This is a genomic window from Vibrio crassostreae 9ZC13 (genome assembly GCF_000272045.2).
GTDB lineage: Bacteria > Pseudomonadota > Gammaproteobacteria > Enterobacterales > Vibrionaceae > Vibrio > Vibrio crassostreae_C.
Genome location: NZ_AJYZ02000042.1, coordinates 270,675 through 315,247 on the forward strand (window position 1 = coordinate 270,675; position 44,573 = coordinate 315,247).

At 44.2% G+C, this 44,573-nt stretch carries 41 protein-coding genes and 3 pseudogenes; 8 read left to right on the top strand and 36 right to left on the bottom strand.

Annotated elements, in window-relative coordinates; all coding sequences use genetic code 11:
- Window positions 1-237: 237 nt before the first annotated feature.
- From A136_RS19930 to A136_RS22890, 4 genes are all read right to left on the bottom strand, one after another.
- A complete protein-coding gene (locus A136_RS19930) occupies window positions 238-846 on the bottom strand; it encodes a sugar O-acetyltransferase (protein ID WP_032546818.1) in 609 nt (202 codons plus the stop codon).
- Window positions 847-942: 96 nt separating this feature from the next.
- Window positions 943-1,317: a VOC family protein gene (locus A136_RS19935; RefSeq protein ID WP_017063953.1), complete on the bottom strand. Its 375-nt coding sequence runs from the start codon at window positions 1,315-1,317 to the stop codon at window positions 943-945.
- A 78-nt stretch (window positions 1,318-1,395) separates the two neighbouring features.
- Window positions 1,396-2,121: a pseudouridine synthase gene (locus A136_RS19940; RefSeq protein ID WP_081326308.1), complete on the bottom strand. Its 726-nt coding sequence runs from the start codon at window positions 2,119-2,121 to the stop codon at window positions 1,396-1,398.
- Window positions 2,094-2,255 carry a hypothetical protein gene (locus A136_RS22890; RefSeq protein WP_017063955.1) on the bottom strand — a complete coding sequence of 54 codons (162 nt, stop codon included), beginning with the start codon at window positions 2,253-2,255 and terminating at the stop codon, window positions 2,094-2,096. Before A136_RS22890 ends, A136_RS19940 begins: the two co-directional genes overlap by 28 nt.
- Window positions 2,256-2,463: 208 nt before the next feature.
- Between A136_RS22890 and A136_RS19945 the strand changes: the two genes are divergently transcribed.
- On the top strand, window positions 2,464-2,865 hold the full coding sequence (locus A136_RS19945) for a YkgJ family cysteine cluster protein (RefSeq protein ID WP_017063956.1): 402 nt from the start codon (window positions 2,464-2,466) through the stop codon (window positions 2,863-2,865).
- Window positions 2,866-2,918: 53 nt separating this feature from the next.
- On the opposite strand, the gene A136_RS19950 is transcribed toward A136_RS19945, so the two are convergent.
- The 13 genes from A136_RS19950 to A136_RS20005 form a co-directional block, all read right to left on the bottom strand.
- Window positions 2,919-3,320: an NUDIX hydrolase gene (locus A136_RS19950; protein ID WP_017063957.1), complete on the bottom strand. Its 402-nt coding sequence runs from the start codon at window positions 3,318-3,320 to the stop codon at window positions 2,919-2,921.
- 233 nt (window positions 3,321-3,553) lie between these two features.
- Complete coding sequence (locus A136_RS19955) at window positions 3,554-3,934, bottom strand: STAS/SEC14 domain-containing protein (protein ID WP_017063958.1); 381 nt, start codon at window positions 3,932-3,934, stop codon at window positions 3,554-3,556.
- 113 nt (window positions 3,935-4,047) lie between these two features.
- Window positions 4,048-4,644, bottom strand: a complete 597-nt coding sequence (locus A136_RS19960) for a class I SAM-dependent methyltransferase (protein WP_017063959.1) — start codon at window positions 4,642-4,644, stop codon at window positions 4,048-4,050.
- A complete protein-coding gene (locus A136_RS19965) occupies window positions 4,637-5,143 on the bottom strand; it encodes an HAD family hydrolase (protein ID WP_017063960.1) in 507 nt (168 codons plus the stop codon). The genes A136_RS19960 and A136_RS19965 overlap by 8 nt, the downstream gene beginning before the upstream one ends.
- A 43-nt stretch (window positions 5,144-5,186) precedes the next feature.
- Window positions 5,187-5,687 (bottom strand): GNAT family N-acetyltransferase, encoded by a 501-nt coding sequence (locus A136_RS19970; protein ID WP_017063961.1) that lies wholly within the window; start codon window positions 5,685-5,687, stop codon window positions 5,187-5,189.
- A gap of 39 nt (window positions 5,688-5,726) precedes the next feature.
- Entirely contained in the window at window positions 5,727-6,671 is a 945-nt protein-coding gene (locus A136_RS19975; RefSeq protein ID WP_017063962.1) for a D-2-hydroxyacid dehydrogenase family protein, read from the bottom strand.
- Window positions 6,672-6,767: 96 nt separating this feature from the next.
- Window positions 6,768-7,232, bottom strand: coding sequence for an ASCH domain-containing protein (locus A136_RS19980; RefSeq protein ID WP_017063963.1), 465 nt, complete (start codon window positions 7,230-7,232; stop codon window positions 6,768-6,770).
- Between the two features lie 262 nt (window positions 7,233-7,494).
- The gene (gene glpQ, locus A136_RS19985) at window positions 7,495-8,550 is read right to left on the bottom strand and encodes a glycerophosphodiester phosphodiesterase (protein WP_017063964.1); all 1,056 of its coding nucleotides are present in this window, start codon (window positions 8,548-8,550) and stop codon (window positions 7,495-7,497) included.
- A 77-nt stretch (window positions 8,551-8,627) separates the two neighbouring features.
- Window positions 8,628-10,001, bottom strand: coding sequence for a glycerol-3-phosphate transporter (gene glpT, locus A136_RS19990; RefSeq protein WP_029235174.1), 1,374 nt, complete (start codon window positions 9,999-10,001; stop codon window positions 8,628-8,630).
- Between the two features lie 505 nt (window positions 10,002-10,506).
- A complete protein-coding gene (locus A136_RS19995) occupies window positions 10,507-10,761 on the bottom strand; it encodes a DUF3297 family protein (RefSeq protein ID WP_017059204.1) in 255 nt (84 codons plus the stop codon).
- Window positions 10,762-11,001: 240 nt separating this feature from the next.
- Entirely contained in the window at window positions 11,002-11,436 is a 435-nt protein-coding gene (locus tag A136_RS20000) for a GNAT family N-acetyltransferase (protein WP_017063965.1), read from the bottom strand.
- Window positions 11,437-11,502: 66 nt separating this feature from the next.
- Window positions 11,503-11,637 carry a hypothetical protein gene (locus A136_RS23140; RefSeq protein WP_017063966.1) on the bottom strand — a complete coding sequence of 45 codons (135 nt, stop codon included), beginning with the start codon at window positions 11,635-11,637 and terminating at the stop codon, window positions 11,503-11,505.
- A gap of 23 nt (window positions 11,638-11,660) precedes the next feature.
- Window positions 11,661-12,791 carry a PcfJ domain-containing protein gene (locus tag A136_RS20005; protein WP_017059201.1) on the bottom strand — a complete coding sequence of 377 codons (1,131 nt, stop codon included), beginning with the start codon at window positions 12,789-12,791 and terminating at the stop codon, window positions 11,661-11,663.
- Window positions 12,792-13,026: 235 nt separating this feature from the next.
- Here A136_RS20005 and A136_RS20010 point away from each other — a divergent pair, with 235 nt between their 5' ends.
- From A136_RS20010 to A136_RS20025, 3 genes are all read left to right on the top strand, one after another.
- Complete coding sequence (locus A136_RS20010) at window positions 13,027-13,449, top strand: universal stress protein (RefSeq protein ID WP_017063967.1); 423 nt, start codon at window positions 13,027-13,029, stop codon at window positions 13,447-13,449.
- A 293-nt stretch (window positions 13,450-13,742) separates the two neighbouring features.
- On the top strand, window positions 13,743-15,314 hold the full coding sequence (locus A136_RS20020) for a cryptochrome/photolyase family protein (RefSeq protein WP_017063969.1): 1,572 nt from the start codon (window positions 13,743-13,745) through the stop codon (window positions 15,312-15,314).
- Window positions 15,314-16,054 (top strand): SDR family oxidoreductase, encoded by a 741-nt coding sequence (locus tag A136_RS20025; RefSeq protein ID WP_017063970.1) that lies wholly within the window; start codon window positions 15,314-15,316, stop codon window positions 16,052-16,054. Before A136_RS20020 ends, A136_RS20025 begins: the two co-directional genes overlap by 1 nt.
- 147 nt (window positions 16,055-16,201) lie before the next feature.
- Here the strand turns inward: A136_RS20025 and A136_RS20030 are convergent, their stop codons facing one another.
- From A136_RS20030 to A136_RS20050, 7 genes and pseudogenes are all read right to left on the bottom strand, one after another.
- Window positions 16,202-17,086: a PA4780 family RIO1-like protein kinase gene (locus A136_RS20030; protein ID WP_029235175.1), complete on the bottom strand. Its 885-nt coding sequence runs from the start codon at window positions 17,084-17,086 to the stop codon at window positions 16,202-16,204.
- A gap of 160 nt (window positions 17,087-17,246) precedes the next feature.
- Complete coding sequence (locus tag A136_RS22430) at window positions 17,247-17,381, bottom strand: DUF2256 domain-containing protein (protein ID WP_081324519.1); 135 nt, start codon at window positions 17,379-17,381, stop codon at window positions 17,247-17,249.
- Window positions 17,382-17,717: 336 nt separating this feature from the next.
- On the bottom strand, window positions 17,718-21,434 hold the full coding sequence (locus A136_RS20035; RefSeq protein ID WP_017063973.1) for an SbcC/MukB-like Walker B domain-containing protein: 3,717 nt from the start codon (window positions 21,432-21,434) through the stop codon (window positions 17,718-17,720).
- A gap of 4 nt (window positions 21,435-21,438) precedes the next feature.
- The gene (gene sbcD, locus A136_RS20040; RefSeq protein WP_017063974.1) at window positions 21,439-22,692 is read right to left on the bottom strand and encodes an exonuclease subunit SbcD; all 1,254 of its coding nucleotides are present in this window, start codon (window positions 22,690-22,692) and stop codon (window positions 21,439-21,441) included.
- 213 nt (window positions 22,693-22,905) lie between these two features.
- A pseudogene (locus tag A136_RS23075) lies at window positions 22,906-23,079 on the bottom strand (porin family protein); the annotation flags it as partial.
- Between the two features lie 13 nt (window positions 23,080-23,092).
- A complete protein-coding gene (locus A136_RS20045) occupies window positions 23,093-23,689 on the bottom strand; it encodes a LysE/ArgO family amino acid transporter (protein WP_017059193.1) in 597 nt (198 codons plus the stop codon).
- Window positions 23,690-23,703: 14 nt separating this feature from the next.
- On the bottom strand, window positions 23,704-24,228 hold the full coding sequence (locus A136_RS20050) for a GNAT family N-acetyltransferase (protein ID WP_017059192.1): 525 nt from the start codon (window positions 24,226-24,228) through the stop codon (window positions 23,704-23,706).
- A gap of 459 nt (window positions 24,229-24,687) precedes the next feature.
- On the opposite strand from A136_RS20050, the gene A136_RS20055 reads away from it, so the two are divergent.
- Complete coding sequence (locus tag A136_RS20055; protein ID WP_029235177.1) at window positions 24,688-25,431, top strand: class I SAM-dependent DNA methyltransferase; 744 nt, start codon at window positions 24,688-24,690, stop codon at window positions 25,429-25,431.
- A gap of 129 nt (window positions 25,432-25,560) precedes the next feature.
- On the opposite strand, the gene A136_RS20060 is transcribed toward A136_RS20055, so the two are convergent.
- The 4 genes from A136_RS20060 to A136_RS20075 form a co-directional block, all read right to left on the bottom strand.
- Window positions 25,561-27,606 carry a TonB-dependent receptor domain-containing protein gene (locus A136_RS20060; protein WP_017063976.1) on the bottom strand — a complete coding sequence of 682 codons (2,046 nt, stop codon included), beginning with the start codon at window positions 27,604-27,606 and terminating at the stop codon, window positions 25,561-25,563.
- A gap of 181 nt (window positions 27,607-27,787) precedes the next feature.
- On the bottom strand, window positions 27,788-28,708 hold the full coding sequence (locus A136_RS20065; RefSeq protein ID WP_017059189.1) for a LysR family transcriptional regulator: 921 nt from the start codon (window positions 28,706-28,708) through the stop codon (window positions 27,788-27,790).
- A 229-nt stretch (window positions 28,709-28,937) separates the two neighbouring features.
- Complete coding sequence (locus tag A136_RS20070; RefSeq protein WP_017063977.1) at window positions 28,938-31,127, bottom strand: immunoglobulin-like domain-containing protein; 2,190 nt, start codon at window positions 31,125-31,127, stop codon at window positions 28,938-28,940.
- Window positions 31,128-31,614: 487 nt separating this feature from the next.
- Window positions 31,615-32,613: a hypothetical protein gene (locus tag A136_RS20075; protein ID WP_017063978.1), complete on the bottom strand. Its 999-nt coding sequence runs from the start codon at window positions 32,611-32,613 to the stop codon at window positions 31,615-31,617.
- A gap of 239 nt (window positions 32,614-32,852) precedes the next feature.
- Between A136_RS20075 and A136_RS20080 the strand changes: the two genes are divergently transcribed.
- Complete coding sequence (locus A136_RS20080; RefSeq protein ID WP_004733935.1) at window positions 32,853-33,092, top strand: PAS factor family protein; 240 nt, start codon at window positions 32,853-32,855, stop codon at window positions 33,090-33,092.
- Window positions 33,093-33,237: 145 nt separating this feature from the next.
- Here A136_RS20080 and A136_RS20085 read toward each other — a convergent pair whose 3' ends face one another.
- From A136_RS20085 to A136_RS20105, 4 genes are all read right to left on the bottom strand, one after another.
- Window positions 33,238-34,962 (bottom strand): methyl-accepting chemotaxis protein, encoded by a 1,725-nt coding sequence (locus tag A136_RS20085; protein ID WP_029235178.1) that lies wholly within the window; start codon window positions 34,960-34,962, stop codon window positions 33,238-33,240.
- Window positions 34,963-35,580: 618 nt separating this feature from the next.
- Complete coding sequence (locus A136_RS20095) at window positions 35,581-35,997, bottom strand: MarR family winged helix-turn-helix transcriptional regulator (protein ID WP_017063981.1); 417 nt, start codon at window positions 35,995-35,997, stop codon at window positions 35,581-35,583.
- Window positions 35,975-36,970, bottom strand: coding sequence for a CDF family Co(II)/Ni(II) efflux transporter DmeF (dmeF, locus tag A136_RS20100; RefSeq protein WP_017063982.1), 996 nt, complete (start codon window positions 36,968-36,970; stop codon window positions 35,975-35,977). Before dmeF ends, A136_RS20095 begins: the two co-directional genes overlap by 23 nt.
- A gap of 276 nt (window positions 36,971-37,246) precedes the next feature.
- The gene (locus A136_RS20105) at window positions 37,247-38,119 is read right to left on the bottom strand and encodes a LysR family transcriptional regulator (RefSeq protein ID WP_017063983.1); all 873 of its coding nucleotides are present in this window, start codon (window positions 38,117-38,119) and stop codon (window positions 37,247-37,249) included.
- A gap of 214 nt (window positions 38,120-38,333) precedes the next feature.
- Here A136_RS20105 and A136_RS20110 point away from each other — a divergent pair, with 214 nt between their 5' ends.
- Window positions 38,334-39,593 (top strand): adenylosuccinate synthase, encoded by a 1,260-nt coding sequence (locus A136_RS20110; protein WP_017063984.1) that lies wholly within the window; start codon window positions 38,334-38,336, stop codon window positions 39,591-39,593.
- Window positions 39,594-39,696: 103 nt separating this feature from the next.
- Here A136_RS20110 and A136_RS22435 read toward each other — a convergent pair.
- Window positions 39,697-39,816 (bottom strand): annotated as a pseudogene (locus A136_RS22435) (transposase); the annotation flags it as partial.
- Between the two features lie 29 nt (window positions 39,817-39,845).
- Window positions 39,846-40,909, bottom strand: a protein-coding gene (locus tag A136_RS20120; RefSeq protein WP_141707908.1) for an IS3 family transposase whose coding sequence is annotated in 2 segments (ribosomal slippage) — window positions 39,846-40,666 and window positions 40,666-40,909 — 1,065 coding nt in all. Because the reading frame shifts where the segments join, the coding sequence is not laid out codon by codon here.
- A 61-nt stretch (window positions 40,910-40,970) separates the two neighbouring features.
- Between A136_RS20120 and A136_RS20130 the strand changes: the two are divergent.
- Window positions 40,971-41,759: pseudogene (locus tag A136_RS20130) on the top strand (dGTPase); the annotation flags it as partial.
- 114 nt (window positions 41,760-41,873) lie between these two features.
- Here A136_RS20130 and A136_RS20135 read toward each other — a convergent pair.
- The gene (locus A136_RS20135) at window positions 41,874-43,211 is read right to left on the bottom strand and encodes a DNA-processing protein DprA (RefSeq protein ID WP_017063988.1); all 1,338 of its coding nucleotides are present in this window, start codon (window positions 43,209-43,211) and stop codon (window positions 41,874-41,876) included.
- On the bottom strand, window positions 43,211-44,530 hold the full coding sequence (locus A136_RS20140) for a helicase-related protein (RefSeq protein ID WP_017063989.1): 1,320 nt from the start codon (window positions 44,528-44,530) through the stop codon (window positions 43,211-43,213). The genes A136_RS20135 and A136_RS20140 overlap by 1 nt, the downstream gene beginning before the upstream one ends.
- Window positions 44,531-44,573 lie beyond the last annotated feature (43 nt).

Below are 44,573 nucleotides of genomic sequence, written 5' to 3' on the forward strand. Positions count from 1 at the left end.
CATTCCACAATGAAGTATCTCTATAGCTCATAATAACCACCAACGTATTCTAACTGTTACCAGTGAGAGTATAGGATGCTATGCACGCTATCGTATAACAGCTACCAGACAGAAAAATTCTGCACTTAACTCCAGAATAATTTTGTCTAGTTTCTAAGATAGATAAGTAATATACAACTAAGCCACTGCATAACAATGACTTATGTCACGGCTAATTTCAGGCGTGTGAAAAGTCGCTTACTTTAATTCATCGGGAATACGGCGATCTTTGTGGTAATACTCTCGGTCGCGTTCGTTGATTTCGCGTACCACTTTGCATGGGTTGCCGACTGCGACGACATTGGCTGGGATGTCTTTGGTGACGATACTCCCTGCCCCTATTACTGAGTTTTCACCAATGGTGACGCCAGGAAGTACGACGGTGTGCGCGCCAAGCCATACATTGTTGCCAATACGAACGGGAACATTGAACTGCGCTGCTTTTAGCCTGAGTTCTGGGCTGATGGGATGTGTGCCAGTGGCAATGGTCACGTTAGGCGCTATCATCACGTTGTCGCCGATGAATACGTCTGTGTCGTCGACCAGAGTTAGATTAAAGTTCACGTATACGTTGTTGCCTAGGTGCGTGTGACGCCCCCAGTTCACATGTAATGGTGGTTCAATGTAGCAGCCCTCACCGACTTCGGCGAACAACTGCTTCATGATTTGTTGTCGTTTATCACCTTCGCTCGGGCGAGTGTGATTGAAATCATATAGCACTTCTAAGCATTGAGTTTGCTCAGCAACCAAATCCACGTCGTCACAGTAGTAAACGTCTTGGCTGTGCATTTTAGCCTTTATATCCATGTTTGAACCTATTTGATCATTGCCTTATGTCGGCATAAATAAAGAAACAGATGGATAATTTGAAGTTTTCACTGGCCTTAATGCAAGTTGGATGAATTAACGCGGCCTAATGTTTTCAGCCACACGCCACAGCACACCACTTGGGTCAGTGATACAAAACTCAAGCATTCCCCATGGCTGTTCAACAACCTCGGAAACGGTAACTTCAAATTCCGACACTACATTAGAGTTTTGGATGTGTTGATACCAACTTTTTACGTCTTCAACCAGCAAGTGCATCATGTAATTGTGACAGTGCGCAGGTTCATAAAAGTTTTGCAGAAGGAACGCACAACCGCCGTGTCGTAGATAGGCGACATCGTGAAATTCAGACATCAGCTCGAAGCCGATTGACTGGTAAAAACGCTTGGATAAATCGAAGTCTTTCGCGGGTACAAAAGACTTAATTTCTGAGACTTTGAGGTTTTCCATCCTACATCCTTATAGTGTTGATATTCTGGTGCTGACACGCTTAACGCTTTAAGTGGTTACAGCGTTTATTGAGAGCCCTTATTCAAAGTCTTGCTGAAATGAGTCGACTTCGGCTTTAGTTAGATAACGCCACTGACCTGCTTCAACATCTAAACGAACATCACCAATCTGCTCACGGTGTAGTCCAACAACTCGATTTCCTACCGCAGCAAACATTCGTTTTACTTGATGAAACTTGCCTTCTGTAATGGTCAGGAGCACTTCTTTATTGGTTATCACTTCGAGTTCTGCCGGACGCGTCGGTTGTTGCTCACCTTGCAATTGAACGCCCGCTTTGAACTTGTCAGCGACATCGTCTTTGATATCTCGTGACAATGTCACGCGATACACCTTCTTACATGACTTGGTTGGCAGCGTGATGTTGAATGACCATCGCCCATCATCGGTAATTAAGACTAAACCTGTGGTGTCGGCATCTAAGCGCCCTGCGATGTGCAGTTCTGATGCTTTTTCTATCTCGATGTAGTTAAAGAGTGAAGGATAAGCTTCATCGATATTAGAGCAGATAGTACCCGCAGGCTTGTGCATTAGGAGGTATCGAAATTCTCGTAACTTAAGCGGAGTACCATTTAACAAGATGGTGTTGCTTTCGTGAACCTGAGTCGATTCATCGGTGACCGTCTCACTGTTTACGTTCACCTCACCATTATGGATGCGTTCAATAGCTTCAGGCTTGGTTAGGTCAGTGCTTTTGCATAGGTATTTATCAAGGCGCATTAATCGTCGGCACCACATTTTGCGCATGGCTTGTAAGTACGTTCGCCTTGAGCAATCACCACATAGTCGAGAACGCAGTTATCACATAGCGCCAACTTTGGGTAAGCGTCTTTCTGTTTCTTTGCGTTGATGTTGCCTTCGGTGGTGTATACGGTTCTCATTTTTATACCTTGTTTTAATAACTTGCTAGGCGCAAATTGTATCACTGTTTACAGCTTTGATTGGAGTGGTGGTGCATAGATAAATTGTTTTTAAGCGCCGCCATTCCATGTTCTCGCCCCGTAACGGCTTAACCATGAACAACAAAGTCAACGTGCCACGCCTATCAGTGGTAAAATGATAAAAGCTCACCAACCAATGAAGTCACTAATGAAAAATTGTAATCAATGCGGGAAATGCTGTATCAAATACGGAGATGGTGACCTTGCCGCAACGCAAGAAGAGATTGATTTGTGGGAGTTGTTCAATCCAGACATCTTTGAGTATGTCCGAGGAAGCGAGATCTGGTTTGACCCTGAATCTGGTGAACGTTTAACTCGCTGCCCTTTTCTGGAGCTGGTTCCGACGAAAGACACCAAGGCTCAAGCCAAGTACACATGCAGCATTTACTTAGACCGACCAGAAGATTGCAGACACTATCCAAGCCTGATTAATGAGATGGTACGAGATGAGTGTGAAATGATTGAGGTGGTGGATTTGCATGACACGAAGAAAGCTCAAAGGAAACTCGACCTGTTGATGAAAGACAGCCGCCCTTCAAGCTATTCGTAAGCGATGATCTTTTGAAGATCAATCTTCAGCATGAGCTAATATCAGCTAAAACCTTAAGCCAAATACTGGTTCGCGTCTAACCAATCAAGCGCAACCAGTGCTGCCAATGAACATACCGCTCTGTCGTTGCCATCAACAAACTTAAGCTCTTCGATTTCAGCATCTGGAGAGAGTTCGCCAGTATAATCGGCAAGATAACAAGTCAATTTCACCGATACGCCTTCCGCTTTGCCATCAGCTTGACCTGTAAAGGTCTCAACGTATTTGATTGAATCAGGCACTAAATCTACCGAGATCTCTTCTTTGATTTCGCGAACCAGTGCTTGCTCGTCACTTTCGCCAGCTTCACGCTTACCACCCGGTAGGTAGAACAGTTCTTTGCCTTTTGATCTCACCATCAACAGTTTGCCGTCTTTGATGAATATCCAAGCTAGCTTATCAATTACCTTATGCATGTTCTTAGACCTTATTTCTGTTTTAGTTCTCGTTATTACTGAATCTGGCCGCGCTATTCTATTAGTCACGACCAAACAAAGCCTGGGTATGTTACACGCTGGAAGGAATATACTCTATTGAATCGAATAGGAAATATCATCGCCAAAACGAAAAATGACAGCGTTCGAGACAATTCTCGTCAACTGTCATCGGCGTTGTTTACGGATTGCTTTCTAGTTGTTCGTAGATAGAATCAATCGACTAGCCACTTAAGCGCAGAGTCATGGTCTTCGAATGACTTAATCTCACCGGACACAAACCAACTGCCGACTTTTGATGCCATTTCTTGCCAGCTTTTATCACCATAAATCGCGATTTTGTCTATCTTCGAATTGAGCTCTAATCCCAATTTGAAATCATCCCAAGCTGCACGTAACTCCCATCCTGTTAAGGTTGAGATATCGACCAGCATCTTGAGTTTAGATGAATCGAGTTCTTCTAGCGTGGTATTTAGAATTGGCATCATTGCTTGATAGTCATCGTGTGTAAGCTTGCCTTTCGCTTTAAACACAACGATGGTTTCACCGCAAACACGTTCAATTCCAAACGATATTCCGTGACGTTCGATATTCATAGTCTAGCCCTTATAGTGGAAATTAGACTTAGCTTAGAGGATTAGACAGCAAAGAGATGAGAGATTGGCGTCAAAACAGACAAGCATCCGAACGGGTTTTAGTTACTGACATTTTAACGGCGTTTAATCGCAACGACCGAGTATGTGTGCCAATGCTTCACCCTACCCAGCGACGTGAGTGCTTGTTCGTCTCGCTCATGGAATCGTACTATCTCAAAGTCGTTGAATAAGCTGAGTACTTTGGCTTTCGTTAACGGCGTTGTTGGAGTTCGATAGCCATGTGCCCAACTGTCATCGACGCCCATGAAATCACCTGCAAATACGCCACCTACTTCAAGACAGTATTCAATATTGTGCCAAACCCCGTCAAAACGCGTTGGGTCAGCAAAAAACAGACTCGAATTGGCAATCACTACGCCAGATTTTGGGTAATCATAGTGTTCAAATCCACTTTCAGATATCTCGACCAAAGATTTGCGACCAAAACGATCCCGACATATAGCAATCGAATCAGGATTAACGTCGAAGCCATACACTTGATACGCTTGTTGTTCTAAAAAAGCGATGTCACTACCTGTTCCACAACCACAATCAATCGCAACATTTAAGCCTGACTCATTCAGTTTGATTGCGAATTCAGTTCTCTTTAAATGAGGTTTGCTTAGTGCTTTTTGGTAATACTGACGCCAGATCTCTGAATGTTCATCCATGGCGTTTATCCAACAGTTCGCTTAGGGATTGAACTTGTACGATACGTGGATGCTGTGACTTAAGCTCAACTCCTTCCGTGTTCAACCACACCGCGTGCAAACCCGCTTCAAGTGCTGGGTAAATGTCTTTCTCTAGAGTGTCGCCAACCATGGTGATGTCTGGTGGTGCAACACCGAGCTTAGAAATAATGGCAGGATAGAACCCCGACTCGAACTTAGAAAAGCCAATGCTCGCCTTACAAAAGTAACCCAAGATATATTGAGACAGGCCAACGCGCTCAAAGGCACGAATGATGTCGTCTTTACTGGAATCACCAGCATTGGTGGCAACGTAGACTTGATGATTTTTGGAGAGTTCAGCCAGTAATGCACGAGCACCACTCACTTCTTGTACCGTTTCCCAGTCACACATCTTCCCTTGTGCGTCAGGGAAATCGACCATCAGCGTATTGCCCCAGTCGAATAAGACTATTTCTGTTAATTCGATTAGCTTTGTCATCTTGCCTCCTGCATACGATGAATTATCTAATGTTTAAGCGAGCCTATAAAAACTTCTCGATAAGGATCTCGTCAAAGTACTGATCGCCAATCTTACCGTGTTTCTTAGCCGTTCCGACGATTTCAAAACCTTGCTTAAGGTATACCGCTAACGCGCGCTCGTTGTCTGCTCTTACATAGGCGAACAGCTTTTCGTAACCTTTCGCTTTGGCTGCCTTAAATGTGTAATCAAACAACTGTTTTGCAACGCCCTGCCCACGGCTATTTGCATCAACATAAGTGCCAATAATACCAACATGGTCAAAGGCCTTAGTGTAAGTAGCAAATGGTTCGACATTCTGAAAACCAAGTAACTGGTTGGTCGTTTCGTTGACTGCAACGCTAAACACACCACGTTTTGGAAACGACTCAATGAATGCCTTTTCTTCATCAACAGTAAAAGTCTGATCCAAGATCGTATAGCGCGCTTCGATAATGATTGGATTTAATACATCAATAATGCCTTGTGCATCTTCTACCGCGACTTCTCTGATTGTTAAGCTCATACTTCTCTACCTTTTTATTGCTTTGGGCAGATTCTATCGCTATATGCCATCTCTTTGATAGGACAGAATGTTGTCGAAAGCGATATCGAAGTAGAGTTCGTAGCTATTTTGTTCAACATAGCCCAAATGTGGAGTCGCTGTGACGTTTGGTAAGGACAATAGCGGTTCGGTGTCTATTGTTACTGGCTCACAATCGAACACATCAATAGCGGCTGTTTTGGTCGGTACCTCACGTAGTCCATGATACAGAGCCATCGGTTCCACTAACTCAGCACGACTGATGTTCACAAACAGCGAGTTCGGCTTCATCAAGCTGAGGTCGTGTGCCGTAACACATCCTCTGGTGACATCATTCAAACGCAAATGCAAAGAAAGCACATCAACTTCTCGAAAGAAATCTTGTTTGGTTGTTGCTGCTTTGAAGCCATCTGTTTGTGCTTGATCGCGTGAAACTTGGCTCCCCCACACTACGACAGACATCCCAAATGCTTGGGCATATTGTGCAATGCATTTGCCGATCTTGCCGTAGCCCCAAATACCAAGCTTCAAGCCCTTCAAAGTTCGACCTAGCCCTAACGAGCCAGAATCCTGCCACTGGTTTTGTTTAAGGTTTGACGCGTAAGTAGGAATGTTGCGCGATGCAGCCATAATCAGCGCCCAGCATAGCTCGGAAGGCGCAACAGGCGAGCCTCGACCTTCTAAAACGGTAACACCAAATCGTTCGCACATTTGCGGGTCGATATGGTTGCTCACTTTGCCCGTCTGGCTAATCAGCTTGAGGTTGGGGAGTTGTGATAACAAAGATTCGGTGATCTCGGTTCTTTCACGAATGAGCACAATGGCTTCAAACGAGACCAACTTAGCGACGAGCTCTTGCTCTGAGTAAGTCTCGGTAAATACCGTGACATCGTATTGTTCGAGTTTGTTGAAGCAATCGAGGTCTTTAACGACGTTCTGGTAGTCATCCAATATCGCTATCTTCACATCACTCTCCTTGTGATTGTTAATCTTCTGGCTTTGTTCAAATGAAGACTAAGGTGCCATGCCTTTCGATTCAACACGGCACGCGCTAGAACTTCACTATTGATAAACCACTTTGAAACGCTCCAACATAAGTAACATGTCTTCACTTGGTGAGATCTTGAGCTCTTCACATTCACGAGAGAAGAAGTTCCAGTGAGCTTCTTTCCACCATTCGAGTGTTTTGTCACCCTCGCCTTCGGCAGCAGCAAACTCCGCCGTCACTTCGTTGTATTTGCACGACGACACCGACGTGATCTCAACAATACATACGGGCTTACCATCCCAATCGGTGACGACTTGCAAGTGACCAACTATGGGTCTCGTCTCGCCTTCATGGGTATACCAGTGTTCAAGGCCGCAGGACGCCTGTTTTTCACCTTTTAAAATCAACTGTGCGCAGAGGTTAGCGTTGTACTCGTCGGCGCAGTAATAATCAGCACTAAAGGAGGTGTATTGCGAAGCAACGTCTGCTGGTAATGTGTTGAGGTAGCTATCAAGATAAGCTTTGCTTCTTTCTTCCATGATCTTTCCAAATTCAATATCAGGTTGAGCCGATAAACACTTATAGATTAAGCATCTGGCTGCATTGGGAGTAACCTATCAAGTCAGGTTATAGCTGTAAACCGAGTGAATATCAAAATGCGGGCTGAGAAAGAAGAATATAGGTAGGATTTCGAGGCCAGTACAAGGAGATCCAAAAAGTGAAAGAAGAGCCAAAAGCACCTTTAGTCGGTGCTTTTGGCTCTTAGTATCTCGTTACTAATAGCTTGTAACTGACGGGGTATTAACGGTTCAAGAAGTCGACCGCTTTGTCTGGGAAGTCGGTAAACACACCATCAACTTTGACTTGGTTGTAGAAGACATCCAACATGCCATCAAAGTTATCAGCATAAGCTGGGATTCTTCCTGGGTCAGCACGGAACGTGTACGGGTGAACATCTAAGCCCGCGTCTTTTGCTGACTTCATTAACGGTTTAATAATGATGTTATCTTTGGTCGATGCATCGTCCACCAACATTGGCTTCCAAGGGCCTATTCCTTCCGCATAAGACGCCACTTTTTCCATGCCACCAGCTTCAAACATCCAGTCGTAACTGTACGGCGTTGCTTTGTCACCTTGGTACGTCATGGTTTCATTCCAATCTGTATAAGCCATCAACTGAACGAGCTTAAGATCCATTTCCATCGCTGGCATGAGCTCATCGTTAATGCGTTGAAGTTCATTGGCGTCAAAACACTGCAAATACACTTTGTCGTCTTTTGATAGGTAACCATATTGATGCAAGGTTGCAAGTACCGCTTTGGAGATATCTTTGCCTTCGTGACGATGGAACCAAGGTGCTTTAATTTCAGGATAGATGCCCACGTCATAACCTAAGGTCTTATTTAGGCCTTGGATCAGCTCGATCTCTTCTGCAAAGGTAGCGACACGAAAATCAGACTGCCACATTGGGAAGCGCGTTGGGTACCCTGCCACTCTTTTACCTTGGTCATCGAGGTTAAAGCCTTCGGTCACTTTTAATGATTTGATCTCGGCAAGCGTAAAATCAATCGCGTAATAGCGGCCATCTGCTCTTGCACGGTCTGGAAAGCGGTCAGCAACATCAGTGACGCGATCTAAATAGTGATCATGCAAAACCACCAATTGGTCATCTTTGGTCATCACTACATCTTGTTCGATATAGTCAGGTTTCATTGCGTAAGCGAGTGCTTTAGCCGGTAATGTATGCTCGGGTAAATAACCAGAAGCGCCGCGATGCGCAATCACTAAAGGATCGGCGAACGCATTTGTAGATAAACTTAGTGCTAATAAGGTCAGAGACAGTGACGTTGTTTTCATTATTGTTTCCCTTGATAAAACAGAAGCAGGATATACCTGCCTCTGTTGTTATTTATAGATGTGATTCAGTAAATACACTACTGAGCTAGCGCTTCTCTCTCTCGTTCGAGATCTTTTTGTTTATGGTGCGCACGCTCACCTAAGAAGGCGTAAAGCAGACAGATGATTGAAGCCACACAAGCGCCGACCAAAATAATGAAGCCGCCATCCCAGCCGTAATGGTCAACCATAAAGCCGAGTATTGCGTTCGCAGCAACCGCGCCACCTAAGTAACCAAACAAACCCGTTAGACCAGCAGCTGTACCCGCTGCTTTCTTAGGCGCAAGTTCCAGTGCATACAAACCGATCAGCATTACAGGACCATAGATAAGGAAACCAATCGCAACCAGTGCCAGCATATCAACCGTTGGGTTACCTGCTGGATTCAGCCAATATACCAACACAGCGACTGTCACTAGAACCATGAACAAGATACCTGCAGGTGCACGTCGGCCTTTGAATAACTTATCTGAAATCCAACCACACAATAAGGTGCCAGGGATACCTGCCCACTCATACAAGAAGTAAGCCCAAGATGATTTATCTACAGAGAAGTCTTTTGCTTCTTTTAAGTAAACTGGAGCCCAATCGAGTACGCCATAGCGGATAAGGTAAACAAACGCATTGGCAATAGCGATTGACCACAACAGTTTGTTAGAGAAAACGTACTTAAAGAAGATCTCTTTCGCCGTCATTTCTTTCTCATGAGACGTATCGTAGTCGTCTGGGTAATCGTCTTTATGTTCTTCAATCGGTGGTAAGCCGCAAGATTGAGGTGTATCTCTTACAGTAAACCAAACAAAGACAGCAACGAGAGTGGCAAAAAATGCAGGAACATAAAAAGCGGTTCGCCAATCGTCGTTAAAAGCCCACAGCCCCAACAAGAACATTGGGCCAATCAAACCGCCACCCACGTTGTGAGCAACGTTCCATACTGACACTATCTCACCACGTTCTTTTCGTGACCACCAGTGGACCATGGTTCGTCCACAAGCTGGCCAACCCATACCTTGGAACCAACCATTCAAGAACAGCAGGATAAACATCGCAGTGATGCTGCCTGTTGCCCAAGGCATAAAGCCAAAGCAGAACATCACCAGTGCCGACATTAACAAGCCACCGCTGAGGAAGTAACGAGGGTTAGAACGGTCAGAAACACTGCCCATTAAGAACTTAGATAAGCCGTAAGCGATAGATACCGCCGCTAATGCAACCCCTAGTTCTCCACGGCTAAAACCTTGTTCAATGAGATAAGGCATCGCCAAACTAAAGTTTTTACGGACTAAGTAGTACCCCGCATAGCCAACGAAGATGCCAAGAAACAGCTGCCATCGTAGTCGTGTGTAGGTGCTATCGATCTTATCTGATGACAAGCGATCGATATGCGCCATAGGTTTGAATATTCCAAACATAGGAACCTCATAATTATTGGGCGAAGGAAGAATTTAAATGCTCGAACGAAAAAATTTAGCGCTCATTCGAAATCAAGGGAATTGTATGTGCTTCAGGATTAATTTCTGTGATAGAGGTAGTTATTAACAAAAAATAACTTTAAATACAGCATATTAGTTTCATTTAATTAGACTGCGCTTCATATTTTTGTTTGTATCTGTTTAATTAAACATCAGAACTTTCGAGTACGAACAAATCCAAAAAGAGCGAGCGAACATAAATCAACCAACAACAACTTTGTTATTACTGCGAATGCATAGTGAATAACAACAATTTTGGTTGAATCTGTGGAGTTATGAAGGTGGTTTGGGCTATTGGTTAAAGAAGTTCGCTAAAATCAATGCAAACAAAAAGGGTCTAGATTTCTCTAGACCCTTTTAGGTAATAACGCTTGGTGTCTTGATGTTGGCTAATTAAGCAAACATTAGCTAATTACTCGAAGTATTAGCTAGCCACACGACATGATTATGCGTCGATGTAAAAAGCTTCTACAGTGCCTTTTAGAGTAATAAGCATCGGCTGACCAAAACGATCTAGCGCTTTTGGAGAAGGGATCTTAACCCAACCTTCGCTGATGCAGTATTCTTCAACATCAGTACGCTCTTTACCATTTAGACGAATGCCGATTGGGTATTCGAAACACTCAGCAACGTGGTGTGGGCTGCGTGGGTTGCCTGCAAGATGATCTGGTAAAGCTGGTCTTGAATTAGTATCGCTCATGTTCATTACCTGTATGTACGTAAATAAAAAAAGTGCGTCATTCTAGTCAATATAGGCTTTGTGCTCAACAACTGCTGCAATAAATCGTAGTGATCGTTTTAATCAACAGCGAGTTGTTTGATTTAAAGGCGATATAGGTATCATTTCAAACGAAAATTTAACAGGATTATACGTTGTTGATAAAGAGATAGGTTCAATACTCGATAGGTAGATAACCTAATAGTCGGCTTTGCTCCGAGCTTATCGAATAAGCTCTATACTCATCACTTTATGGTTTGCTTCTGAGTCGATATCGACGACTGACCAACCTAACCCTTGGTAGAGTTCCATTACATTGGTGTACACGTACAGTTGAGTTTGTACTGTAGAAGAAACCTGTTTTACACCGCGACTAATCAATTCACTTGCAATACCTTGGCCACGCCATTGAGCATCAACATAAACAGCATTAACCCAAACAACATCCCGCACTTGATGAGGTTCCTGAAAATGGGAATACGCCAAGCCACCAATGACCACATTATCGCGAAGCACTACTATTACTGGAGGGAGTTGTACGCAGTCTTTATAGGTATCTTTAAACTTAAAATCCGACCATTCACTTTGAAACAAGCGCTCTAAATCACTCCAATATGGCGAACTTTCATCGCAATTTCTAAAGATTACTTTCTGCATGTCTTTCCATCCTTTGAAAGGCTACTACCGCCATCCTAGCCTTGGTTTATATCAGTGTAGATAAAGTTACTCTTCTTCTTCGCAATTGTCTGCTGGGTCTTGATTAATTTCTTCGCCGCATCCTAGGCATTCACCTTGCAGATCCGTAGGCATCACAATAATCAAACCACAATGAGGGCAAAGATCGCCTTGTTGAAACATCCTGTATTCCTTCTACTTAATGGCTATTGCTTAGGATATTTTTGCTTACTCGCTTCTAGCCAGTCGTGAATCACTTGGCGAGCGGATTCCGACGGAGGTGCATTTCGTTTTCCGCAGATTTGGTCTATTTCAAAAGGAAATGCTTTGCTCGGGACGCGGCGTAAACCTATGGTTAAACGCTGAGGCTTGAGCATGCGGAACACCACATAACGATCGCTCATGATTCGGTTGTGATACACGCCAATACAGTGCTTCTGCTCGATGCCTTCGTGTTCAAGGTCGTAATAATCCGTGAGCGGATGAATGTTGTCATTGCCAAGTAAAGGAACGGGATAAGGGATGTCTTTATCCATTGGGCAGTTACCCTCCAAACGACGTAATTGGCGTTGCTCCGTCCAGCGGTCATGGAGTTGTTCAAACATCGCAAAAGAGTTCTGACTGGTAATCGCGCGCAGTGGATCATCCATCTCCAAATCTTGCCCTAGCAATATCGCATCTTGGAACATCGCCATCTTCGACGGTGCGTTAAGTCTGCCCTCTTCCACCATTGCAATCCCTAGCCTGCTACCAGTTAGAAATGGATGAACTTGGTCCAAACGCAGGGCTGTGTATCCAACTTTTGAGTAATGCTTAAACTTAAGAACTCGTCTTTGCAGTGGCTCGAGAATGCGAACAATGTGGTCGAGTTCATCACCAACATTGTAATGAAGCTCTAGCTTGTCGATGAATTTGAGTGTCGCCTTGCTGCCGTCTAAGCCCAACTTGGTAAGGATCTTCTTCTGCCCTAAGCGACTTAGTGCCAGTGCTTTCTTGTTGTCGACACTGTATTTCATGCAGATCAAAGCCAAAATAACAGGCCTTAATTCAAGCAATTGCGCGGCTTCATAAGTATTCGCAGCAAGCCACAACATCTGGTATTGGTATTCTGGAAAGTCGTCGGTGATTTCACGATAACGCGCAGGTAATGAATTTAGCCAACGACCATTCACGTCAAACTGTTCAACAAGGTTGAGGCTCAGCCCAATGCCTCCATCAAGCGGTCGTCTACCATCTTCAAACACATGAAAGCCGACGAGCTTTTGAGACCAGTCTCGGATCTCAATATCGTAGTCGAAACCTAATGTTCGAGTGGGAATGGTTAGTAGTGCTGTCATTGATGCCTCTTCGTTATTGGCGCATTGAACTATCAAGCCTATCTAACAGCATAAGCTAGCGCTTCAACCACTATATCAACCTTTTGTAAATTTCTTACCAATCAAAGCGATATAAATACGATAGTGCTTAGAAGAACATTGAATGATGATTTTACGGAATATGAGATCTCTTCGATATCATTTGCGTCAACAGAAACTATGCTTGTTACATAACTCACAACAAGAGGCTTTAATTATGGATTACCGACATATTCTGGTCGCACTTGAACTGTCTGACGACACCAAGATTCTCATTGATAGAGCGACCTTCTTCGCTGATAAACTGGAGGCTGGCATTTCATTTGTTTATATCGATGGTACGCATGGAGAAATTTATCCAGAGCTCGTTGATATTCAGGGAAATGACGGTGATTTACCCATCAATGAAGATGCCGTTAAGCATTTGAAAGAGTTTGAAGCCTACGCCAAACACCCAATCAAGCACATTTTCGTGGGAACGGGTGATTTGAACGATAAGCTCAAAAATGCCATCGAAGCCAACGGCGTTGACCTATTGCTATGCGGCCATCACCATGATTTTTGGCATAAGCTCATCTCCCATTCTAAACAGATCATCGATACTTCCCCTATCGATATTCTCGTTGTTCCAATGGAATAGAAGCTCCAGTTCGACACTCAAAAATAACCGGCATTGCCAACCTCTATCGGTATTATTGGTTGGCTTGATATCCTCTTCAACACACTCATCCTGATCGAAATCTCCTATTTCCCACTTAGAGTAGTCATTTGTGATCTTGTCAGCCTATCAACTCGTAAGCGTCTAATAATTAACAAATCACGTCATTTCGATTTGAATCAACGTACTGAAATGTACGACCCAGACCATGCCTTCATCAATCAATGGACAGGCGGTAACGCAGTCACAACAAGCCTCACAAACCAGGACGCATTATGAAATTTAAAACGGTACGACTTGTATTAGGTGACCAACTCAACATTGAGCATTCATGGTTTAGACAGGTTAACGATGACGTTATTTACATCATTGCTGAGCTAAAACAAGAAACAGATTATGTTGCCTCTCACGTTCAAAAAGTGGCCGCGTTTTTCTGTGCGATGGGTTACTTCGCTAACGAACTCAAAGAACAAGGTCATCAAGTACTCCACCTTACTCTTGACGACACAACGCAATTTGAAAACCTAGACACACTTCTAAAGCACTATGTACACGAATTCGGCGCAGAGAAATTCGAATATCAAAGGCCAGATGAATATCGCCTTTTAGAGCAGATGAACAAGCTCAAGCTCACCAATGCGACCAAAGGTTGTTGTGATACAGAACACTTCCTCTTTCCATTCGAAGAGATCGAACAACAGTTTCCGAAAGACAAACACATCATGATGGAGCACTTCTATCGCCGAATGAGAAAGCGTTTCGACATTTTGTTAGAAGACGGAAAGCCCGTTGGCGGCAAATGGAATTACGACGCGAACAATCGAAAGAAACTCAAGAAACAAGACATCGAAAACCTGCCTCAGCCGCTAATGTTTACCAATGACATAACCGACATTTTGCAGCGTATCGAGCACCACCAAGTGCAAACTATTGGTCAAGTCGGTAACCAGTTACTATGGCCGGTGAACCGCGCACAAAGCTTGTCTCTACTCGCTCATTTCTGCCAAGTCTGCTTGCCGTTATTTGGGCAGTTTCAAGATGCGATGACGACAGAGCACGACTCTAAATGGAGCTTGTATCATAGCCGTATTTCGTTTTCGTTGAACAGTAAACTGCTGAGCCCTAAAGAAGTGATTGATGCAGCACTGTCGGCCTACCAAGCATCCTGTCTTCGAGACAGCTCACCAGATAAGCCAAGCATCGATATTGCACAGGTCGAAGGATTTGTACGCCAAATACTGGGATGGCGAGAGTACATACGCGCCGTCTATTGGGCAAACATGCCTGCTTACGCCAACAAAAACCATTACTCAGCACATAATAACCTGCCCCATTACTTTTGGGACGGACAAACCAAGATGAACTGCATGAAGCATGCGATTGACCAGTCTCTTGAGTTTGCTTACGCGCACCACATCCAAAGGTTAATGATCACTGGCAACTTCTGTTTAATCACGGGTATAGACCCTGACCAAGTCGACAGTTGGTACCTCGGTATTTACGTCGACGCGATTGAGTGGGTTGAAATGCCAAATACGCGAGGTATGGCACTGTTTGCGGATGGCGGGATCGTAGGAACCAAACCATACTCTGCCAGCGGTTCCTATATCAACCGCATGAGTGACTACTGCAAAGGCTGTCACTACAAGATAAAAGAACGCAGCGGCGAGCAATCTTGCCCTTTCAATAGCTTGTATTGGCGCTTTATGGACCAGCACCGCGATGCGTTAAACCGCAACCCACGTATGGGCATGTTATATCGCTCTTGGGACAACATGGATGAGCAATCACAACAAGCGATTCTCGATACTGCTGAACAACGAATCACAAACTTGGAGAATTTATAATGGTGGAGCAACTCAGATTACACATATTGGTGGTCGGTGGGAGCGGCGGTATTGGTTTCGCTGTGGTTAAACACCTATTATCTGAGCTCTCTCGGTTTGATTTTCTTGATGTGCATGTAGACGCGACTTACCACTCTCAACAGCCGGAACTAGAAAACAATCGCTTGAGCTGGCACAAAGTCGACGCCACCGACGAAGCTGATATTAAGCGCTTGAGTTCTGAGTTTGAACAACTTGATTGGCTGATCAACTGCGTGGGTATGCTCCACACTCCAGATCTTGGACCGGAAAAGAACTTGTCGTCCATCGACCCTGAGTTTTTCCTCAAAAACATCTCTGTGAATACCCTGCCCAGCTTGTTATTAGCAAAACACTTCACGCCGATACTTAAAGCGAGCGACAATCCAAAGTTTGCTGTGGTATCCGCAAAGGTTGGCAGTATTGCAGACAACAGATTAGGCGGTTGGTATAGCTACCGCTCATCGAAAGCAGCCCTAAATATGTTCATCAAAACCATGTCGATCGAATGGCAACGCACCATTAAGAAAGGCACCGTGTTGGCTCTGCACCCGGGCACGACAGACACAGCTCTGTCGAAGCCTTTTCAGACCAATGTCCCTGAAGGTAAGTTGTTTGAGTCAAGCTATGTCGCCCATCAGTTGGTCGATATTATTCGCACTGCCACACCGGATAACAGTGGGCACTTCTACGCTTACGATGGTGAACAGTTAAATTGGTAGTTGATACGAGTGTCCGTCTTTCATTAGTGCTAAAAAAGAAAACCCAACAGAGTTGAAGCTCCATTGGGTTTTTATTTAGAAAGAACGCCTCTGTTTTAAAAGGCGTTTGGTTGATATCTAGCTAAAGATCAAAACTGATCATCACGATTATTCAGCCCAATTGAACTTAGTATCGTCAACACCTTCTTTCTCTTCTTTAGCTCGCTCGCGTCGATGTTGTTCTTCAATTCGCGCAGCGTCTATCTCTTGCATGATGGCTTCGATATCAGCCAAGTCGTCGGTTTCCGTAAACTCACCCGTCAGTTTGCTGTCTGGCTTCAAGTCGCCTTTCTCGTACAGCGCCCACATTTCCTTGGCATACTCGGTTTTTGCCAGTTTAGGAGCAAACTGAGCGTAATAGTCACGGATGTTATTGATGTCACGAGCCAGCATCCACTCAGCGTTGTTGTTAGCCGAAGCGTCAACCGCTTGTGGTAGGTCGATAATTACTGGACCGTACTCATCCACCAATACGTTGAACTCAGACAAGTCACCATGGATCAAACCAACACACAGCATTTTAACTACGTAAGTCATCATCACGGCGTGGTCTTCGATCGCTTGCTCTGCTGACATCACCACATCGTTCAAACGTGGTGCAACGTAACCCTCATCGTCAGTGACCAGCTCCATAAGCAGTACGCCATCAAAGCAACCATAAGGGACAGGCACACGAACACCCGCTTCTGCCAGTTTATATAAGGCATCCACTTCAGCACTTTGCCAAACCTTTTCTTGTTGTTCACGACCAAAGCCAGAGCCTTTTTCCATCGCTCGAGCGCGGCGGCTATTTCGGACTTTTCGGCCTTCACGATACGCGGTCGCTTTTTTGAAGCTGCGTTGGCTTATTTCCTTATATACCTTGGCACAACGGATCGTATCGCCGCAGCGCACAATGTACACCGATGCTTCTTTGCCACTCATGAGTTGGCTTGTCACCTCGTCGACTAAACCGTCGTCAACTAAAGGCTGTATTCTTTTAGGTATCTTCATGCCGCCTTTATACATCACTTATCTTACAGATAGAAATATTAACTTGAGAAATGAATGACGAAACGATTAAAGGATCATCAAAATTACGACAAAGGAAGGAAATATTGGAGTTAACGGGTTTAGATCATGAGGATTGACCTGATCTATTCAGATTATGGGACTAAGACTTATTACGACGACAACGTTCAGAACAGTAGATCACGTCATCCCAACAGCGCTGCCATTTTTTACGCCATGCGAAAGGCTTTTGGCAAACAGGACATATCTTAGTCGGTAAATGGGGTTTCTTGTGCATGGCCGTTCCCTTCTTGAAGCATCCACTTCCTGCGTTTACTAGAGATTCCCTATTACGCTCGTACCTCGCTTTAGGGAATGACGAAGGTAATGCGAACAAATCTAGATTCCCTATTACGTTCGTACCTCGCTTTAGAGAATGACGAAGGCAATACGAACAAAGCCTAGTTCTCTATGACGTTCGTTCCTGACTTTAAGGAGTGACTGCGTAGTGATTTGTGACTACTCCCGACTCCATCATCCTCGAGAAGGAGGAACGACTGAGTCGGGGATCTGCTTCATCTAGCTCTGTTTCTATTTCTGCGCAGATAAATTTAGCAAGAACCAAAGTAACAACCTAAGCGACAACCTTGTACTGCTTCTCCATCTCACTCACACCTAAGCCAGAGTGTTTTGTCACTTTAAGCTGAACGGGCACTCGCTCTTTCAGTGCTTCAACGTGGCTAATGACACCGATCATCTTGCCTGATGCATTCAAGTTATCTAACGCGTTAAGGGCAATGTCCAATGTGTCACTATCCAACGTGCCGAAACCTTCATCTAAGAACAGAGAATCAATACTGGTTTTGTAGCTCACAAGATCAGAAAGCGCTAATGCCAACGCCAAGCTCACCAAGAAGCTTTCGCCACCTGATAAAGTCTTTGTATCACGCATCACATCGCCCTGCCATGTGTCGAGCACTTGCAGTTCTAAACCATCGTCGGCTTTACGTTTAAGCTCGTAACGACCATGCAAACGTTGTAGCTGCTTGTTCGCAAGGTACACCAAGTTTTCCAATGTTAAACCTTGGGCAAACTTACGGAACTTGTCGCCGTTCTTAGAGCCAATAAGTGAGTTCAAACGAGAGATATCATCAAACTCGACTTGTTGCTCATCAATTTGCTTAAACAGATCTTGCTGATTACTGCGGTTCTGGCTATCCGTTTCAAGATTGGCAGAAATTGCACCGATCTTGGTCGCATGGCTTTGCTGTGCGTTTTGACACTCAGTAGTCGCTTCTTCAACTTGCTGTTGGTCTTGCTCTTGCCATGCTTTCGCATTTTCGTGATTTAGTAGATCCACTTGTGTCGCTTTGGCGGCGTTCAACCTAGCTTGCGCACTGACAATCGCTTCGTCTAAAGACTTCTTCAGGCTTTGAAGTTGAGTTCTAACCTCTTCATCTAACAACGCTGCTTCAAAATTAGCCTCATCTTCGAACGGGCTAGTTTTCAGCGCTTCTAACCAAGCATTCGACGCTTGTGTGTAGCTCGATTGCTTACTGACTAACTCGTCCGAGAAACCAGTGTGTTTGGTTTGCTCGGTTCGATGTTCAAGTTCGCTGCGGTTAAGCACTAACTGCGCGGCATCAAATGCATTTACTGCTTCAGTGACTCTTTGCTTCATCGCATTGCTGGTGGCTTGAATGTCTTTGTCACCAAACAACTCTGTTCTTTCAGCCGTTACACGAGTGAGTTCTGACACTAAAGACTCACTCTCTTGCGTCAGTGTCGCGAGCTCTTTCTCAACACTGCTTAGCTTGTCGTCTAACGTTTTCAATTCGGCATTTTGAGTAATCAGTTGCTTCTCAATATCGGCCTGTTGCTGTTTGGTTTTCTGCCATGTGCTTGATGCTTGCGATTTCGCAGTAAACCAATCATCGATATGTTCAAGTTCAGGCGCTTCGATAGAAGTTTGAACAATGCTCTCTTTCAAAGCGTTCCATTGCTGCTCTTTCGCTTGAGTTATCTGAGTCACTTGTTCGTTTGCGACTTGGTTTTGCTTATTCAGATCCGCTAAGCGTTGCTCGGCCAACTCGAGATTCGATTGTGCCTTGTCAGCCATAACACTTACAGACAGGCGTTGTTTCTCAGCTTCGGCATAATGCGCTTTAGCATCACTCAACGCTTTGAGTTGCTGTGAGATCTGACTTAGTTGAAGTTCACACTGCTGAGCAAAGGTCGTAACCGTAGCTTCATTTCCTAAATCGTTAATCGCTAGCAGCGCCAGTTCAGGAGCCGTGCCAACAAAATCCGATAAATTCTGTTGAAGCTTGCCGACAACGCCTTGCCAATTCAATTGAGCCTGCTGAATATCCGCTTGCGCACGTTGAATATCATCGTTCAACGCTGCAATCATAGGGGCAAGAGAATCTAACTGCTGACGATGCTCTTGGCCTTCTTTTTTGATAGCCGTTAGCTCTAGGTTTTCTCTATCTTTTTGAGCAACCAAATTTGCAATATCTTGAGACTGTTCAATCGCATGGTCTGTTGAACCACACAGTGGGCATTCAGACCCAGATTCTAGAGCTGCACGATATTTTGCTAATTCACCTTCTTGATCAATCAATCGCGTTAATCGCTCAAGCGAAGTCTCTTTCTCTTTATATCGCTCCACCAACACTTCACGCTCTTTCGAAAGCTTGTCGACCAACTGGGTGTTGGTTTGATGTGCCTGTGTTTTCACGTGCAGCTGTTGTTGGGCATTTAGAAAACCACGGTTGATCTCAAGTAATGAGTGCGTATTGCGGTTCCAAAACTCCAACAGATCTTTTTGCGAATTCAACACTTGCTCGCTGGTGTTGCCTTGCAAGGCTTCCCACTGTTGCTTTGCACTACTCTCGAGAACAACCAATTCAGCTAAAGTTTTATCTTGCGTTGCTTTAGCATCTTGCGCGGATTTGATGATCGTTTGCTGTGCATCAACTGCAGACAAAGCTTGCTTCGCTGAATTCAACTGCTCTGAATGCTGGCGCTCTAGAGTACGAACTTGCTCGACCTTTGCTTGCCACTGACCTAAGTATTTTTCCAAATGCTGGTCAGCTTGATGCGTATTTAAGTACTCAGTACTGCGTTGATCTTGTTGCTTTAGTGCATCTATTTTTTGAACCAAAACGACCTGTTGATTAAGCTGCTGCGTATGTTGCTCGTTTAGCGTGTTCGCTGCATTAACGGTCGCAGTTTGCTTATCTTTGAGTACGGCAATTTGGTTGTCTAGCGGACGCACGAGATCGATGATCTTATCTTGATCTTGTTGCTCACTTTTTACCTGTTCGACAATCGCACTGCTTTGAGTCAGTTTAGTTTGCGCGTCTTGCATTTCTGCATCACGAACGGCAAGTAACTTGGTGCTGTTATCTAGGTGAGCTTGAGTAGTGTTCACCTCTTGTTCGCAACGCTTTAAATCTTTGTGTACTGGACGCAGCTTTTCAGCCGGCTCACTGTTTGCCAAGCGCTCTAGTGACGGTTGGTTACGGTCTAGTTCATCTTGAGCGGTTTTCAGATCGAGCTCACTGGCCGCAATAGTTTGCTCAGCTTTGGTCACGTCTTTCCACCAGCTAAGATGCACTTGCCACTCTTTTAATTGCTCGGCTAAACGCTTCTGCTCTACTTCTAGCGTTTCACGCTCTGCGGTCAGCTCTTTGATTTGCTCTTCAGACAGTAAGCTCACACCTTCAGCTTTCGCTTTAAGTTGATTAAGCGACTCTTCACTCGACTTAAAATGATCGTAGATACGCTCTGAAATCAGGCTATAAACTTCTGTTCCCGTCAGCTCTTCAAGTAGCTCTGCACGGTCGTTAGCATTGGCATTTAAGAACGCCGCAAACTCACCCTGAGACAACATGATGGATTTAGTGAAGCGCGAAAAATCGAGACCAGTTACCTGCTCCACCAACTTTGTCTTCTTGGTCAACATAGTCTCTAAGACTTTATCGGTGTCCGCATCCGCAAATTCACACGTTGGCGTTTGTAATGCGCCATCGTGCTTTCCGCGAGCTCGCTTTTGGTGGAAGTTAGAGCGATACGTTTTGCCCTGCACTTCAAATTCAAGCTCAGCGAAACACTCACCCGTGCCACGCGTCATTAATTCGTTGTTGCCTTTAGCGATGCTCTTTAAACGCGGTGTGCGGTGGAACAATGCCAAACAAATCGCATCAAGAATGGTGGTTTTACCTGCCCCTGTTGGGCCAGTAATCGCGAACAGACCGTTTTCTGCAAACGGCGATTGGGTAAAATCGAGCTTCCAGCGCCCTTTCAAAGAGTTCAGGTTTTCAAATTCTAGGCTTAAAATCTTCATACGATTACTCTTCTACTTTATTGGGCGCTTGAGCGCTTTCAGACACTTCGACCATCACTTGTTTGAACTTCACCGTCATGCGCTCTAAACGCGCTTTTTCAGAATCGGTTTCAAACTCTTCTAAGGCAATACGCTTCGTAAACACGTCCATCGGGCTCAGTTCAGATAAGGTCTCTGCCGACTCTTGCTCTAATGCTTGATTACGACGCTCTCTTGCTCGGCGCAGTTGAAGTACTTCCACATTCAATCCTTCGGTCAGTGCGCGCATACGTTCTTGTAGATCCGACAAGTAATCTTGCGCTTGCACTTCTATCGATAACCATACGCTTTGGTCGCTATCTAAACCTATGTATTGGTTAAGCTGAGATTCGATCTCGCTCAAGTCGCCTTTGATTTCAGCTAGAGGTTGGAATGTGGGAACAGGCAGTTGAGAAATGGTGCGCTCACCTTCAACAAACTCAACCACACACACTTGTTTTTGAGACTTAAGTTCATCAAAACTTAGTGGGATTGGAGAGCCTGAATAACGAATGTATTCACGCTTTGCCACCACTTGTGGGCGATGGATATGACCAAGTGCGATGTAGTCTGCGTCTGGGAAGCCATCAGCGGCGAAACCATCAAGGTTGCCGACATAGATATCACGCACAGAATCCGATTGTTGGACACCCATCGCCGTTAAATGACCGGTAGCGATAATCGGCATGTGCTCGCTATTTACAAACGTCGCGCGCTTAGCAACCGCCGCATCATAAACACTTTGATAATGCTGTTTGATTGCATCGCCGAGTTGCTTCTGACGCTCAACGCCAGTGACACCCGCCTGGCTCATCAACACATCGCGAGGGCGAATAAAAGGAATGGCACAAACCAGCGCTTCTACATCGCCGTTCTTGCCTTTTAGTTCGACAACCTGAGTCGCATGATCTTCATTGGTATTAGGAATCACGTCTGCGCCCATGTATTTGAGCAGTTGTTGTGTCTCTTTAAGCACAGAGACTGAATCGTGATTTCCACCTAATAACACCAATTGGCAACCGATCTTGTTCGAATCGACCACAAACTTGTTATACATCTCACGAGCGTAACTCGGCGGTGTACTGGTATCGAAAATGTCGCCAGCAACAATGATCGCGTCGATGTCGTGCTCTGTAACTTGCTCAAGTAACCATTGTAAAAACCGTTCATGTTCATTCTTGCGGCTTTTATTGTAGAAGTTTTGGCCAAGGTGCCAATCGGACGTGTGAAGAATCTTCATTGCTGCTCACTGGAAGTCTGTAATACCTTTAATCTACCAAAATAGTCGAGATAATTCCCTTTTATAAGCTTGTGAAAACCAACTAATTTCAGGCTTTGGACCAACTCCGCCCATAGCGTGACCAATCGTTATTTTTGACATAAAAAAACCGCTCAACGTTAGAGCGGTTTTAGGTGTCCATAGCTTTAGCTTTAAGCTATTTCACAGAGGTCGTCAAAAATTGTACGAAGCGCCCAGAGTTACTGTGCTAAACGCTACATCACGGCTTGCCAGTCTATTACCATTCGGGCCGAAGAATTCGATATTTACTGCATCTGCTTGTGAGATTAAACGTAAGGTTAGGCTTTCTACTGGCGTGTATTCAACACCTATACCAAAATGGAAGCCTAATTACGCGCAGCTAGACAATCAAAGATATTGCAATAGATGCCATGATCACGCCAACGACAAATTCCAACACCTTCCACGCTCTCGGGTTCTTAAACATTGGAGCCAAGAAGCGAGCGCCATATCCAAGTGAAAAGAAGAACACGAATGACGCCGATACCGCCCCAGCGCCAAACAACATTTGATCCGGTTGATATTGAGTTGAGATAGACCCCAGCAATACCACAGTATCCAAATACACATGCGGGTTAAGCCAAGTGAACGCCAAACACATCGCAATCGCTTTGGTTAATGAGTCTTTAGTTTCTGCCGTGGCTTCTAAGGCGTGGTTTTCGGTAAATGCTGATCGGAAGCTTAAGAATGAATAGACACCCAAAAAGATAGCGCCACCATAACGGGCGAACTGCTCAATTTGTGGGAACTGTTTAACGATTGCGCCAAAGCCCGTCACGCCAAAGCTAATCAGTAAGGCGTCAGAAATGGCACATACAGCACAAACTGCCAATACGTGTTGGTTCTTAAGCCCTTGCTTTAAAACAAACGCATTTTGAGAGCCAATCGCAAGAATCAGCGAAAGGCCAAGGGAGAAACCTGCAAAGTAAGTCGACATCTAAGGCTAGTCTCTTAACGCAACTCAATACTCATAAACTGGCTGTGCGGGTCTAACACATAATCAGCAAAGGGTTCACAGTATCCGAAGCCAAACTTTTCATACAGGTTACGCGCAGCCTTAAAGTAGTCTTCTGAGCCGGTCTCTAAACTGATTGTTTGATACTGGCGGGCGGTTGCTGTATCCAATACGTGCTGTAAAAGCTGGCTGGCAACACCTGACTTTCGAGCAAACTGTGAGGTTCTCATCGATTTGAGTTCAGCGTGTTGGGTATTTAGCTCTTTAATGGCAACACACCCAAGTAGTTGGCTGTCTTTCCAAGCACTGAAAAAAGTAATCTCTGGTGACTTGAGCCCATCTAGATCCAGTGCATGAACGCTTTCGGCTGGCGAAGTGGCGTACATATCAGCGAGGTGCTCTTCAAGTAATTCAATGACTTCCCCACCCGACAAGTCATCCACCTTAATTTCTATTGAAGCACTGCTTTCCAATGCTGTTCTATTTTCCATTGAACCCTGTGCATTTATTGCTGATGTCATTGTTTCAACTCTCCTTGTTTAGTTCGCTTATTTAGCTTGAGTGATTTGGTTTTTATCAACAGCCCACTTTCCTGAATTGTTTCCTTTTCAAGAACTCGGTTTGAATCAGTAAAATTACTGATTAATCATAAAATTATAAATGTCACACTGGGTTTACCTAGATACCATATTTTTCCTATCTCGTCTCGTGATAAAAGCGTTCCGCAAAGCCCGTATGGTCGCTGCATTGAGGGAGCAACACCTGTTTTAGTTAACGAATAAGTAGTCAGGGCAAAGTGAATAGCGATGACACGCGTACTGATGTTGTTGGCAGCTTAAACATCCCTTTAAACGGTCTCATTTAAAACGACCATAAGTTAGAAAATAAAACGCTTTCATTGATCGAATATTTGATTGCGATTTTCCAATTTCGGTATATGATGCGCCACCCTAATTTTTCAGCTTATGCTGCAGGCAAATATGTCCGCCAACGCACTCTATACCGACCTATCCGGTTACTATGATTTAATGTGTGTAGATATTGACTACCAAGCGCAAAGTAACTGCGTACGTAGACTCCATCAAATCTTTGGAAATGAAGGAAAAACACACCTCGACTTAGCTTGTGGCACTGGCCCACACGTTCGTCATTTTATTGATTTCGGTTACCAAAGCGGTGGCCTAGATCTTAACAAGCCGATGTTAGATATCGCAGAAGTTCGCTGCCCGGAAGCCAAGTTCTCAGTACAAAACATGAGTAACTTTGAGGTCACGGAACCACTCGATCTTATCACTTGCTTCCTGTATTCCATCCATTACAACGATGGCCTTGAGAAGCTTAAAGAGTGTATTGAAAGTGTGCATCGTGCGTTAAAGCCAGAAGGTATTTTCTGTTTTAACGTGGTTGATAAAGACAAGATCAGCAACGACCTGTTTGTTAGACACACAACAAACCAAGACAAAGACGATTTCACGTTCCGTTCTGGTTGGTATTACTCTGGTCAGGGTGATAAGCAAGCGCTAAAGCTTAGCATCGAAAAGACGACTGCTGGTGAAACTCAAGTGTGGAATGATGAACACCCAATGGTGGCATTCTCGTTTAAAGAGTTAATCGAGATATTGAAGCCCTACTTCGAGGTTAATATCTTCGAGCACGATTACGACAAGCTGATTCCTTGGGATACTCGGTCCGGTAATGCGCTGATCACATGTGTCAAAATCTAGATTAATAGATAAACGGCAAATTAAACCAAACCTATAGATCAAAAAAGAACCCACACTCGCCATTCTCCTTTTAGAGCATCAGCCAGTGTGGGTTCTTTTGTATCAAGCTATCAGTTACTGAACTCTAAATTAGAAGTCCGCTGTCATACCTACGTAGTAAGTACGTGGCTCTTCAACATAGCCAATGCTCTCTAGCTCTTGTGATACAGCTTCGTCAGTTAAGTTCGTGATACCTGCACGTAGTCGTACTGAAGCATTCACGTTGTAGACAGCACCTAGGTTCAGCGTTGTGTAAGCGTCTTGAGTTAGATCGCTTTCGATCTGACGTTCACCACGGTAACGCGCACTCACGAAGGTACTTAGATCGTAAGTTGGGCTCCAGTTCAGTTTAACTAAACCCGAATGCTTGTAACGCTCAAGTAATTCGTCACCAGTAGACTTATCTTCAGTGTCTAAGAATGTGTAATTACCAGACACACCCCATTCATCAGTAATTTGGAATTGGCCTGTAAGCTCAGCACCTTGAACTACAGCCTCTGATACGTTTGTATAAGTACGCTTACCATTCACATAGCCAGTTGAGCTTGAACTATCAGCGCAACCTTTACCCGATTCAAACACTCCGCCGTTCTCACAATAGGTTTCATCACGATCAATTAGGTCGTTGATTTCATTTCGGAATAAGGCACCTTCAACATTCCAACGAGGTTGGCTATAAATCGCAGCGATCTCATAGTTCAAGCTGGTTTCGGGCTTAAGATCTTCATTACCATGTAAATCACATACGCCTTTACAGCTATTAACTGTGTAGTCTGTCTGATTTTGAGTCAATGTTGGTGCTTTAAATGCTTTACCCACACCACCCTTGATGATCAGGTCATTCGTTGTTTGATGAACCAAGTACACACGTGGGCTGAACTCTTCACCGTACAGTTCATGCTTATCTAAACGACCACCAATGGTTGCCGTTAGTTGATCCGTCATTAACCATTGGTCTTGAACAAATAACGCACCTTGATAAGCTTCAGATGTACCATTGACTAAGTTTTCTTTGTTGGTTAATTCACTCAACTGGTAGTCCATACCAAACGTTACGGTGTGACTATCACCAAGATAAGTGGTCGCCGAAGCTTCAACAATTTGAGTCAGCTCTTCGATGTCACTGCTATAGTTAGTATCTGAGTCCGCAGCATCATTATCTGTCACATTTTCACGTGAATAACGTACTTGCGTGTCACCCCAGCTCCAAAAACCACTATGTGTGATCGCTTGGCTCTGACGTACAACACGTGTGTCAGACTCAATCACAGATGATACGTTTTCCGCAGATGACTCACGTTCATCATCACTGTAGCCAAAATCGAAATCGATGGTTTGGTTATCTGTCGCATTCCATGTCAGGCTTGCAAGTAAGCTTAACGTGTCACGTTCTTCTAGAGCTGTTACATCTGAACGATCGTAACCAAAGCTGTGTGTACCAGAATATGGTTGCCAAGCGTTACGGCTTGTCTGGTTAACAGAAAGGCGAGCAAACAACTCGTCTTCAATCAACGCACCAGATGTCGTGAAGCCCATCGAATACTCTTCCCCTCCATCACCATCAAGTGGAGATGAAGTGTCCATGCTCAGTGTAGAGCTCCAATCGTTTTCTGGAGCCTTAGTGATGATGTTGATTGTACCGCCCATACCATCTGAACCGTAAAGTGCAGACATTGGGCCACGGATTATTTCAACACGTTCGATCGAATCAGCAGGAATCGTTGATAGGTCAAAGTCGTTACCACGGATGATGGCACTTGCAGAGCTTAAACGACGACCGTTCACCATGATAAGAGTGTAATCTGAATCCATACCACGAATAGAGATCATCTGACGGCCAGCACGTGTGCTATCAAAATCAGACTCTACACTCGTTGATTCTGCAACGATGTCCGCCAAGGTAATACCAGGGCTGTCTTCAATGTCTTGCGCGGTGATAACCGACATTGAAGCTGGCGCTTGTTTTAGTGCCATCTCGGTACGAGTTGCCGTAACAACCATTTGCTCATCTGTTGCTTGCGCTTCTTCTTGCGCCAACACGTTAGCTGAAAGTGAGGTACAAATAACAGCGACTGCGATCGAAAGGGGTTTACGAACCAAAAGAGGTTTGCGAATCAAAAGAGATCTCTCAGACATGATATTCATTCTTATATTTGATTGGTAATGATAATGATTTGCATTAAACAACCAACTACCACTCTTATCAACGAAAGTTTCATACCAAAAATCGATTCTCGTTATTCACCATTCAAATAATGAAAGAGATCTATATCCAACTTGATAGGTATTCGTAATTTTCATTCACCCTGCAGATGGATTATGTATAAAGCTCTTTGAATATATTGCGAACCCAGCGACACATCGGGTCGTTATGAAAGCGCTTATGCCAGTATAAGTAGACGTCTTCTGATGGGTGGCGCAACGCTTTAGGCACGCGTTTACAAACAAGATCTCTTTGCGTAGCGGCTTGTTGAGCAAAAGGTGTCGGTAAATGAAAGATGATGTCGGTTGCTTCTGCCATATCCGGCGCGACGTTAAAATTGGAAAGCTGAATTGGAATGGACAGCTGGCGCTGCTTATCAATCAAGCCAAGATCTTTAAATCGACTTTCGATCGAGAGCTTCTTATCCCCTTGCAGTGAGATTTGACCAAGTTGGCTATTCAACAAGTCATCAACCGTGATCTCTTTGTCCGCCAAAGGATGTTTTTTACTCATCAGCAAACGGTAATCGCGGCTAATCACGAACATTCGATACAAATTTTGCTCTGAACTTAACGGCTCGTGGGTCGACAACACAAAGTGCGCATCACCGGATAACAGAGGCTCAAAGTGTCGTTTAGGAATCGAGTCGATATCAACAGTCATGTTTGGCGCTTGTTGACGTATCTCCGCAACTACCTTGGGCAGCAAGTGCGCGACATTAGGCACTAAACCAAAGAAGCGAACCGTACTGTCACTGCTTTGCGGTTCGAATACATCGCCATGTACCAGCTTTTCTAAACGTGTCAGTACCGAATTGAGATCTTGCTTAATGGCTTCTGCTTTTGGCGTTAACTCATAGCCATAAGCCGCTCGCACCAATAGATCATCATTGAAAACGGTACGCAGTTTTTGCAGAGATCGGCTCACCGTAGGTTGGCTCATATCCAGCGCCAATGCCGTGTTGGAAACGTGCTTCTCTTCAAGAAGGTGTTTAAGAATAACGAGTAGATTGAGGTCGACTTGAGCAAGATTCATTATGCAAATATTAACAATATATAAAATTCAATGTGCGCATAGTGCTATTTCTTAACATGTAATACAATTGATAATCACTCCTATTTTGATCTAGAGCAATATGCAGAGCAGAGTTTAAGGTTAAGTGGGTTTTAAAGCTCTAAGTCAGAACTGTTTAAACATAAAAAAGAGAGGCACAATGGCCTCTCTTTGATCGTCTACTTTATATTGCTAGCGTTGAGCTATCAGACTACAGCTTTGTCCAAGCATCTTGCCAGTATTGGCTATCTGCTGGAGCGTAAGACGCGCTTGCACACCATGCCGTGTATGGCCAAGGCTTACATTCGTACAAGCCATTATCGCTGCCGACCACAATGTCAACCGCTGCGTAGTTTGTGCCCGCTTCATATGGAGGGTAATCACCTGGAGGAGGTGTTGTTCCGCCACCGTCTTTAACAGCGAACGAATCGTTTACCATCACCATTTCACCGTCAGATGCTTTACCGACTACTTCAAGTGCATATTGCCCTTCCGCTACATCGTATAAGTCGATGGTAATAGCACGGCTGTCCGTTACGTTAACCTTAGTTTGCTCAACCACAGTACCTTCACTGTTGATCACCATAGCGGTAACATCTAATGCTTCATTTGATGTCAGTGTCAGATCTAAACGCACGTTGCCGTTATCTGGCGCATATTGTGATTGAAGTCCTGAAACCGAAAGCTCTAAGTCATCGCCCGGATCTGGGTTACCACCACATGAAGAGTCTGAAACTTTTCTCCAAACGCCCCACTCACCTGTTGTTCCAGGTTCTTCACCGCGAGTGTACCACCCTGCTCCCCACGTTGAACCGTCATGAGATACTTGATCACCTTCAACATAAACGGTGTCGGCATCCCATGTCGCAGCACAGTTAGAACCATCAGTCACAGACACTTTACGGTCAGCGGTTACAGTTTGGTTCGCGCTGTCTGTCACGCTATACACAAGTGTGTAGTTGCCGATTTCATTTACATCGACACTGCCAGTGTGTGTAATAGTGCTTGTCAGGTCGCCATCTTCAGCATCATTCGCCGTCACGCCTGCCATAGCATCAAATGCAGTACCCAACACAACTGTTGTGTCAGATACGCCATTAAATACTGGCTTCTGGCTGAAAACCTCTACCGTTCTCGCTTTAGTGGTTTCGTTATTATCGCTGTCTTTCACTCGGTAAGTCAAAACGTAAGTGCCAATAACACTGGTTTCAACGTAACCTTCAACATCGATTGATGACGTTAGATCGCCGTCTTCTTTGTCTGTTGCCGTCACGCCATCCATAGGATCAAACGTTGTGCCGTGAAGAACACGCGTATTTTCGACACCTTTAAGAACGGGCTCGCCCTCGACTGGTGGTGGCGTTACCTGACCGTGTACAAACGGGCCGTAGTCTTTAATGAACTGCTCGTTGTATTGTTGGCCGTTTTTGTTGGTGCCCATGTCCCAGTTGATAGACCAAGTCATCACACCACGTAGCGGTTGACCTTGCGCCGTTAGGCTATCAAATGCGTCGTATAAATCTTGTGGCTCTTGTACAAAACCGGTTGCTGCAGCATCGATGCTTGAAGGAATACCAAACACGAGCTTGTCATGTGGGATCTTGTGGAAACCACGCGTTCCGTTGATAAGAGAATCAGAAATGTAGTAGATGAACTCTTCTTTTAACGCATCGTTGTTTTGAGCAATCCAACCCACGCCTTCAACCCAGATACCATCGCCACCTTGGTTGTAGAATTGTGGGTTAATCCAGTCGTAATAGCCTTCTAGATTATCGATATAAGGAACGTACTTACCGCCTGTCGTGAGATACGGGAACTCAGGCGCCATAGTAATAAGGAAGTTTTTACCTTCAGCACGGTAGTGGTCTTTTACCAACTTAAGAGCATCAGGAATCACGGTTTGATTGTTTGCTGCGGTTACGGCTGCTTGTTCAAGGTCAATATCTAGGCCATCGAAACCGTAACGCTCAGTTAGACGGATAATCTCATCAGCAAAGGCTCTTTCATCACCGGTTTCTAGCTCTACGTGTGCATCCGCACCACCTAAAGCCAACAGCACAGAGCGACCTTGCTTGTTGAGTTCCGAGATTTGGTCAATAAATTGTTGTTCTGAAAGCCCAATGGTTGGGTCCAGTTTAAAAGTTGGGATTCGACCATCAGCCACATCGTAGACCTTCATGAATGACACATTCACGATGTTGTACATTGGGTTCACTTCATCCAGCGTCACACATGGCGCATTACCACCTTGGTAGCCGCCACCGTCACACCAGTTATGCCAATAGCCAACCACCACGCCAGAGTCTGGATTCGTCATATCTGAACCATTCGCATAAACAGCGCCAGACATTGCCGCCATGCCGAGCGATACTGCTAATTGTAGAGCTTTACGTTTCAACATTAGTCCCACTTCCTTACTTAACAGCTGTGCCAATCACAACCGAACCAATTCATTGTAATCATGAATATTTATAGAAAAGTAATGGAATTTATAGGAAAAGATGACCTTTGATTTAACTTGTGATTTTAAGTCACAGATTGAATATCAGAATCAATATGATTTTGACTTTTCATTCAAATTGAAATGCTAAAAACTGTTATTTTCGGCTGAATGCATTGACCATATAAATATTTGATCAACCTTAATTCACTAAGATAATTAACCAAAAATATAAAAAATCACCGATAGGAAAAAATAAACTTTAAATCGGCAAAAATCATCCCAAATACGCCGTAATTACTGACCTAAGACCAGATACCATTGCGAGTGATATCACTAAAACAGCTTGGATATAGCCATCATACATGTGCTAGCAATACACACGTATAACGGAATATAGGAGCAAGAATTTGTAGGATTTTGAATGTATACGTCGGGAGTTTTTCAGTTAACCGTCAGTGCCAGATGAATAATATGCATCCAATAGTGAAATAAAATTCACCTTATCAAGTTCATTAAGTTGATTAATTCCAGCCGCTGCTTTTCTTCCTCCGCCAGTCGCAAAACTTGAGCAAATTTCGTCTGCACCCGTTCTATTTGATAATGGCGCACGTAAGCTCACCGTGTAAGACTCGCCGTCTTGGTTTTTCGTTAATACTGCTTGCGCTCGGTTTGGATCTTGATTAACGATTTCATTACCAAATACGCCACTGATGCGCCTTGCCCAAGTCTCGCCTGGTAGTTCAAACACACGTGCGACTTCACTTTCATAAACAGGAGCAAGGTTTGATAACTGCTGGCAATCATTTTGATAAGCAGCTCGCAGTCGATAAAACACCGAGTCTTTATCATCCAAAAGATCAAACGGGTTCGGGTATTGATAAAGGGTTTCGTAGAGCTCAGCTGGCGTGAAATGCAAATCACTGAGTGACGAACCGTAACCGTTGTAGTTAATCAAGGTACCTAGCTCTTCTAGAAACTCTTTTTGAGATTGAGCGAATCCATTTTCATCCGCTAGCCGCGCCGCCACCGTTTTTAGATTGTCGCCAAAGGCAGCTGCGATTGCCCAAGCCACATGCGCACCATTCAGCTTCTGGTTAATCAGCAAGCTCGTGCAGCTCTCTGGCGCGGTATCAATCAGAGTATCTAAATGACTAGAAGTTGGGACATCCCCTGTTCGGTGGTGATCGCAATAAAATACATTGATGTTTGCGTCTAGCAGTGAGTGCAGTGCAGGCAGGTTTTTCTCCATCGATACATCTAAAACGGTAACGGAAGAAACATCACCTTGCTTACCCGGCTCCATAGTTTGAGTAACAACTTGAGAGACCAACTTAATATCACGCTTAACACCAGTAATGAGCACGCTCTCTCTTGGCTCACTTAATCGCAGCTGTAACAACGCGATTATGCCATCTGCGTCTCCGTTGAATACGTCGTAGTGCATGTTGTTCCTCTTCCTATAGATTTAACCGTTTGCCAGAAACGCGCCAATTCGTTTGTGTGTTCGATAGTCTGTCATTATTTTAGTTATATTTCACAGATACTTAAGTCTATTTTGGAATGCCTTATTCTCATTAGATTGAAAAGATAAACGCATTAATAATATTGTATGACTTATGTCACAGTAAAAGAATACGAAAAGATTATAAAATAAGCGCCTCCCACTTAATGATAAAGAGACGAATGAACACTACCACCACTCTTGTTTATGACACTTTGAAAAGCCTTGCTGCTCACGCTCCTGAGCAACATGCCGAGATTCGCCAGCGTTTATATGAGCAGTTGAGCCTGCCATTTAACAAGCAGCTCTCGTTATACGCTAATGTGCTTGGTCCTATCAGCTCAGGTAAGTTAGCGGGATGCGACAATATTGATAAAGCGGTTGAACTGGCACTGGATGTGCTGGAAGGCCGAAATAAGTAGTCCCCCCTTTAATACGCAATATAACGGCCCAGATCTTCCCCCAGATCGGGCCGTTTTTTTATTCTCGTCATTTATCTATTTGAATTTCAGGCACAAAAAAGGCGTAGATGATCCACGCCTTTTGTTTTAGTAAGTTCTATGTTGTTTATGAAGTCTTGAACTGCGCGACCGCTTGGTCCATATCGTTCGCTTGCTCTGCTACCTTGTCCACTTCAACTAAGCAATGCTGCGCCGAAGCGTTATTGTCGTTCGAGATAGTGTTCAGCTCAGTAATTGAGTCACTCACTTGCGCCATTACTGCGCCCTGCTCTTCAATCGCTGAAGCAATACGTTCTGAATTACCTTGGATGCTTTCCATGTCGCTCAAGATAAGTTGCAAGCTCGCATCCAGCTCTTCCGAATCTTTCAGCGTTAGTTGACCTTGTTGATTACACTCGCCAATCTCTGCCATCGACGCCTGCATCTGGCTTTGAATTGCACTCACCACTGAAGTTATCTCTGTGGTCGATTGATGCGTTCTGCTTGCTAGTGCGCGTACTTCATCGGCAACTACCGCAAAGCCACGACCTTGTTCACCCGCACGTGCTGCTTCAATTGCTGCGTTCAATGCCAATAGGTTAGTTTGTTCTGCAATGCCTTGGATGATGTTTACTGCATCGCCGATCTGGTCAACATGATGGTTCAGTGAACTGATCGAATCTTGGCTGCTTGAAAGACGTTCAGACAACTGGGTGATGTTGCTGATGGTTTCAACCACCACTTCACGGCCTTTATCGGCATTCACTTTCGCTTGATGTACACCTTCAGCGGCAACCGATGTGCTTTCAGAGATCTCGCCAATGGTGAGTACCATCTCTTGAACTGACGTTGTCATTGTAGATGTGTGATTTGCTTGAACTTCAAACTGTTTGATTACTGACTCTAGCTCATCATGCATGTTCGATGTGCTTTGTGTCAGTTGCAGTGACTTAGATTGAGAGGCAGCGATAAGCCCTTCCAGTTGATCCAACAGTTGGTTGAAGTATTGGCCTAGCGTGCTGAGTTCGTCTTTACCATCTAGGTGAGAGCGAATAGACACGTCGTTTGAGTTAACGATATTACGGATAACCGAAAGCAGTGACTCAATTTTGCCAATGATAGAACGGACGATTAACCAGCTGAACAGAATGATCGACACAAGTAGTGTGACGCAAAGGATGTTGTTGATCAGCGATAGTTTGTCCATCTCTTGCTGCGTTTGTTGGTCTAGCACCGCCGAGAATTCTTTAAACTGAGTCTCGATAGCATGAGAACCCGAGCGAGCTTGCCCAAGCAGACCTTCGTTGTGCTTCAAGCCAATCACTCGCTTTTGCTCAACCACTTGGCGAGCAGCGTCAATCAAAGCAGCTGAGCTAATCATATTTGAAGTTATAGAAAGAACACTCGGGTCAAACTCCCCCTTCTCAATTAAGTCATTGAGCAGGTAAAGCTCGATTTTTTGTTCCGCACTGGCTGTCGCGCTGATGTTATCGAGCAAAACATGAAACTCGCCTAGCATACCTTTGTCACGTGATAGCCCATAGACTTCGCTCGCTTTAACTAAGTTAACAAAGCTGGTGTGGTAGGTTTCGATGTCTTCACGTAGGTGTGTGCTGTTGGCTAAACCTAAATCACTGAGCACTGTATCTAGCTCAGATTCAGACGCTAAGAATTTTTTGTAGTTTACGTCGAACTTGTCGAGGTATTTCATATCGCTACGCAGTAAAAAATCTTTCTCGTTACGGCGAAGGTTGAGCAAACGCACTTCAAGCTCTTTGGTAATTTGTTTGGCTTCGCTCATTTGAGCGGTGGTGTCTGCAAATTGTGATGTGGTAAACAGCAGTGAAATCATGCCGAAGATGGAGAACATCCCCAACGAATAGAGCTTTTTCTTTATGTTCATATACGTGGCTCGTCTTTACTAAATTAACTATGAGTATCCAAATAAATCGCATCAAAGAATGGATATCCAACTTGCGCGACCTGATTATTGTTATATTTTTTGTATCAGTAATGAGCACTAAATCTAGCGACTGTTCAGCCCACCAGCAGTGACATTCTCAATGGTATTCAAACAGAGAATGAATCTTTTCACTAAAGATAAAAGCATCAATAACACAAATTGAATACATGTACATTAGTTGAATGATAAAAGTGAGAGACAGCTATTTGACGGAACATAAATGGCTTGAATGTCACGGTATACAAGGCATTGAATTAAAAGACTTTGACGCACATTTGGATGCATTATTTATGATGACATTTTTTTGGCTCTCCAGAAGAGCACGAGCGAAGCGCAATATTGGAGGTTTTGACTTGGTTTTTAAACAGTGAATCCGTCTATTGATGATTGTACAGTAGAGCGTAAACGGCGAAAAAAATGGACCTACTCAATTCGAGTCAGGTCCATCTTTTGATTTTCTAGTCAATCGCTTTGCAGCTAAAGAGTTAGGTGCGAATTCAAGGCTGGCTAAAACGCTTTTACCATCTTGGTTAGGCACTTCAATAACACCGCTTTCTCGTCTTCTTCGATATCTTGCGTCAGCTCATTAACCAAATTCAAGTGAAGCTGATTGTGGTGAACGTGTATCTTCTGCCCTTCATCCGTCAAGGCAACCACAATCGCACGACGATCTGTTGGGTGTTCATGGCGCTCAATCAATTCAGCTTTAACCAACTTTTCTATTTGAACAGTAAGTGTACCCGTGGTAATACCCAACTTTTCAGCGAGCTCTTTCATTCTTAACGCACCATGCATACCAAGTACTTCAATGGTGTGTACTTGAGCCAGGGAATAACCCATCTCTTTGACAACAGACTGCTCCCACGAAGACATTTTATCGTAGAACTCAGTCAGTATTTGGTTAAGCTGTTCTATATTTCGCATGGTCGTTTGAATGCACTTCAAGAGTAAGATGATTAATCTTATCAAACTTGGCGAGCATTTGTTTATATTCAGAGACGGTTTTATCACTGTTTGATTCAAGAGTAATCGCTGCTGAATAGTGATGCCCACTCACCTTCCACATGTGGAAATCGGTAACCGACGCATAAGGCGTTAAGGTTTCAGTCACTGAATCACGATAATCTTGGTCGATATTCTCATCAAGCAGGATTGGACTGGTTTGTTTCATAAGGTTCATCGTCCACTTAGCAATCACGAATGCGCCAACCATTCCCATTGCTGCATCTAACCAGTTCCAACCGTAAAACTTACCAAATAGCAGCGCAACAATCGCAAGCAGCGAAGTTAGAGTATCCGCCAACACATGCATGTAGGCTGCGCGTAGGTTGTGATCATGATGGTGTCCGTGATGCTCGCCATGTTTATGACCATGGTCGCTGTCGTGCTCATGGCTATGTGAATGACCGTGATTCTTACTATGATTGTGGCCATGCTCGTGTCCGTGATCATGATGGTGATCGCCAAGTAAAAACATACTCACCACATTCACAGTTAAACCAATACAAGCAACGATGATCGCTTCATTGAACTGAATCGCTTGTGGGTTAAACAAACGATGTACTGATTCCACCAGCATCAACAATGCCACAATCCCCAATACAATCGCGCTGGTGTAGCCCCCTAACACGCTGACTTTGCCAGTACCGAAAGAGAAACGTTCGCTCTCGGCATGTTTCTTCGCATAACGGTATGCAAATAAGGTGATACCAAACGCTGCGGCGTGCGTCCCCATGTGCCAACCATCGGCAAGCAATGCCATCGAGCCGTAAATAGTACCTGCAACAATTTCGACAACCATGGTAACGACGGTCAATAACAGGACATAGAACGTGCGTTTCTCACCTTGACTGTTATGTGAAGAAAAGTTGTGTTGGTGACGTGTTGGAAAACTCAAAATGGCGTCCTTAGCTTGTGTTTGTGGTTAGATGATCGTTGCAAATAAAAGCCTTTTGATTGACAAGTAATTTGATAATCAAAGTAATAATTTGAAATTTAGTTTGATTGTCAAACTTTGTCAACGATGAATTTTGAAACTCTGATTTGCGGGACGAATAGTTGATGGTGAGCGCTAGTTTGTTCCAAAGATTATTGATTCAGTAAAAACGAGGCTTTCCAGGGACAAAAAAGCCCACTCGAGGTGCGCTGATTGAGTCAAACTCAATGATTGTATTTATTTGTTTTGCAATGAAATAATCTCATCATTCACCCAACCTAACAGCTGCTTGGTTGCTTTCGACAAGACTTGGTTCTGCCGAACAATATAACCAAGACTGGTGCTCGAGAAGTTGGTCAATGGTGTCACTTTCGAATGCAGGTGCTGCTTGGTTGATACCGCAAACTCCGGGACAATAGCCACACCAAATCCCGCTTCTGCCCAGTCGATTTGAGCATCGACACTCCCTACTTCCATCACCCTATAATTAGGTAGATTAAGGCTTGGTAAACCTTCATCAATAAAGTCACGCGTTCTCGTATCATGACCTAGTAGAATCAAAGTGAGCTCTGCATCAGAGTCTCGGATATCAACCCCATCGCCAAGCGCACACCAAGAAAGCTCTTGCAGCTTAGTGAAATACAAAGACTCGTTGTGCTGCTCTTTGGCGATAACAAAACCAATATCCGCTTGAGCATTTTTAACTAAATTCGATGCCTGAGATGACGTGGTATTCAAGAGCGTAAGGTCAATACCGGGATACTGCGCTTTGAACTTCTGGAACGGACGAATTAGCAAAAATCGAGAAATGATGTCACTTACGGCAATGGTTAACGTCCCTATTTTAAGGTCGTTAATGGCATTGAGATCGGCCTGACAAATCTGCAGTTCGAGTAGCGTTCTTTGGCTTGTTTCCAATAGCCGTTCACCCGCTTGAGTCAATTGAAAAGGGCTTCTCTCTATCAACTTTATGCGTGTTTGTTGTTCCAGTTGTTTTAGGTGCAAACTCACATTGGGTTGTGTCATGTGCAGTGCATCGGCCGCTTTCCCAAAATGCTTGTACTCCGCAAGCGTCACAAACGTCTTCAACAAATTAATATCGAGCATCATGTCCTCTCTCTCGTGTCACTAATATCATTCCCTAAAAGTAAAGAATGCCCCATCGTCATTCCCTACAGTGAGGAACGAACGTGATAGGGAATCTCGTTTGTAGCTTAAGACTTTAAGGATATATGAAATCCTTATCAAGATAATAAAGATAATTAATTTCTCTTATCCACCTTGTAGGCCTAACATGATTCCTCAATCAGTTAGGAGAAAAATTATGCCATCTATCGTTGTTGTGGGCGCAAACTGGGGTGATGAAGGCAAAGGCCGCATCGTCGATTTTTTAGCAGACCAAGCTTCTGCTAGCATTCGTTTCCAAGGCGGAAACAATGCAGGTCATACTGTGGTAAATGACTTCGGTACATTCAAACTGCACCAACTACCTAGTGGTATTTTTAATCCTAATTGTACGGCGGTTCTTGGCCCTGGCATGGTGATCAGCCCTGCTGCGCTAACTAAAGAGATTGCAGAAGTTCAAGAGGCTGGCATCAAAGTGAAAATGGCGATCTCAGATCGTGCGACACTGTGTCTCCCTTTACATGCTCTTGAAGATACGCTTGAAGAAGAGCGTTTGGGCGATGGCGCTTACGGCTCTACACGTCAAGGCATTGCACCAGCGTACGGCGATCGTGTAATGAAGAAAGGCATTCTTGTCGGTTGGCTGAATCAACCTGAAATTTTAGAGCAGCGTATTCAATTCCTACTTGATTGGAAGATGCCTCAGCTTAAAGCGCTCTACCCTCAATGTGACTTCTCCCAGACTGCTTCTGAAATGACAGAATGGCTACTTGAAGTAACTAAAGCGTGGCGCCCGTTCATCTGCAACGTAACTGAGCCGCTTAAAGCGCTGCAATCACAAGACGCAAACCTACTGTTTGAAGCTCAGTTAGGCGCAGGTCGCGACCTTGTCTACGGTGAATACCCTTGGACAACATCTTCGAATGTAACCGCAGCTTATGCTGGCATTGGTAGCGGTTTACCTGCACTTCGTCCTGAACGTGTTATCGCTGTTGCTAAATCATTCAGCTCGTCTGTTGGTACTGGCACGCTAGTAACTGCAATGGAAGAACAAGACAGCTTCCGCGAAAGCTCTAACGAATACGGCGCAACTACGGGTCGACCACGTGATATGGGTTACTTTGATGCAGTGGCAACTCGCAACGGTGTTGACCTGCAAGCTGCAACGGAAATCGCACTGACTAAGATTGATTGCCTGTCTGGTTTGTCTGAGCTTAAGATCTGTACTGCTTACTCAGGAGAGCACACAGAGAACCCGATTTGGCCACAAACGGCTGAGCTAAAGCCCGTATATGAAGATATGGCTGGCTGGGATGAAGACATCACGGGTTGCCGCACGTTTGAGAGCCTTCCTCAAGCAGCGCAAGATTACGTTACTCGTATCGAAGAGCTGATGGGTGTGCCAATCGTGATGGTATCGGTAGGTCCAGAGCGCGAGCAAATGATCATTCGAGCTTAGCTTAGAAGACGACAAGATCTACATCAAAGCCCACATTCAGTGGACTTTTTTGATTGTTCATAAAGAACGAGATAACACAAGGAATTACAGGCACAAAAAAGGTTCATCGCGGCTTTCCGGGGAAAGCCGCTTTTATCTTCAAGAAGAAGTAGTCGGTATCTCGATACCCATACCCCATTCGCTTGATTAGCTTTATCTTGTTGTTTATCCCTTCTAGGGTGCTGATCTGCTCCAGTTAGACTGGACACCGCATTAAGCGACATATTGTTTTTCAAAGTTAACTGGGCTTAGATACCCAAGAGCACTGTGCCTTCTTGTTCGATTATAATCAACTTCGATATATTCAAAAAGTGCTTGGCGCATCTCTTCTCGCGTCATTATCGGCTCGTATTGGACGGCTTCTACTTTCATTGAATGGAAAAAGCTTTCAACACAGGCGTTATCCCAGCAATTTCCCTTCCTACTCATACTTTGTTTTAAATTATGGGCTGAGATTAAGTATCTGTAGTCTTTTGAACAATATTGACTACCTCTATCACTATGGATAATCACCCCTTCGGGCATGCCTCTACGGAACAATGCCATTGATAGCGCATCACAGACCAGAGTCGCGGTCATTCTGGTGCTCATTGACCAACCAACGACTTGCCGTGAGTACAAGTCGATAACAACCGCTAAATACATCCAACCTTCGCTTGTCGCTAGATAGGTAATATCTCCAGCCCATTTTTGGTTCGGTGCTGTTGCATTAAAATCTTGCTCAAGCAAGTTCGGGGCAATGGTTTTTACATCGTGCTTATTACCATTTGCCTCTAGTTCTTTTTGAATACGCCTTGCACCGTCGCGTTCCTTTTTATCATCAAAGACTTCTCGAACTTTGATATCAAGCTGCTTTCGGTGCTCGTTGCGTTGAGTGACTTTATGGCGATTATCAATCCAATAATAAAACCCACTTCGAGAAACCTCAAACACCTTAGCCATACGGACAATCCTATATTTCATCAGGTGTTCGAGCATAAACTCATAGCAATCTACTTTAGATTTTTCGCGAAGTAGGTGGCGGCCTTTTTTACGATATCTAGCTCTTCAGCTTGCTCAGCCAATAACCGTTTGAGTTTGGCATTTTCAGTGGCGAGCTCCCTTTCTCTATCGCTGATTTTCGCATCTTTTTTGACGGCTTTACGCCACCCATAAATTTGAGATTCATACAACGATAGCTGTCGTGCGGCAGCAGCGACACCGACTTTCTCTGCTAACTTAAGTGCTTCGGCTTTAAATTCAGGAGCATGTTTGATTCGTGTTTTCTTAGTTGTCATTGTTCACCTCGTTAGTGATTGTACTCACTTAACTCAGTGTCCAAAACTTATGGTGCGGATCACTCATTGCCGCTCCCCATTTTCATACATAATGGAAGCTGCGGATGATATTTCCTACGGGATTGCAGACATTGAGGATGCAGTTGAAAAAGGCATTCTCACCGTAGAGCAACTAAAAGATGCTTTAGACGACGAATACCAATCTCTTGTAAAAAAGTACGGGGTACAAAGCAATGACGAGATGAGAAGGATCGTTAATGTCGCCAGTGAAAGCGCTTCAAAAGCTGATAACTGTGCGAACAGCCACTTCTTCATTACTCTTCGTGTAGAAATAAACAAACGCCTACCACAACATGCGTGCAAGCAGTTTATAGATAATATAGAGAAGGTATTTCATGGGAGCTTCAATAGGGCACTAATTGAAGATCATAGCGAGAATCATGCATCAGTTAAAGCTCTTAAGAATGTTGCTATGAACTATGCTTTCTGCGATCCAGAAGTGGAAAAAAGTGAGCTACAAGGATATAGAATCATTACGGGGTTACTTGATGCGTATAAGCCCTTATTACTATTGAGCAAAAAGACTTTTACCAACATTGAAAAAGCCCCTCTATACGAGAGAAGACTCTACAAGAAGCTACCCAACAAGCATCTTCGAGCATACGAAATAGCGATACAAACATTAAAACAAGAAAAAGATAAACCGGCTGATCCTCCTTATTTACCCTACGACTTTGATAACGATGTTTGGGAGTTTTATTTTCGAGTCCGCCTCATCCAAGACTATATTAGCGGCATGACCGATCAGTACGCTTATGACGAATATCGTAATCTACATGTGTTGAACTAACTAAATGCAGATAATTTAAGTTGTCGTAACAATAACGATATTTCTTAGTTCAGATAAGGGAAGTCACCTTCCCTTTTTAGTCGCTGTTAACCTGCTAACTGCGATAATTCACCTTCAATTTTTATCAACCCATTGATATCTAACCGGTCTTGTTAGTTTGGTTATCAAATTTTGTTCTAGAGCGAGGGATAACCAGCTTTTCACCTGCCCTTTATGCAGGCCTGATACTTCAACAAGTTCCGCTTCTGATATTGGTTCACGAGCTGCAATTGCAAGATACTGAACAAACAATTGATAAAAACTCTCTTTGGATACTACAGTAGGCGTAGCTTCAACCTGTGTAAGGGCTTGCGCCTCTTCTGATATCACCGCCTCAGCTACAAGTTCTTGTTCTGATTGTTCTTCAAATTTGATACTTTCTTTATTCTCTTTCCCTGATACATCGTCAGGCTGAGAGAAAAGAGTAGCTTGTGGCTGACTGAATAAATCATTTTGACTATTAGTGGTATGGTTAGAGCGACTAACTAATAAAGATTGGATATCTAAATCTTCAATAACACCACTACACCACTGTGCGCCAGCCGCAACTATTGCTGCATTGCCAGCTGCAGAGTCTTGAGTTTGCTTGACCCAAGTAGGAACCCAACCTTTTTTAAGGTTCTGAAGTGCACCTTCCCACGTGCCGCCTTTAGAGCCAGAGTGAACAACAACGGAAGTATCCGCAAGACAATAAATGTACTTATTGCGGTCCATTGCATTAAAACGGTTAAAGCCAGCTTCTGGGTTAAAAGGAGAGACAAGAGCGACGTTTCCATTCATTAAGCCACTACGGTACTTTGCTGAAGTAGAAGCTTTCAACAAACTATCAGCAAGTATGCCAACCACTGCACCACCAGCATTCATAGCCCCTAGCATTGAGGTTTCGTCAACACCTCGTGCCCCACCTGAAACCGTACCCAAGCCCACACTTGCAGCTTTGCATCCAACCTGCTCAGCATATGCAAGATCTGCAGGAGTAGCATTACGCGAACCTACAACTGCAACACCACCAGCCTTCAGTAGATCTTTATCTCCGCAACCATAGAGTACAGGAGGAGCCTGGTTACCTAATTTATGAAGTAAACGTTTAGGGTAACTATCTTTATCTGCACGGGTAATCACCCACAACCCAGAACGGCTCCATTTCTCGAGTGCTAACGCCATGCTATGACCGCGTTTTAATAGAGATTCAATTCGTTCTTGAGTGACTTTATTTTTAGGGTCTCGCCACTGCGACAATAACGCTTTCTTGTCGTTATCCAGCAAGTCAGCGGGACTGAGTTGGCTATCTCTCAGCCACATAGCGAAACGTGCCCATTCCGCATTAGTGAGCGGCTTTGCTGCGTCTTTGTCCTGCTTGCCAAAGTAACTGGTAAGCAGGATTATCGCTTGTGCTGTTGTTGTTAAATTCATTAATCATTTACCGATGTGGAAGCTAGCGCGACTGGGTATACTTTACCACTGCCAGCTTGCTTCAATAATGCAGCACCTACCGTGAAGGTCCATTTCGAACGAACTACGTCATCAACTAATAAAACACTACCTTCAGGTCCCAATTTAGTGACCTTGAATGCACCATCTAAGTTCGAGCACTGATGATATCGATTCTGCTGCCATTTCTGTGGTTCATTCTCTAATACTTTATCCAAAGAGTCCACGAAAGGAAGGCCCAACTTATCTGCTAAACGTTTTGCAAAATCAGGAACTAACGTCTTATGGTTTAATGAAGGAATACAACATACCCATGTTGGAAAAGCATCTGGTTTCCAACGTTCAGTTATCATCTCGACTGCTGCATCTACTAACTCATCTCTAAAGTGGTTGTTGTGCTTGTCATCAGCCACCATTTGGCCCCAACCGGCATCTCCCCAACGAGAGAGAATTCGACCAGGTTCTGCTGCTAAATCACCCAGCAACCTCGGAAAGTCATATTTGACGAACGTTTTCGCCGCTTCATCATTTGAGACTGCTATTTGTTTTCTTGGCTCCATTACCATTTCGCTTCGGCACAAAAAGTCAGCCGCCTTTTGACCAAGTGCAGTATCGACGTCGGTAGGCAATAAGTCTTCACCAATACAATTTCTACATTTACCACATGGCTCATCAGAATGATCATCTAAAGCATTACGGACATTAAGCATGAGGCAGTTTTCTGTTGTTAAATACTCCCCTATTTCAGCCCACTCAGCTTCTCTAATATCAGTAATTTCCTGGACTTTATTCATGTCCATTTGGTAAGGAACTGGGTTTCGATGCCATTTTTTCCCAACATTCCCAACAGGGGCTGGGTACTCAGCAGCTAAAAATTTAAGTACATGCTCAATTCTCCCTGGTAGATTCGCTTCCTTCTCTAGGCCTTCCGGTGTTAAATACTCAACAGGATCTAGAGCCTTCAAAATGCGATTTACATTTGCTTCTGTAGGAAATGCCGTTTTTCGGAAAAAGTCGTGAATTCTGGAATCTTCTTCTCCTGACATTAGAACACCTACCGCAGAGTCAATGCCTCGTCCAGCACGGCCAACTTGTTGATAGAATGCTACAATTGACCCCGGAGCTTGGAAGTGGATAACGAAACCTAAATTTGGCTTATCATATCCCATGCCTAGAGCCGTTGTTGCAACCAAAACTGTCAACTCATCGTTTAGCAATTGCTGTTCTAAGTACTCACGATACGCATCGGTATCCAACTTATCTCGCTCATTAACGAAGTCCGAATGCGTAACGAATGACATGGATTCCCCCTACCGAGGATCTGCCACACTTATGTGGTACTTA

Coding starts and splice junctions, on each gene's coding strand:
- A136_RS20085 (WP_029235178.1), bottom strand. CDS start 34,962: ATGATTTCACTGCTGTTTACCACATCACAATTTGCAGACACCACCGCT.
- A136_RS20000 (WP_017063965.1), bottom strand. CDS start 11,436: ATGCAGAAAGTAATCTTTAGAAATTGCGATGAAAGTTCGCCATATTGG.
- A136_RS20065 (WP_017059189.1), bottom strand. CDS start 28,708: ATGAATCTTGCTCAAGTCGACCTCAATCTACTCGTTATTCTTAAACAC.
- A136_RS20075 (WP_017063978.1), bottom strand. CDS start 32,613: ATGCACTACGACGTATTCAACGGAGACGCAGATGGCATAATCGCGTTG.
- A136_RS20055 (WP_029235177.1), top strand. CDS start 24,688: ATGTCCGCCAACGCACTCTATACCGACCTATCCGGTTACTATGATTTA.
- A136_RS20025 (WP_017063970.1), top strand. CDS start 15,314: ATGGTGGAGCAACTCAGATTACACATATTGGTGGTCGGTGGGAGCGGC.
- A136_RS20095 (WP_017063981.1), bottom strand. CDS start 35,997: ATGCGAAATATAGAACAGCTTAACCAAATACTGACTGAGTTCTACGAT.
- A136_RS19995 (WP_017059204.1), bottom strand. CDS start 10,761: ATGAGCGATACTAATTCAAGACCAGCTTTACCAGATCATCTTGCAGGC.
- A136_RS20080 (WP_004733935.1), top strand. CDS start 32,853: ATGAACACTACCACCACTCTTGTTTATGACACTTTGAAAAGCCTTGCT.
- A136_RS20010 (WP_017063967.1), top strand. CDS start 13,027: ATGGATTACCGACATATTCTGGTCGCACTTGAACTGTCTGACGACACC.
- A136_RS20045 (WP_017059193.1), bottom strand. CDS start 23,689: ATGTCGACTTACTTTGCAGGTTTCTCCCTTGGCCTTTCGCTGATTCTT.
- A136_RS19960 (WP_017063959.1), bottom strand. CDS start 4,644: ATGGATGAACATTCAGAGATCTGGCGTCAGTATTACCAAAAAGCACTA.
- A136_RS20020 (WP_017063969.1), top strand. CDS start 13,743: ATGAAATTTAAAACGGTACGACTTGTATTAGGTGACCAACTCAACATT.
- A136_RS19935 (WP_017063953.1), bottom strand. CDS start 1,317: ATGGAAAACCTCAAAGTCTCAGAAATTAAGTCTTTTGTACCCGCGAAA.
- A136_RS20005 (WP_017059201.1), bottom strand. CDS start 12,791: ATGACAGCACTACTAACCATTCCCACTCGAACATTAGGTTTCGACTAC.
- A136_RS19955 (WP_017063958.1), bottom strand. CDS start 3,934: ATGAATATCGAACGTCACGGAATATCGTTTGGAATTGAACGTGTTTGC.
- A136_RS20035 (WP_017063973.1), bottom strand. CDS start 21,434: ATGAAGATTTTAAGCCTAGAATTTGAAAACCTGAACTCTTTGAAAGGG.
- A136_RS20110 (WP_017063984.1), top strand. CDS start 38,334: ATGCCATCTATCGTTGTTGTGGGCGCAAACTGGGGTGATGAAGGCAAA.
- A136_RS20135 (WP_017063988.1), bottom strand. CDS start 43,211: ATGAATTTAACAACAACAGCACAAGCGATAATCCTGCTTACCAGTTAC.
- A136_RS20105 (WP_017063983.1), bottom strand. CDS start 38,119: ATGATGCTCGATATTAATTTGTTGAAGACGTTTGTGACGCTTGCGGAG.
- A136_RS19930 (WP_032546818.1), bottom strand. CDS start 846: ATGGATATAAAGGCTAAAATGCACAGCCAAGACGTTTACTACTGTGAC.
- sbcD (WP_017063974.1), bottom strand. CDS start 22,692: ATGAAGATTCTTCACACGTCCGATTGGCACCTTGGCCAAAACTTCTAC.
- glpT (WP_029235174.1), bottom strand. CDS start 10,001: ATGTTTGGAATATTCAAACCTATGGCGCATATCGATCGCTTGTCATCA.
- glpQ (WP_017063964.1), bottom strand. CDS start 8,550: ATGAAAACAACGTCACTGTCTCTGACCTTATTAGCACTAAGTTTATCT.
- A136_RS23140 (WP_017063966.1), bottom strand. CDS start 11,637: ATGTTTCAACAAGGCGATCTTTGCCCTCATTGTGGTTTGATTATTGTG.
- A136_RS20060 (WP_017063976.1), bottom strand. CDS start 27,606: ATGTCTGAGAGATCTCTTTTGATTCGCAAACCTCTTTTGGTTCGTAAA.
- A136_RS20070 (WP_017063977.1), bottom strand. CDS start 31,127: ATGTTGAAACGTAAAGCTCTACAATTAGCAGTATCGCTCGGCATGGCG.
- A136_RS22430 (WP_081324519.1), bottom strand. CDS start 17,381: ATGCACAAGAAACCCCATTTACCGACTAAGATATGTCCTGTTTGCCAA.
- A136_RS19940 (WP_081326308.1), bottom strand. CDS start 2,121: ATGCGCAAAATGTGGTGCCGACGATTAATGCGCCTTGATAAATACCTA.
- A136_RS19970 (WP_017063961.1), bottom strand. CDS start 5,687: ATGAGCTTAACAATCAGAGAAGTCGCGGTAGAAGATGCACAAGGCATT.
- A136_RS22890 (WP_017063955.1), bottom strand. CDS start 2,255: ATGAGAACCGTATACACCACCGAAGGCAACATCAACGCAAAGAAACAG.
- A136_RS19950 (WP_017063957.1), bottom strand. CDS start 3,320: ATGCATAAGGTAATTGATAAGCTAGCTTGGATATTCATCAAAGACGGC.
- A136_RS20030 (WP_029235175.1), bottom strand. CDS start 17,086: ATGAAGATACCTAAAAGAATACAGCCTTTAGTTGACGACGGTTTAGTC.
- A136_RS19945 (WP_017063956.1), top strand. CDS start 2,464: ATGAAAAATTGTAATCAATGCGGGAAATGCTGTATCAAATACGGAGAT.
- A136_RS19965 (WP_017063960.1), bottom strand. CDS start 5,143: ATGACAAAGCTAATCGAATTAACAGAAATAGTCTTATTCGACTGGGGC.
- A136_RS19980 (WP_017063963.1), bottom strand. CDS start 7,232: ATGGAAGAAAGAAGCAAAGCTTATCTTGATAGCTACCTCAACACATTA.
- A136_RS20050 (WP_017059192.1), bottom strand. CDS start 24,228: ATGACATCAGCAATAAATGCACAGGGTTCAATGGAAAATAGAACAGCA.
- A136_RS20140 (WP_017063989.1), bottom strand. CDS start 44,530: ATGTCATTCGTTACGCATTCGGACTTCGTTAATGAGCGAGATAAGTTG.